The following is a 57,671-nucleotide window of genomic DNA, read 5'->3' on the forward strand; positions in this document are numbered from 1 at the left end:
TGCCACATGCGTGACTGGCAGTCCTGCCACTTCCAACAGTGTAACGATGACAGTGAATCCAACTGTAACCGCATCTGTGGCAATATCAGCATCAGCAAATCCAGTGTGTGCAGGCACTTCAGTCACTTTCACAGCCGTTCCCACCAATGGGGGCACAACTCCTTCATATCAGTGGAAGGTGAATGGCGTGAATGCCGGCACCAACAGTCCGAACTATTCTCATACTCCGGCAAATAATGATGTTGTAACTTGTGTAATGACATCCAATGCCAGTTGTGTGATCGGTAGTCCTGCAACTTCAAGTGGGATAACCATGACCGTGAATCCGCTTGTCACTGCTTCCGTCAGTATTTCAGCTTCGGCAAACCCAATCTGTGCAGGCCTTAGTTACTCGAGTCGGCCGGGTGCGCGCGCCTTTTCCAGCCCCTCGCTGCGTTGTGTTTGCGGCTGTGGTGTTGTCCTGTGGTCGCCTCAGTCCTGTTTCACCCCAGTGTCCTGTAGTGCAGGCACTTCAGTTACATTCACAGCAGTCCCCACAAATGAAGGCACAACTCCTGTCTATCAATGGAAGGTGAATGGCAACAATGCAGGAACCAATAGTGCAACATTCAATTATGTTCCAGCCAATAACGACCTGGTTACCTGCGAACTAACATCAAATGCAGTTTGTGTTTCCGGCAGCCCGGCAACCTCCAATAGCATTGTAATGAGTGTTGATCCTGTGGTAACAGCCTCAGTCCTGATTTCACCCTCAGTGAATCCTGTATGTGCAGGCACTTCAGTTACATTCACAGCAGTCCCCACAAATGAAGGCACAACTCCTGTCTATCAATGGAAGGTGAATGGTAATAATGCTGGAACCAATAGCGCAACATTTAATTATGTTCCAGCTAACAACGACCTGGTTACCTGCGAACTCACATCAAATGCAGTTTGTGTTTCCGGCAGCCCGGCAACCTCCAATAGCATTGTAATGAGTGTTGATCCTGTGGTAACAGCCTCAGTCCTGATTTCACCCTCAGTGAATCCGGTATGTGCAGGCACTTCAGTTACATTCACAGCAGTCCCCACAAATGAAGGTACAACTCCTGCTTATCAATGGAAGGTGAATGGCAACAATGCAGGAACCAATAGTGCAACATTCAATTATGTTCCAGCCAATAACGACCTGGTTACCTGCGAACTAACATCAAATGCAGTTTGTGTGAATGGCAGCCCGGCAACATCGAATAGCATTGTAATGAGTGTTGATCCTTTGGTAACAGCCTCAGTCCTGATTTCACCCTCAGTGAATCCTGTATGTGCAGGCACTTCAGTTACATTCACAGCAGTACCCACAAATGAAGGCACAACTCCTGTCTATCAATGGAAGGTGAATGGCAATAATGCAGGAACCAATAGTGCAACATTCAATTATGTTCCAGCCAATAACGACCTGGTTACCTGTGAACTAACATCAAATGCTGTTTGTGTTTCCGGCAGCCCGGCAACCTCCAATAGCATTGTGATGAGTGTTGATCCAGTGGTAACAGCCTCAGTCCTGATTTCACCCTCAGTGAATCCGGTATGTGCAGGCACTTCAGTTACATTCACAGCAGTACCCACAAATGAAGGTACAACTCCTGTCTATCAATGGAAGGTGAATGGCAATAATGCGGGAACCAATAGTGCAACATTTAATTATGTTCCAGCCAATAACGACCTGGTTACCTGCGAACTCACCTCAAATGCAGTTTGTGTTTCCGGCAGCCCGGCAACGTCGAATAGCATTGTAATGAGTGTTGATCCTGTGGTAACAGCCTCAGTCCTGATTTCACCCTCAGTAAATCCGGTATGTGCAGGCTTCAGTTACATTCACAGCAGTCCCCACAAATGCAGGCACAACTCCTGTCTATCTATGGAAGGTGAATGGCAACAATGCAGGAACCAATAGTTCGACATTCAATTATGTGCCTGCCAATAACGACCTGGTTACCTGTGAATTAACTTCAAATGCAGTTTGTGTGAATGGCAGCCCGGCGACCTCCAATAGCATTGCAATGAGTGTTGATCCAGTGGTAACAGCCTCAGTCCTGATTTCACCCTCAGTGAATCCTGTATGTGCAGGCACTTCAGTTACATTCACAGCAGTACCCACAAATGAAGGCACAACTCCTGTTTATCAATGGAAGGTAAATGACAATAATGAAGGAACCAATAGTTCAACATTCAATTATGTTCCAGCCAACAACGACCTGGTTACCTGTGAATTAACATCAAATGCAGTTTGTGTTTCCGGCAGCCCGGCAACATCGAATAGCATTGTAATGAATGTTGATCCGTTATTAACTGTTAGTGTCAGTATCAATGCTTCCTCTAACCCTGTATTAGCTGGTACAGAAGTAAGCTTTACAGCCATCGGAGTAAATCAGGGATCCAACCCGGTTTATCAGTGGAAGGTGAATGGTTTGGCTGTGGGAATAAATGCAACAATGTATTCCTATGTTCCGAATAATGGGGATATCATCTTATGTGAACTTACCTCAGATGCTTTATGTGCAACAGGCAATCCGGCAGTATCTGAACCGGTGGTTATGGGAGTAGATCCCCTTGCATTATCAGTCAATCCTCCAAGTCAGTCGGTGGGTCCATCAGCCGGAACAATTCAATACACTGTAACCTCAAATACATCCTGGACTGTTGAAAGTGATCAGCCATGGTGTTTAGTAAGTCCTGCAGGAAGTGGCAATGGATTGGTGACAGTGAATTATGATGCGAATACATCAGGTTTGAGCAGGAGTGCAGTGATTACTGTAACAGTAATTGGTTTACCTGCAGTCAGTGTTTCCTTAGTACAGGATGCTGAAACTACAAAGCAGCTCAACTTGAGTGTATTACTGGAAGGTTTGTATAATGGTGTTTCTCTTAATAAGGCACAAAATGCAAGCGGATCGCAATTCCCTGGTTCTGTGGCCGACCGGATCATTGTTGAATTACATGAATCTGTATCGCCTTATTCCATAGTAGGAGGGCCTTATGAAGTGGATATTCAAACCGATGGTACAGCTCAGGTTACAATACCTTCTATGTTAGGATCATCCTATTACCTGATTGTTAAGCACAGGAATAGTTTGGAGACCTGGTCAATGAATCCTGTTTCATTCAGTGGCGCAACAATCAGCTATGATTTTAGCAGTTCTGCAAGTCAGGCAATGGGAGGAAATATGAAATCGGTGGCCGGGAAATTTGTTGTGTATTCAGGTGATATTGATCAGGATGGGCAGATTGATTCAGATGATATGATCCTGATGAATACGGAGGCTGAAAATTTCATCTCAGGATATGTAGTATCTGATTTGAATGGAGATGGATTGATTGATGCCGGTGATATGATCCTTTTGGATAATAATGCAGCAATTCTGGTTGTAAAGGTTACTCCTTAACTACCTGTTTGCCCTTATAATATAGAGTTCCGGGGAATTTCACATTCCCCGGAATACTGCTTTTCTGATGATTCTTTGAACGCACACACTAGAATGCCAAGAATTCAAATGAAGTTTGCAGAGCAATTAAATGATCATTGTTTAATGCTTAAGCAACCAAAAAAACTCTGAACAACAAAAGAAATACTATGAATTTAATTTCTAAGTCCCTGACACTTGTTTTATGTTTTGTCTCAGTTTTGGTTTATTCTCAAACCAAAGATCAAACAGAAAACTTGAAAAGCATTGCTGAAAAGGCAAAAGACTCATATTTGCTCAATAGGGCTGCTGCTGAAAAAACAGCAATTCAAAAAGGATGGCCGATTAAGGCAGAAGTGGATGGGTCACTTATTGAAATTCAACATCTTAATGAAAGAGGAATTCCACAATATTATAAAACTGATAATTCGAATGCGGCAGCAACAATTTCGACCAATAAAGTATATTCAGGTGGTGGTGCCGGTTTAAGTTTGACCGGATCCGGAATAATAGTAAGAGAATGGGATGGTGGAAGTGTTTTGAATACACATCAGGAATTTGGCACACGGGTTACAGTGGTAGATGCAGTTGCTACTCATTATCATGCAACCCATGTAGCTGGAACTATTATGGCCTCAGGTGTGGTTGCTAATGCAAAAGGAATGGCCTATGAAGCCGGGCTTCGATCCTTTGACTGGAATACTGATGTTACAGAAATGGCAACAGAAGGTGCTGCTGGTGCATTAATCAGTAACCATTCCTATGGTTATATAAGAGGTTGGTATAGCGGTACCTGGTATGGTGACCCTGCAATTAGTACTACTGAAGATTATCTGTTTGGATTTTATGACTCATATACGCAACAGTGGGATCAGATAGCCTATAATGCTCCGAATTTCCTAATCTGTAAATCAGCAGGAAATGACAGGGGGGATTCAGGTAGTGGTTACCCTGCTGATGGACCCTATGATTGTATTGGTCAACAAGGCGTCGCAAAAAATATTCTTACTGTAGGTGCTGTTGACGATATTCCCGGAGGTTATACAACACCAGCTGGTGTATCTCAAACCAATACCTACTTTAGTTCATGGGGCCCGGCTGATGACGGTCGTATTAAGCCTGATATTGTTGCCAACGGGTACTCATTGTATTCTACTTATAATACCAATAATACCAGCTATTCGAGTTTAAGCGGGACATCCATGTCAACTCCCTCTGCTTCCGGATCTCTGGCTTTACTTCAACAACATAGGTTTGCCCTGACCGGATCTTATTTGAAAGCAGCTACTTTAAAAGCTGTGGTGATTCATACTGCTGACGAAGCTGGTGCCAATACAGGCCCTGACTATAATTATGGTTGGGGATTGATGAATACAAAGAATGCAGCCCTTAAGATTTCTTCTGATCAAACTGTTGATGTTATCAGTGAATTGACGCTCAATAATGGTGCTACATATACAAGAAATATTATTGCTTCTGGCACTGAACCGATAAAGGTGACTATTGTCTGGACTGATCCTGCCGGTACTCCTCCGGCTGCAGCTCTGGATCCAATTACTCCTATGCTGGTGAATGACCTGGATCTCCGACTCAGTTATTCATCAAATACCTACTATCCCTGGAAATTGAACCGCGATACTCCAACTGCCGCTGCTACCAATTCAACAGAAAATAATGTGGATAATGTAGAAGTGGTATATATAGCAAGTCCTGTTGCTGGTGCCACCTATACTATTACAGTGGATCATGATGGCTCCTTAACCGGAGGTTCACAGGCCTATTCCGTAGTTATTAGCGGAATTCTTGCCACAGTTGCACCTGTAGCTGATTTTTCTGCCAGTACAACAACACCAGCTGTGAATGCCCAGGTAAACTTTACTGATATTTCATCCAATGTCCCTACAAGTTGGGCATGGAGTTTCAATCCGGCTACAGTAACCTATCTGAATGGGACAACTTCAGCTTCTCAAAATCCACAAGTGAAGTTTACTGCTGCGGGCTCTTACTCTGTAACGCTTACTGCAACTAATGCATATGGGAGTGATGGTGAAACTAAAACTAATTATATTAATGTAACTAATTGTACTTTTAATAGCTTGCCTTTTATTCAAAATTTTGATGCAACCACACTACCTACTTGCTGGTCGCAAATTGACAATATAGGTAATGGACAGATATGGCAATTCGGAACCATTACCGGCTATACACCATTGCCTTCCCTAAATGGTAATTATGCTTATCTGAATTCAGATGCCTATGGAAGTGGGAGCAGTCAAAATGCTGACCTGATTACGCCTACTCTTGATTTAACTAATTATACAGGAGTAAATCTGACATTTAGCTATTATTTTAGATCTTATACTGGTTCTTCTGGAAACCTGTTTTATAGTATCAATAATGGAGTAACCTGGACATCGTTACTATCGGTTTCTGCAACATCTTCGAATCCAACAGTGTTCAACCAGACAATTGCAGCTCTGGCAGGTCAATCGCAGGTGAAATTTAAATGGAATTATACAGGTAGTTATGGCTATTATTGGGCAATAGACAATGTTTCTGTAACTGGAACAGTTGCAGCTATTCCAACAGTTACCACTACTGCTGCCTCAGCAATTACCACATCTTCAGCTACTGCAGGAGGAAATGTAACAGCAACTGGCGGCTCATCAGTTACAGCCAGGGGTGTTTGTTGGTCAACATCTATTGATCCTGTTGCTTCAGGTAATCACACTACTGATGGGAGCGGAACCGGTGCATTTACAAGTTCTATAACTGGTTTATCAGCTAACTCCCTCTATTATGTAAGAGCCTACGCGACCAATAGCAGTGGTACAGCTTATGGAATTAACCAGACATTTACAACCTGTGCTGCAATGTTACCTGCTTCTGTAAGTATCAGCGCATCTGTTAATCCTGTTTGTGCTGGTACTTCTGTCACTTTTACAGCCGTTCCCACCAATGGGGGTACAACTCCTTCATATCAGTGGAAAGTGAATGGGGTGAATGCTGGGACGAACAGTTCCACCTATGCATTCGTTCCATCAAATGGAAATGTGGTAACCTGTGTGATGACCAGCAATGCCACATGCGTGACTGGCAGTCCTGCCACTTCCAACAGTGTAACGATGACAGTGAATCCACCGCATCTGTTGCAGTTCGGTATCCAGTGTGTGCAGACCGCACTTTCACAGCCGTTCCCACCAATGGGGTGCAACTCCATTCATATCGGGAAGTGAATGGCGTAAATGCAGGGACGAACAGTTCCACTTATGCATTCGTGCCATCAAATGGGAATGTGGTATCCTGTGTGATGACCAGCAATGCCACTTGCGTGACTGGCAGTCCAGCCACTTCTAATAGTGTAACGATGACAGTGAATCCAACCGTAACCGCATCTGTTGCAGTATCAGCATCGGCAAATCCAGTGTGTGCAGGCACTTCAGTCACTTTCACAGCCGTTCCCACCAATGGGGGTACAACTCCTTCATATCAGTGGAAGGTGAATGGTGTGAATGCAGGGACTAATAGCTCCACTTATGCATTCGTACCATCAAATGGGAATGTGGTATCCTGTGTGATGACCAGCAATGCCACTTGCGTGACTGGCAGTCCAGCCACTTCCAATAGTGTAACATTGACAGTGAATCCAATGGTTACGGCATCTGTAGCAATTTCAGCATCTGCAAACCCAGTTTGTGCAGGTACATCAGTTACGTACACTGCTGTTCCTGCTAATGGAGGAACAACTCCAATTTATCAATGGAAGGTGAATGGTAACAATGCAGGAACCAATAGTGCAACATTCAATTATGTTCCAGCCAACAACGACCTGGTTACCTGTGAACTAACATCAAATGCAGTTTGTGTTTCCGGCAGCCCGGCAACCTCCAATAGCATTGTAATGAGTGTTGATCCTGTGGTAACAGCCTCAGTCCTGATTTCACCCTCAGTGAATCCGGTATGTGCAGGCACTTCAGTTACATTCACAGCAGTACCCACAAATGAAGGCACAACTCCTGTCTATCAATGGAAGGTGAATGGCAACAATGCAGGAACCAATAGTGCAACATTTAATTATGTTCCAGCCAATAACGACCTGGTTACCTGCGAACTAACATCAAATGCAGTTTGTGTGAATGGCAGCCCGGCAACCTCCAATAGCATTGTAATGAGTGTTGATCCTGTGGTAACAGCCTCAGTCCTGATTTCACCCTCAGTGAATCCTGTTTGTGCAGGCACTTCAGTTACATTCACAGCAGTACCCACAAATGAAGGTACTACTCCTGCTTATCAATGGAAGGTGAATGGCAACGATGCAGGAACCAATAGTGCAACATTTAATTATGTTCCAGCCAATAACGACCTGGTTACCTGCGAACTAACATCAAATGCAGTTTGTGTGAATGGCAGCCCGGCAACATCGAATAGCATTGTAATGAGTGTTGATCCTGTGGTAACAGCCTCAGTCCTGATTTCACCCTCAGTGAATCCGGTCTGTGCAGGCACTTCAGTTACATTCACAGCAGTACCTACAAATGAAGGTACAACTCCTGTTTATCAATGGAAGGTGAATGGCAACAATGCAGGAACCAATAGTGCAACATTTAATTATGTTCCAGCCAACAACGACCTGGTTACCTGCGAACTAACATCAAATGCAGTTTGTGTTTCCGGCAGCCCGGCGACCTCCAATAGCATTGTAATGAGTGTTGATCCTGTGGTAACAGCCTCAGTCCTGATTTCACCCTCAGTGAATCCGGTATGTGCAGGCACTTCAGTTACATTCACAGCAGTACCCTCAAATGAAGGCACAACTCCTGTCTATCAATGGAAGGTGAATGGCAACAATGCAGGAACCAATAGTGCGACATTCAATTATGTTCCAGCCAACAACGACCTGGTTACCTGCGAACTAACATCAAATGCTGTTTGTGTTTCCGGCAGCCCGGCAACCTCCAATAGCATTATTATGAGTGTTGATCCGTTATTAACTGTTAGTGTCAGCATCAACGCTTCCTCTAACCCTGTATTAGCTGGTACAGAAGTAAGCTTTACAGCCATCGGAGTAAATCAGGGTTCCAACCCGGTTTATCAGTGGAAGGTGAATGGTTTGGCAGTAGGAACAAATGCAACAATGTATTCCTATGTTCCGAATAATGGGGATATCATCCTATGTGAACTGACCTCAGATGCTTTATGTGCAACAGGCAATCCGGCGGTATCTGAACCGGTGGTTATGGGAGTAGATCCCCTTGCGTTATCAGTCGATCCTCCAAGTCAGTCGGTGGGTCCATCAGCCGGAACAATTCAATACACTGTAACCTCAAATACAGCCTGGACTGTTGAAAGTGATCAGCCATGGTGTTTAGTAAGTCCTGCAGGAAGTGGCAATGGATTGGTAACAGTGAATTATGATGCGAATACATCAGGTTTGAGCAGGAGTGCAGTGATTACTGTAACAGTAATTGGTTTACCTGCGGTCAGTGTTTCCTTGGTACAGGATGCAGAAACTACAAAGCAGCTCAATTTGAGTGTTTTATTAGAAGGTTTATATAATGGGACTTCACTTAATAAGGCACAAAGTACAAGCGGTGACCAATTTGCAGGAACAATTGCTGACCGTATCATTGTTGAGTTGCATGAATCTGTTTCACCCTATTCCATAGTTGGAGTGCCCTATGAAGTGGATATCCACACTGATGGTTCAGCACAAGTAGCAATTCCATTATCACTAGGTTCCTCATACTACCTTGTAATTAAACACAGAAATAGTTTGGAGACATGGTCAGCAAATCCGGTTTCATTCAGTGGCGCAACAATCAGCTATGATTTTAGCAGTTCTGCAAGTCAGGCACTTGGAGGAAACATGAAATCGGTGGCCGGCAAGTTTGTACTGTATTCAGGAGATATTGATCAGGACGGGCAGATTGATTCAGATGATATGATCCTGATGAATACGGATGCGGAAAGCTTTATCTCAGGATATGTGGTTTCCGACCTGAATGGTGACGGCTTGATCGATGCAGATGATATGATTCTGCTTGATAATAATGCAGCAAATACGATTAGTGTCGTGAGGCCTTAATAGATGCTCAGGCTGAAAATGTTAACATTGGCCGAAACTTTTAAATAATAACTTAAACGAATCAAGGGTTGATAACAAAACATTCATATTTACAGCAAAACCTTACAGGATTTCAAATCCTGTAAGGCTTAGACCCTAAATATTTGAATATTAGTTCAATTCTTGATTCGCATAATTTACTCTTTTACCATGAAGCTTAAAACTAGTTTACTTATCATTGCCGGACTGATGATCTTCCGGTTTTCTTTCAGCCAGACTGTAAAAGAGTTCTATTTCTCATTTCCACTGCCATCAAAAGAAAAGGTCCATACACTGACAAAACAAATTTCAATTGATAATGTCAGGAATGATACCGTCTGGGCATATGCTACCCCGGCACAATTTGTTAGGTTTCTTAAGGAAGGGTATGCTGTAACATTGCTTCCATCACCTGGCTATGCACCAGATGTATTCATGAATGACAATCCCGTTCTTGCCCCTGCCACAACATGGAATTTTTATCCGACGTATTCTGCCTATGAGAGTTACATGGCCCAGTTTGAGTCGAATTATCCTGCTATATGTAAACTATCTACAATAACTACTTTAGCCAGTGGGAGGAAGATTCTGGTGGTCAAAATTTCAGATAATGTGGCTATAGATGAAACTGAGCCGGAGTTTTTATATACTTCTTCGATTCATGGTGATGAAACCACCGGATATATCCTGATGATGCACCTGATTGATTATTTATTGTCCAATTACGGTACAAATGCCGAAGTGAATGACCTGGTAAATAATATGGAGATTTATATAAATCCATTATCCAATCCTGATGGAACCTATGCCGGAGGAAATGCTTCAGTCAGTGGAGCTACAAGAGGAAATGCTAATGGAGTAGATATGAACAGGAATTATCCTGATCCGGAAGATGGCCAGCATCCTGATGGCAATGTATGGCAGCCTGAGACAATTGCTTTTATGGATTTTGCCGGTCAACATCACTTTGTGGCTTCAGCTAATTTTCATGGTGGGGCAGAAGTGGTAAATTACCCGTGGGACACATGGGCAACATTACACACAGATGATAACTGGTGGCAATATGTGAGTCGTGAATATGCTGATACAGTTCATATTCATGCTCCGGTAGGATATATGAACTACCTTGATAATGGTATTACTAATGGTTTTGCCTGGTATGAAGTGGCAGGAGGACGCCAGGATTATATGAATTATATCCACCATTGCCGGGAAATTACCATCGAAATTTCTGACACCAAGCTTCTTCCTGCATCCCAACTGGAAGCACATTGGGGATATAACTGGCGTTCACTTATCCTTTTGATGAAAGAGGCAAAGTATGGCATTCATGGAGTGATCACCGACCAATCTACAGGATTGCCGCTTGCAGCCAAAGTATTCATCAATGGGCATGATATTGATAATTCTGAAGTGTATTCATCTGCTCTGGGGGATTATCACAGGCCAATAAAAGCAGGCACCTATACCCTTGAGATATCTGCACAATGTTATCAAACCCAGAATATTCCTGTTACTGTATCAGATCATGCCACTTTAAACCTTAACATTCAGTTAGTGCCTCTAACTAATGCTACCCTTAATACTGTTGCCGCCAGTTCAATTAGCTATAACTCTGCAATTAGCGGAGGTAACATTACTTGTAGTGGTGCAAGTGCAATTACTGCAAGAGGTGTTTGCTGGAGTACCTCTTTAAATCCAACCATTTCTGATTACCATAGCACAGATGGGACAGGCGGAGGAACCTTTACAAGTACAATTACGGGATTGTCACCCAGTACATTGTATCATTGTCGGGCATATGCAACCAATTCTATAAATACTTTTTACGGAAATGATATCACATTTACCACTTCCAATGGCATTCCGGTTGTTACTACAGTAGCCCCTTCTTCCATTGCAGGTAATACAGCTAATTCGGGAGGGAATGTTACTTCCCAGGGTATGTCGGCCGTAACTGAAAGAGGTGTGTGTTGGTCAACTTCGGCTAATCCTGTTGCTACAGGATTACATACTTCAGATGGTTCCGGAACTGGTAGTTTTTCCAGTTTTATTAGCGGACTGAGTGCAAATACTACTTATCACGTTCGTGCTTATGCAACCAACTCTTATGGTACGGCATATGGTGTTGATTATCAATTTACTACCCTTTGCGGGGTGGTTTTTCTTCCCTTATTTGAACAATTTGTAGCCACAACATTCCCTGCATGTTGGTCAACTCAATTTTCAGGTACAGGAGCAACAGATAAATGGACTGTATCTACTACCGTCACTGCCGGTGGGAATCCTAATGAGATGAAATGTACCTGGCAAAATATTAATCCAGGAGTTAACCGATTAGTTTCCATTCCTTTCAACACCCAGGGTATGTCAATGTTAAACCTCAGTTTCAAACATATGCTTGATGCTTATGGTACAGGTTGTACATTGAGGGTTCAATCCAGCACTGATGGTGTAACCTGGACAAATGAGTCATGGTCGGTTGCAACAACGGCTGCTAATATTTTAGCAACAACAGTTAATACAACCATTCAGAATAATCTCAATTCTCCAAATACCCGTATTGCATTTACCATTGAGGGTAATTTGTATCAGTATGATTATTGGTACATTGATAATGTAATGGTTGAAACAGTACTGAGCCTGGCGAATGTCACAACCGCGGTCCCTACTGCAGTTACGACAACAACAGCTACTTCCGGTGGAAATATTACAACCGCAGGGGGGTCAATTATTACTGCCAGAGGGGTTTGTTGGAGTACATCCCCGGATCCTCTTGTAAGTGGAAACCATACCACCGATGGCTCTGGAACAGGATCCTTTGTTAGTGCAATTACAGGATTAAGCCCCAATTCATTATATTATGTGAGAGCATATGCAACCAATTCTTCCGGAACGGCATATGGCTTCAATCACTCATTTACCACTTGTCCGGCTATGAACCCGGTGTCAGTTAGCATTGCCTCTCTCACTAATCCTATTTGTGCGGGAAGCATTGCATCTTTTTCAGCAAATCCCGTCAATGGCGGGACAACTCCTGCCTATCAATGGAAATTAAATGGTTTAAATACAGGAACCAACAGTCCGAATTATTCATATACTCCTGCGAATGGTGATGTGCTGAGTTGTGAAATGACTTCAAATATGAGTTGTATCACTGGTAATCCTGCCCTTTCCAACTCCTTATCAATATTAACAAATCCGATCCTTACAGTCGGAGTATCGGTTACAGCATCTGCAAATCCTGTTGTTGCAGGGACACCGGTTGTTTTTAATGCCAGTATAACCAATGGCGGAACCAATCCAATTTATCAATGGAAAGTTAATGGGGTAGTTGCCGGGGATAATCTGAGTGAATTCAGTTATATTCCTGAGAATAATGATGTTATTACTTGCGAGGTTCTTTCAAATGCAATATGTACATCTAATCCCAATGCAATTTCAAATGCTATAATTCTTTCAGTAATTCCACTTCAACTTTTGGTTTCACCTTCAAGTCAAAATGTATTAAGTGATGCTGGCATAGTTGATTTTTCAGTATCTTCGAACACAACTTGGAATATTAGTTGCGATCAATCCTGGTGTTCATACACACTTACAGGGACAGGAAATGGAATCATTCAGGTCAGTTACGAAGAGAATACTTCTCCAGTTTCCCGAATGGCAACTATAACTGCAATAGCTTCCGGTTTAAGTCCGGTATCAGTAACATTATGGCAGGAAGGCTCTTCCAGCAAAACACTAACACTAACCTGTTTTCTCGAAGGACTCTTTAATGGATCTTTTATGAATAAAGCACAAGGAATTTCCGGAGCTCAATTTCCCGGAACAACTGTTGATCAGGTAATTGTAGAATTGCATGACCCTGTCTCTCCATATATTTTAGTAGTTGACCCATTCACTGTTGCACTCAATGAAAATGGAACTGCAATTGTTCAGATTCCTTCAACCCTGTTATCAAATTATTACATTGTTATAAAACACAGGAACAGTATCGAAACCTGGTCAGCAAACCCTGTTTCTTTTGCAACTAACTCTACCCAATATGATTTCTCTAATAATGCAAGCAATGCATATGGGGGAAATGTGAAAGGGCTGGGAGGGAAGTATGTTATTTATGGAGGGGATATTAACCAGGATGGAGTTGTTAATCTTACCGATATTTCGATATGTGATTCCGATGCAAACTCATATGTCACCGGTTATCAGAATTCCGATGCGAATGGAGATGGAATCATTGATGCTGAAGACCTTATTCTTTTGGACAATAACGCATTCCAATCGGTCATTGCTGAGAAACCCTGATTTAAAATACTGCAATAAAAAATAATAAATTAAATACCAATCAATCGATCATTAACCAAAACCCAAACTCATGAAAAAGTTGTACTTACTATTAACTCTGCTTGGAATGCTGGTATTCGCATTTCGAGCTGATGCCCAGGAAAGCCAGGGAGTGATAAATGACGGACCTCAACATCCAACCCTGATCATGACCGGAACCTATTTGGGAGAGGTTCCATCCATTGCTTCACAGATTGCTAATGGAACCTTTATTCCTGCAGAAAATGTTATCAAGGAATTCAACCCTAAGAAATGGGGCGCAAACACAGCAGTCCCAGGCAAGGGATTACCTATCGGGAACGACCCTTTAATGGCTCAGCAATCACGGGCACCAATGCAGCAAGGCCGGGCACCAATCCTTACTTTTGAGGCAGCCAGTGCTACTGCAACGCCTACTGATCCAACTGGAGCTGTTGGACCTAATCATTTCGTCAATGCCTGGAATACCTCTTTCAGAATTTGGGATAAAGCAGGAAATCCTTTAACAGCTGTTGCTTCCCTTGGAACAGTGTTACCTGGAACCATGGGTGATCCCATTGTGATCTATGACCAATTCGCTGATCGTTGGCTAATAACTGAATTCTATTCTAATGGTTTTTATGTTGCCATTTCTCAAGGGCCAGATCCAGTAAATGATGGATGGTATAATTATTCCTTTGCCACAAACACTTTCCCTGACTATCCTAAATTTTCCCTCTGGTCAGATGGATATTATATCACTGCTAATAAAGACCAGACTTCTGCAAGTACAAGCCAGGTGGTTTTTGCTCTTGAAAGGAATAAAATGCTTACTGGTGATCCAACCGCACAAATGATTGGATTTCCACTCACAGGTATTGTTACCAGCGGTTTCTATAGCCCACTTGGATTCAATGTAACAGGAAACACCATGCCTCCTGCCGGAAATGCTCCAATTGTCTATATGCAGGACGATTCATGGTCAGGCGTTTCATCTGACCACCTCAAACTTTGGTCGGTAAATGTAAACTGGACTACTCCAGCCAGTTCTACTATATCCAGTCCCCAGGTGATCAATACTGCAGCTTTTGATGGATTATTCGATGGCGGCTCTTTCTCAAACCTGCCTCAACCTTCAGGAAGTGATATTGATGCACTTCAGGCAACAATTATGTACATGGCTCAATATCGCCGATTCCCCACATACAATTGTGCAGTATTCAATTTTGTAGTTGACCTGAATGGTGCAGATAACCTTGCAGGTATCCGCTGGTATGAACTAAGACAAACCACTGATGGCGCTCCCTGGTCCATTTACCAGGAGGGTACCTATACACAACCTAATGGCCATAGCGCTTTTAGCGGAAATATGTGTATGGATATGAATGGGAATATTGCCCTCGCCTATACCACTGTTAGCACAACTCAGTTCCCTTCATTACGATATACAGGCCGTTATGCTAGTGATCCGCTGGGAACTATGACACTGGCAGAAGAGGTTATTGTGAATGGAACTCAAAGTGACCCTGCAACCAGGTATGGGGATTATTCACAGATGACCATTGACCCTTCCGATGATGTGACTTTCTGGTCAATCGGTGAGTATTTTAATAGTGGCCGTAAAAATCATGTGGGTGTTTTCAATATTGCACCTCCTGCTCTTACAGCCAGGTTTTCCGGAACTCCTACTAATATTTGTTCAGGGGGTACTGTGAATTTTACTGACAACTCACTTGGTGGCCCTATATCCTGGAGCTGGAATTTCGGCGACCCGGCCAGCGGTGCAAATAATACTTCCTCTTTGCAGAATCCTTCTCATACTTATGCAACTGCAGGTAGTTATACCGTTACTCTTACCGTTACTGATGCTGAAACTGCAACCAGTACTGAGATAAAAACCAATTATATTGTTGTTAAGGATGTAATAGCAGCTTTTACGGGTACTCCAGCCACGGTTGTAGTTGGTAACTCAGTTACTTTTACTGATAATTCTTCTTGTAGTCCAACTGCCTGGGACTGGTCATTCCCCGGTGGAACACCATCAAGCTATTCAGGTCAAACTCCACCTGCAATTCAATACAGTACCATTGGCGTTTATGATGTTACTCTGACTGTTACAAAAGGCAGTAGTACGGATACTAAGACCATGACAGGCTATATTAATGTAATGGCTCCTGAGTTCAATATGGCAAATGGTTCAATTACTACCTGTACCGGGAATTTCTATGATTCAGGTGGGGTTGCTGGTAGTTATGCTAATAGCCTGAATCTGACAGAAACATTTTATCCTTCAACACCTGGTGCTATGGTTAGAATGACATTTAGCTCCTTTAGCACTGAGTCGGGTTATGATTACCTGAGGATTTATAACGGCACCTCAACTTCTGACGCCTTAATCGGTACCTATCATGGTACTACCGGGCCTGGAACAGTTACTGCCAGCAATGCTTCTGGCGCATTGACGTTTAACTTTACTTCAGATGGAAGCGTACCAGGAACTGGCTGGTCAGCTAGTATAAGCTGTTTTAGCAACCTGGATCCGCCAATTGCTGCATTTACTGCATCTAGCACCAGCCCTGCGATGAATACAACAGTTACTTTAACTGATCAATCCACCAGTACACCTACCTCCTGGGCCTGGAGTATCACCCCTGCATCTTTCACTTTTGCCGGCGGTACTACAGCCAATTCTCAGAACCCGCAGATCCAGTTCTCTGCTACAGGTTTATATAGCGTTACATTAACAGTCACCAACGCTAATGGAACCGACTCAGAAATAAAAACCAACTATATTAACGTTCTTCCATTTGCCTATTGTACTCCTATCTATACTACAGGTACAGGTTATGGTGATTATATTTCTTTAGTTCAGTTGGGATCAATAAATAATGCAACGGGAGCATCAGCTACTCCTTTTTATACCTATTACAATAGTTTATCAACCGATCTCAACTTGAATGAAGCTTATACGATTACTTTGAGTCCTGGTACCTATTCAAGTGGTAATTACATAGCTGTATGGATTGATTATAATAAGAACGGAACTTTTGAGACCACTGAAAAACTTGGAGTGATTTCAATTGCTCCAACTCCTGCCACCGGCACAATTGCTTTTACAGTTCCTGCAGATGCAACTCCCGGTACCACCCGAATGAGAGTAAGGGAAGTTTGGAATACAAATGCATTCGATGCTTGTACCAGCAATGGATATGGTGAGGTTGAAGACTATAATGTAAATATTGTATCACCCGACCGCAATTTAAACCTTACTGTATTTATTGAAGGCCTCTATAATGGAACCAGCATGAATCAGGCACAGAGTGGAACCGGTAATCAATTCCCGGGTACCATTGCCGACCAGATCATTGTAGAATTGCATAGTACAACAGCACCTTATGACCTGGTAGCCGGTCCATTCACTGTAAATATCAATACTGACGGAACTGCTTCTGCAACATTACCGACTTCTTTAAATAGCAGTTATTATGTTGTTATAAAGCATAGGAACAGCATTGAAACATGGAGCAGTGCAGGAGTATCTTTTGGAGGAGCAGGTGCTGTTTCATATAACTTCACTTCAGCTGCTTCGCAAGCCTTTAACAATAACATGAAACAAGTTGGAAGTGTGTGGGTTATTTATGGAGGTGATGCTTCACAGGATGGTTTGGTTGATGGTAGCGATATGGCTCTGATCGATAATGCTAGCACATTGGTACTTTCGGGATATAATCCAGAAGATGTTAATGGAGATGGTATTGTTGATGGATCTGATATGGCTAACATTGATAATAATTCCACTTTAGTAATTCAGGTACAAAAACCTTAACTTTATATGTTTTTCAGGAATTTCCCGGGACTCTCCCGGGAAATTCCTCATTTATTTTCTTTTAATTCCTGCTATTATGAAAAAAATATGCCTTGCGCTATTTGTAGTTTTCTGTTGCTGTGGCAGTGCCGTATTTGCTCAAACACCAGCAGCAATACCTGATTCATCAAATTATCCTTATTGGATAAAAATGATGCAGGATCCGGATGCCAACTTCTTCTCAACAGTAAGTGCTTTTGAGGCATATTGGAAAAACCGGCCTATTACAAAAGGTTGTGGCTGGAAACCTTTTAAACGATGGGAGTACATCATGCAAGGCAGGATTTCTCCTGATGGTAAAAAACCGGATGCAGCAAAATCCGTTCGTGCTTTCCAGTCGTATTCAGGGAATAACCGGTCTGTTTCCGGTACATGGGTTTCTATGGGACCCTCTACAATCCCCTCTCCCGGTCCTGCAGGTTATGAAGGATTAGGCCGGCTCAATGTAGTTGCTTTCCATCCGACAAATGCAAACAAGATCTATGTTGGTGCTCCCTCTGGAGGGTTCTGGATGTCAGATAATAATGGGTTAAACTGGACAACCACCACAGATCAACTCCCTTCAATTGGAGTTTCTTCTATTATTGTTGATTATAGTAATGTGAATAAAATCTTGATCGGAACCGGTGACCGTGATCACGGGGATGCTCCTGGAATTGGAGTTTATAAGAGTCTGGATGGTGGCCTTACATGGTCCTCATCAAATAATGGAATGGGCGATGTGAATGTCAACAAGATTATTCAACACCCTACCTCCTCAATGGTATTTCTTGCCGCTACTAATTACGGGATTTACAAATCAGTGGATGGCGGAAGCAATTGGGCCCAAACATACTCCGGAAATTATTCTGATTTATGTTTCAAACCGGGTGATGCTTCAATAGTGTATGCCGAATCCGGGGCCAATTTCTATAGATCAACGAATACCGGACAAGGTTTTACCCAAATTACCTCTGGTTTACCTTCCGGTCAAAGGGGATCCATTGCGGTATCTGCTGCTAATCCAGCGGTTGTCTATTTTCTGCAATCCAACAATGATAGCGGATTTCAAGGCCTTTTCAAATCCACAGATTCCGGATTGAATTTTAACACCCAATCAACCTACCCTAATATCCTCGATTGGTCATGTGATGGCTCCGGAACCGGTGGTCAGGGATGGTATGATTTATCTATTGCAGCAGATCCTACGAATGCAAATACGCTCTATGTTGGTGGAGTGGATGTATGGAAATCGACAGATGGTGGTGTGAACTGGGTGATCAATTCACACTGGTATGGCGGATGCAGCGTGCCGGCAGTTCATGCTGATTGCCATTACCTTGGATTTTCCCCTGTTACTGGTCGACTCTATGCCGGAAATGATGGGGGTATTTATTACTCAGATAATGGTGGAGTTAACTGGACAGATTGCACTGTTACTATGGCTATCGGTCAGATATATAAGATTGGCCAAAGCCAGACAAATGCATCAAAAACCATCAACGGGTTTCAGGATAACGGAACCTATACCCTACAATCTGCAGGATGGGTAGCAACAGGTGGAGGTGATGGAATGGAATGTGCAGTTGATTATAGCAATGAGGCTTATATGTATCATACCATTTACTTTGGAGATATCTTCAGAACCTATAATAATGGAAGTGAGCAACAAATCGCCGGAAATGGTGCTTATGGGATTGATGAAAGTGGTGGGTGGGTTACACCATTCATTTTAAGCGAAAATAACCCTAAAAAAATGTTTGTTGGTTATAAGAATGTCTGGAGATGTGATGATGCTACAATTGGAACACCTGTCTGGACAAAGATTTCCAGTGGAGAGGTGGAGGATTGCTCTGTCCTGGAACAGTCACCTGCAAATGTGGACATTCTCTACGTTGTGCATTGGGGAACTTTGAAAAGGTCAGACAATGCAAATGCTTCAACTCCATCCTGGGTAAGTTGTACACTGCCCGGTGGAAATACACCCACAGATATTGAGGCTCATCCCACGGATCCCAATATTGTGTATGCTACTGCCGGATACAATGTCTATAAGTCCATCAATAAAGGCGTAAGTTGGAGCCTGGTCCCGGGTACCTTACCTGGAATTCCTATCAATACGCTTGTGTATGATAAAAACTCTTCCGAAGGTTTATATATCGGAACTCAAACAGGAGTTCTTTTTAAAAATTCGAGCTTACCAGATTGGATATTGTTTACTTCCGGACTTCCTATGGTAGATGTCAGAGAGTTGGAAATCTTCTATGATGCTTCCAACCCAACCAATAACAGGCTTATGGCTGCCACTTTCGGTCGGGGACTTTGGAAAAGTGACCTGATTGAAACGGGCCCTGAGAATCCGGGGAACTTCCAGGCTAATACTCAGAGCAACGTCCAAATTAATCTCTCCTGGACAAAGAATTCGAATAATAATAATGTAATGCTGGTGTGGTCACCAACTTCCACTTTTGGTGTACCTGTTCCGGGAACTGTCTATTCTCAGGGAAATACAATTCCCGGAGGAGGAGTTGTATTGGCCAGGGGAAGTGCAACCACCTATAATCATACCTCATTAAGCCAGGGGACTACATACTATTATAAAGCATGGTCCTATGATGCTTCAAATATGTATTCTTATGGGATAACTTCAAGTGCAAGTACATTTGCTCCCCCAGATGCCGCATTTATTGCATCAAATCTATCCCCTGCACTCTCTGAAGTTATTACATTAACTGATCTTACTACTTTTGCTCCAACATCATGGACATGGTCAATTTCCCCTTCAAGCTATGTCTTCATGAATGGGACTTCCAGCACCTCTCAGAATCCTCAGGTGCAGTTTACCGAAGTCGGAGAATACACCATCTCCTTAACTGTTTCAAATAGTTGGGGTTCTGATTTAGAATCAAAAACAGATTATCTGCATGTGATACCATTCTCATATTGTATTCCAACCTATTCTTATGGATCAGGTTCCGGCGATTATATTTCATTGGTGCAGCTCGAAGATATCAATAATGCGACTTCCGCTTTGCCAAGCCCATATTATCAGTATTACAGTGAATTGTCAACAGATCTTGCTGCCGGCAGTGAATATACGATTACACTCAGCCCCGGTACTTATGGCAGCGGAAATAATATTGCGGTCTGGATCGATTACAATAGAAATGGATCATTTGAAGAAACAGAGAAACTGGGGACGGTGGGTATTCCGCCTATGCCTGCAACCGGAACTATCAGCTTTATAGTTCCTGAAACCACTTATTCGGGGTTAACCCGGATGAGAGTCAGGGAAGTATGGGTAGAAAACGAATTTGATGCATGTTCAAACTATGGTTATGGAGAAACTGAAGACTATAATATAAACATTGTTTCAACAGATCGTAGCCTCTCTGTTACACTTTTCCTGGAAGGATTGTATAATGGCATATCCATGAATAAATCCAGGAATGCATCCGGAGAACAATTTCCCGGCGATATAGCTGATCAGATAACTGTGGAACTACATTCCGGTGTTTTTCCTTATGAAATCGTTGGAAGTCCATCTGTTGTTAATCTGAATACGAATGGAGTGGCAAGCTTTTCTTTACCAACTTTCCTGAATGGTGATTATTACATTGTTGTTAAGCACCGCAACAGCCTGGAAACCTGGAGTTCTAATCCAATATCATTCGCCGGTGTATTACCTGTTATTTATAATTTCAGTTCACTGGCATCCCAGGCATATGGAAATAATATGAAGAATATAGGTGGCAACTGGGTCGTTTTCGGTGGAGATATAAACCAGGATGGAATATTAGATGGGAGCGATATGGCAGTTATAGATAATGGAAGCACTTTACTCCTCATGGGATATAATCCGGAGGATGCGAATGGAGATGGAATTGTGGATGGTTCTGATATGGCTATGGTAGATAATAACTCCACAGCTGTGGTAACTGTCAATAAGCCTTAGATTTCCTTTAAGCAAAGCTTTCCAATTAAAACGTTTTCCTTATCTTAGTCAGAAATTACAGATTAAAATCAATTATATAAATAACCAAAACCCAAACCAAAAACCAACATTTATGAGAAGAGTTACTCTTTTACTAGGAATGCTGATTTCATTGACCTTGGCTTTACCTTTGTATGCCCAGAATACCTCCAAAGTAGGAGGAAATGCTGATGTCATTGATTACAGGATCGATAATATGGGATATTGGATGAAACTGGCCGAAAAAGGTCTGGTTCCATACAATCCATTTATATCCATACCTGCAGCTAATTTCAAAGGTTCTGGTATCCAAACCAGGGACTTTATCACAGATTCTCCCGATGTTCCAGTTACAACTGTGACTAGTACCCAAAGTGAGAATTCAGTATTTATTGATCCGGATGATAATACTTTCCTGATCAATTCCAATAACTCCACTGATTGGAGTGGAGGTTCAGCCAGTTCCGTTCTTGGTGCCGACTACCTTAAAACCAATGATGCCGGAGCAACTTATACAGGCTCTATTAATGGAGCCGGAGGTTCTAATTCAGGTGACCCCACCACAGCCATCAATAGGGCTGGTCGTCAGTTTGTGAACTTTATTGATGATCCGGGTGGACAAGGTGTTGCTTACACTGACAATGGTTCAACCTGGTCTACCGCAACTATAGGCCCAAACCCAGGATCGTTGGCTGATAAAAACCATATGTGGATTGATAATTCACTGTCCAGTCCTTATATTGGTAATCTTTATTGTGTATGGACTGATTTCGGCGGAAGCTATAATTATGAAGTTGTTTTTTCACGTTCAACTGATAATGGTGCTACCTGGTCAACAAGAGTTCCAATTTCCGGTACAATCTCCACTTTCGATCATGGGGTGAATGTTCAAACAGGTCCTAATGGTGAAGTATATGCTTGCTGGGCTACCTATCCAAGCAGCGGCCTGACCGAAAATGGAATTGGATTCGCAAAATCATTAGATGGTGGCCTCACTTTTTCAACACCGGTAAAGGCACTTTCTACCGTAAGAGGTATCAGAGAAGACGGAGTCAGTAAAAACATGAGAGTAAACTCCTTTCCAGTGATGGCTGTTGATGTGAGCGGTGGGCCTAATAATGGCAATCTCTATATTGTTTGGTCAAATATTGGAGTTCCGGGAACTAATACCGGTACCAATATCAGTGTCTATATGATTCGCTCTGCTGATGGTGGTAATACCTGGTCAACTCCGGTAAGGGTAAACCAGGGTACTTATACAGAAGGTAAAGAATCTTATTGCCCATGGATCAGCTGCGATTCAGAAACAGGTAACTTATCCGTTGTTTTTTATGATGACCGGAATACAGCCAGTACTGATTGCGAAGCCTGGACAGCTATCTCATTAGATGCAGGTAATACATGGCAGGATTTCAGAGTAAGTGATGTGTCCTTTACCCCGGTTCCTATTCCTGGTCTGGCCAGCAGTTATATGGGGGATTATCTGGGGATCACTTCCAAAGGTGGAAGGGTATATCCTTGCTGGACTGATAACCGCGGAGGCATTTACCGCACTTATGTTTCACCTTTCGTAATTGGACTTAATGCTTCATTCAATGCCACAGCATCAAATGTGTGTACAGGATCTTCTGTAACATTTACAAGCAATTCATCAGGTCCTCCAACCGGATGGCAATGGACATTTGAAGGAGGTTCACCTTCAAGCTATACTGGAGAAACACCTCCTCCGATCGTTTACAATACAGCCGGAACCTATGATGTAACCCTTGTTGTATCTGATGGAAGTGAAACCGATACTGAGGTGCGTACTGATTTTATTACTGTTGCAGGCGTATTTGCCGGCTTTACTGCTTCAACAACATCTGTGGTTGTTACAAATAGTGTAACATTTACTGATAATTCACAATGTACACCAACTGCATGGAACTGGTCTTTCCCCGGTGGATCGCCCTCTTCATTCTCAGGTCAAAACCCTCCCGCTATCGTATACAACACATTGGGAACCTATGATGTAATCCTTACTGTTACCAAAGGAAGCAATACTGATGTTGAGACAAAAGTGGGTTATATCAATGTTATTCCACCTGAGTTTCCTATGGCGAATGGATCAGTTACAACTTGTACTGGAAATTTCTATGATGCCGGTGGTGCAAGCAGTGATTATAGCAATGGCCAGAACCTCACTGAAACCTTTTATCCCTCTACACCAGGAGGAATGGTCAGGATGACATTTAATTCTTTTTCTACTGAATCAGGATACGATTATTTAAGAATTTATAATGGTACAAATACATCTGCAACATTATTAGGAACATACAATGGCACAACTGGCCCCGGTACTGTGACTGCTTCAAATGCAGCAGGAGCTCTTACCTTCAATTTTACTTCTGATGTTAGTGTCGTCAGTTCAGGATGGTCAGCCGCTATCAGCTGTTTCATGAATACAGATCCTCCAGTGGCTGCTTTCACAGCTTCCACAGTATCTACCACTCCCGGAACAACTGTCACTTTAACTGATCAGTCAGTTAATGCTCCTACCACATGGAGCTGGAGTATAAGCCCTGCTAGTTTCACATATACTGGCGGAACTACTGCAAATTCTCAAAATCCACAAGTTCAGTTCACTGCTATAGGTACCTATAGCGTTACACTTACTGTAACTAATGCCAATGGTTCTGATTCAGAAATTAAAACCAATTACATAAGTGTTACTGCTGCTACCTACTGTATTCCAACGTTCACATCGGGAACCGGTTATGGTGATTATATCACACTGGTTCAATTAGGAACCATCAATAATGCTACCGGAGCTTCTGCATCGCCGTATTACACCTATTACAGCAGCTTGTCAACTGATTTGCTACCCAACACTGCCTATACGATAACACTGAGTCCCGGAACTTACGGTAGTGGCAATTATATAGCCGTTTGGATTGATTTTAATCAGAATGCTACTTTTGAAGAGACCGAAAAACTCGGTACAGTACTCATAGGTGCAACACCTGCAACCGGAACCATCAGTTTCACAGTACCAGGCGGAGCTACTCCAGGAGTTACAAGAATGCGCGTTAGAGAAGTCTATGCCAACAGTAATTTCGATGCATGTACCGCTTATACCTACGGCGAAACTGAGGATTATAATGTTAATATCCTTAGTCTTGATAAAAATCTGAACCTTGCTTTATTCCTCGAAGGACTTTTCAATGGTGCCAGTATGAACAAGGCCCAGAATGGTTCTGGAAACCAATTCCCGGGTAACGTCGCAGATCAGATTACCATAGAATTGCGTAATTCCATTGCCCCTTATACTCTTGCAGGCGGACCTTACACAATGAACGTTAATACTGATGGTACAGCTGCTATTACCATTCCTGCTGCTCTGGGATCAACCTATTTTATTGTAGTTAAACATAGGAACAGTCTGGAAACCTGGAATGCAACACCGATATCTTTTGGTGGGACTAGTATTAGTTATAATTTCAATAGCTCTGCAGGTCAGGCTTATGGTAATAATCTTAAACTTGTATCAGGACAGTATGTGATTTACTCTGGTGACGTCAATCAGGATGGTTTGATTGACTCTGATGACCTGATTCCAACAGATAACCATGCAAAGGATTTCCTTACCGGTTATTTATCTACCGATTTAAATGGCGATGGTTTTGTAAATGAAACAGATTTGCAGCTCATTGATTCAAATGGCGCTCTCTTCGTGGCAAAAATCACCCCATAATCCAACTAATTCCAAAATGATGAGGCTGTTTCAAAAGGAGACAGCCTCTTTTTTTTGTTTTTTAGTCTTTATGCAGAAACCAGACTAAAAACTTCGGTTCCAGGATCAACCTTCAGATTCAAGCTTTCAATCCCCACCTTGAAGGTTGATTTTTTAAGTCTAATCTCTTGTTGGGTCAGTTCCCCGCCCCATGGGGGGAATATAAATAATTTCCTTCATACCTCGCTGCTCTGTGGCGCGGTCATTCATTTTTTAAAAAACATCCTGTAACCCCAGCCTTTAGGCTGGGGTTTAACTAAGTCGTCCTTACGAGGCCTTTAGGCCTGACCTATGGGATTGCGATAAAATAAATATCTAATATTTCGACAAAATGCATACAACTGAATATGTAAGTTTCTTCCCTTTGTTAAATCATGAAGAGTGTAAATAATCCTTTGTGTTGCTTCGTGCCTTCGTGGCTTAGTGTCTGGAAAATCTGATACTTAGACTTAAACTCACTAGGGATCAAAAGGTAGGAACAGCACAGCTGTGATTTTTGATAAGCTAATATGCTGATAATTAAAGTCATTTTAAATTATGAAACCCATTTCTCGATTATTGTTAGTTATTTTTTTGAGTGCTTTGATTTTTGCCTGTGATCGTCCTGATTGCACAAATGTCAACCCTGTTTTTGATCAATACTTACCCGGTGAGAAGCTTTACAATGATGAGCTGGCTTCTCAACTCACCAGAATAGACCAGGATAAATTAAGCTATTGGTTCAAAGAGTATCGGGTTGTAAATCAACAGGAAGAGTTATGTTTTTATGTTCAGGGTGACGGTTTATGCGCCGAAATAGTTATGAAAGTAACAGATTGGACTCAGTTGGAAGATCTAAGGAAAGCAAAAGGCAAAACTTACAGTGGAGCTGAGTTTGTAAAACTCCGGTATGAAGTTTTAAGAGATACATTAACAACAGAGTTTATCTTTAAACGATTTGCTAGGATTATTGATTGATTCAGCGTAATACTGCTGCCCCCGGAAGGGGAGCCTTTGGCTGGGAGATGAGGAGATGGGGAGATTTGGGGATAAAGAGATGAGGAGATGAGGAGATGAGGAGAAGAGGAGATGAGGAGATGAGGAGATTAAGAGATGGGGAGGGAAGATGAGGAGATGGAGAGAGGAGAGAGGAGATGGGGAGATGGGAGATTGGGGATAGAGATGAGAAGATGAGGAGAAGAGGAGATGAGAAGATGAGAAGATGTGGGGATGAGGAGATGATAGATACGAATTTTTTGGCTTAGAGTGTCTAGATTGGCAAAAAAGGTGTCCCCCTTTTTCTAAAAGGGGGTGTCCGCCTTAGCGGACGGGGGATTTTGGCCCAGCCTCACAAAATAAAATTCTTAAGAAATGATTTGACTCAAACACACTTTATTGAACAAACACGAAGTCTTGGAATGAGTTAGTTCCAGATTGGCAATAAAGTATGTCCCCCTTTTTCTAAAAGGGGGTGTCCGCCTTAGCGGACGGGGGATTTTGGCCCCACAGCACAAAATAAAATTCTTAAGAAATGATTTGACTCAAACACACTTTATTGAACAAACACGAAGTCTTGGAATGAGTTAGTTCCAGGTTGGTAAAAAAGGTGTCCCCCTTTTTTCTAAGGGGGTGTCCGCCTTAGCGGACGGGGATTTGGCCACAGCACCAAATAAAATTCTTAAGAAATGATTTCACTCAAACACACTTTATTGAACATACACGAAGGCTTGGAATGAGTTAGTTCCAGATTGGCAATAAAGGTGTCCCCCTTTTTTCTAAAAGGGGGTGTCCGCCTTAGCGGGGGGGACGGGGATTTTGGCCCCACAGCACAAAATAAAATTCTTAAGAAATGATTTGACTCAAACACACTTTATTGAACATATCGAAGGCTTGGAATGAGTTAGTTCCAGATTGGCAATAAAGTATGTCCCCCTTTTTCTAAAAGGGGGTGTCCGCCTGGGACGGGGATTTTGGCCCACAGCACAAATAAAATTCTTAAGAAATGGGTTGACTCAAACACACTTTATTGAACAAACACGAAGTCTTGGAATGAGTTGGTTCCAGATTCGCAATAAAGTATGCCCCCCTTTCAAAAGAGGGACATTCTCAAACACTCCCACAAATTCTCAAATTAGTATCCGACATTCGAAGCCAAAGGCTCCCCTTCGGGGCATCTAACATCCGCAATCCGACATCCGACAGCTGCAATCTGCAATCCGCAATCCGACATTCAACATCTACACTAGAGTTCCGACATCCGACATCCGACATCCAACATTCGACATCCGACATCCGACATTAGACATTCGACATAAAAAAACGCTGTGCCGGACGAATCCAACACAGCGTTTTTTTTGATAGAAAGAATGTACTATTCTTCTTTCTTGGCAAAGTTGTAACGGCTGATAGCGTAAGCCAGACCGAAAGCAACCAGGATGCCTGCACCGCCACCGATTGGAGCAGAAGGGCCGCCGGTTGGAGGTCCACCACCTGGATCGCCACCTTCACCTGGATCGGGCTGAGCCATTAGGCTGGAAAGTCCGACAAATGCCATTAAAAGAACGGTTAGATATAATTTTTTCATCTTTTTCATAGACTTGGGTTTTTTAGGTTAATTATTAGCCCCGTGGCAAGAGCCACGGGACTGTAATTTTATTAGCGAATGAATACCTTTTGGTTTACTGAACCATTAGCGGTAACTACCTTCACCATGTAATTTGCGGTTGGAGCCTTAACCGGAATAATGGTCTTGGCATCGCTGCTCATTGAGGTGTGGATAAGTTCGCGACCGGTTACATCGTAAATCCAAACTTCGCCTGCAAGCTGTGTGTTGTTATTGATAACAACTGACTTGTCAAGACTGTATACAGAGATACCAGTGGTGTTGAGGTCACCCATACCATTGGCATTCTTGAAATGCAGTTTGAAGCGGTTTTCGCTATCACCATTAACATAGCTGAAGCTATAGTTGGCATTCTGACGGAGATCCTGAACCTTGTTCAGTTTAAGGTCTTCGAGAAGAACTGGAGTGAATCCGTCAAAGCTTTCGATACCTGAAGCGGTGAATGTGTATTCGCCATCAGCATTTGCTTTGAATCCAAGGTCTACTACTTCATTTCCTTCAAGTGGGAATGAGTTCAACCACAGACGGTCACCATTAACAACGCTGAATAATGAAGCATCGCTGTCAAGTTTCTTACCATCAAAGTTGTCGAAGTTTGCTGTAGCAGCGTTTTCGAAATGGATAACGGTTTCATCATTGAGTGAATTACCGGCAACGTTAACTCTCAGTACATTAGCAAGGCTTCCTTTGAAGAAAGGAGCTGTGCTGTGAACGCGGGTTGCTGCTGGCATATCAATAGATGCACTTGCACCTGTTGCAGTTACAAAGAAACCATTTTCAGCAGGAATAATACCTGTGAATCCGAATGTTCCGATACCTGTTGATGAGCTGTAATACCTGTAACCAGCTGTTGGAGCTCCAAGAATATTGAAACCATCCCATACGGCAACAGAAGCACTAACATTATTCAGAACAACACCGTCCCAATCAATAGCACTGGTATATGGGTTACCTAAGAGGTTCCATCCACCATTAGCTGTTGATAATGCACCGGCAAATACAGGAGGAGTATTGAGAGCTCCTACGAAGTTTGCAGTTACAGTTGGGGTTGTGGTACTAACGTTGTAACCCTTACCTACTACGAAAGGATCTGTGAGGTATCTGAATACCCATGTGCCTGAAAGAGCAACATATTCACGAGCCCATACTGTGAGTGAATTTGAGAATACACCACCGATAGTAGCACCTGAAACAGGAGTTGAAACGAAATGAGCCTTAGTGTTGGTAATATTACGTTTTACCAATACTGAACTGGCTGTGAGGAATTCTGAACCGATGAAAGAACCACCATCATTGATAGTGAAGCTAGCACAAGCTGCAGGAGCTGTCAGGGTAGGATAGGTTGTTAAACCACCTGGGATAAGAACTGTTGTTGTGGCTGCAGGAACTACTGCACCAACTTCAGTTGTCCAGTTTCCACCTTCGAACCAATCTTCGTTAACAGAACCATTCCATGTTGCAGCAACAGGAACAAGAACAACGATTTCTTCAACAAAGATATCTAAAGTAACTGAACCACTGATACCACAATCATTCTGTCCGAATACGCTGAGAGTTCCACTGGTAGCACCAACTGCGAAATCAATAGTTACAGATGCTGATCCATTACCATTGATAACATAACCAGTACCGGAATAAGACCAATAAGCAGCAGTAGCGTTAGGAATAACAACGGAGTAAGCTACGCCGCTGGTTCCTTCTGTAACTGTAGCAAGGCCGGAAATAGCACCTGCTGGTCCTGGAAGAGGATTCTCGGTGATAACTGCACTACCGATCATATTGGTAGTATAGGTACCATTTGAACCAGTTGCAGTATAAGTACCTGCAAGCTGACTTCCGAATGAAACAGCTGCACCGGTTCCGGCAACAGTTGCTCCACCAGGAGTAAGGGTATAAGTAACACCTACTTCTGAACCGCTAAGTCCAACAGGTAAGCCACCGGTACCTTCGCAGTATGCACCACCACCTGTTACGTTGAAAGCAGCAGGAGGAAGAATAACAGCTGTAACAGTAATTGTAACAGTGTTTGACATTGCAGTAGCTGCAGTAACACAACCCAAAGAGCTGGTCATTACAACATATACATCATCACCATCAACTGGAACAAAGGAGAATGAACCTGAATTGATTCCGGCTGTGCCTCCATTTACATACCACTGGTATGAAGGAGTTCCACCATTTACTGGAGTTGCAGTGAAGTTAACGGTTGTACCGGCAACTACAGTTGTGAAATCAGCAACAATAGAAACAGCAGGAGTTACACTTGGAGTAATGGTAAGGTGAAGGATATTGGTAACACAACCAACAACAACGGTATAATCACCACTTGTAGTGTAGGTTACATTATTGATTCCCCATGTGTATGAATCACAAGCGCTTTCAGTAACTTCAACTGTGGTGCTTGGAGTAATGGTGAGGTGAAGGATATTTGTAACAGAACAAACACCAACAGTATAATCACCACTTGTAGTGTAGGTTACATTATTGATTCCCCATGTGTATGAATCACAAGCGCTAGCAGTAACTTCAACTGTGGTGCTTGGAGTAATGGTGAGGTGAAGGATATTGGTAACACAACCAACAACAACGGTATAATCACCACTTGTAGTGTAGGTTACATTATTGATTCCCCATGTGTATGAATCACAAGCGCTTTCAGTAACTTCAACTGTGGTGCTTGGAGTAATGGTGAGGTGAAGGATATTGGTTACACAACCAACAACAACGGTATAATCACCACTTGTAGTGTAAGTTAAACCGCTGATTCCCCATGTGTATGAATCACAAGCACTTTCAGTAACTTCAACTGTGGTGCTTGGAGTAATGGTGAGGTGAAGGATATTGGTAACACACAACCAACAACAACGGTATAATCACCACTTGTAGTGTAAGTTAAACCGCTGATTCCCCATGTGTATGTATCACAAGCGCTTTCAGTAACTTCAACTGTGGTGCTTAAAGTTTCTGTAATTACAGCACTTCCGGTCATGGCAGTTGTGCCACCGGCATTGGTTCCGGAAACAGTATAGGTTCCAGCTAACTGATTACCAAAAGTAATAGCATCACCGGTACCGGCTACAGTTGCTCCACCAGGAGTAAGAGTATAAGTAACACCTAATTCAGAACCTACAAGGCCTACTGGTAAACCAGTACCACCGGAACAGTATGATCCGCCACCGGTTACAGCAAATGCAAGAGGAGCTGGAGTAACAACACCAACGGTCATAGTAACAACGTTTGATGTTGAAGTGGAAGTTTCAGGAGTAACGCATGTTTCTGAAGTGATCATCTCACAATAAACCTGGTCTCCATCAACTGGTGTATATACAAAGAATGGATCTAATCCATCAGCTGCATAAGCGCCATTTACATACCATAAGAAGTAAGGGTCAGTACCACCTGAAGTAGGAGTTGCAGTGAATGTAACTGATGTTCCTGGAGGAACTGTTGTGCCTGGAGTAGCAGCTAAAGCTACTGATGCAACAGCGGGAGCAATAGAAGTCAATGTAACTGTATTGGCCATATTTACAAGGCCGGCACAAGAAGGACTCTTTACTTCAACTAAAGCACCTGTAACCAATGCTCCAAAACTTTCCGGATTACCTGAACCAAAAACAACGCCTGCTGCACCAGCAACCGGAGTTCCATCAACATACAGATAATAGGTATAACCAGCCTGGGTAGCATCCAATGAAATGGTTGCACCTGCGCCTGGGAGTAAACAGATTTCGGTATTGTCAGCTGAAACAGCCTGAGCGGAAGGAGCTGGGAATGAACCAGTAAATACAGGATTCACTGTTCCAACTAAAGTGTGTGAAGCCTGAACTGTGATATCAGTATTTACACCTGGGGAAGCTCCTACATAAGCAAACATCTTGGTAGGATAACCTGTAGCAAGTGTAAAATTCCAGGTATGGGCTGGATTAGTACCTACCTCGAAAGGTAAGGAACAAGCAACACGGATCCTGGCAAGCCTGTTTCCAGTAGTATTGGAAATCACGGTAGCACCTGCCCATCCCGGAGGAGCCACTGGAGTAACCTGGATACAGTTTTTAGTTGCATCATAACCAAATTTATCTGGTCCTGGACGCTGAGCTGCATTCAGTGTTGAACTGCTTCCTGGAACAGGAGATACATTAATTACACCACCAGCTGGAATGATTGCAGGATTTACAAGAATACCTAACTGGAATTGTGCTAACCTTAGTACAGTTGTAGCTGTTCGAGTAAGAACAACATCAAACTCATAGACATTACACGATACCTGTGTAGCATTGGTAATTTTACAAGTGTAGGTCGGGTTTGAGCAAAGGATCCCATGCTCAATAGTAGCAGAATAGCCCCGAAAATCCACACAAAGAAGTGTTGTTGTTTTTTCATGATTGTTTGGGTTTTTGTTTATAAAATGTTGATTGGTCTTACTTTTTTTTCTTTTCCAATAGTTTTTTCTTTTGTCATGAATGGGTTTTAAGGTTAGTATTTGGGTTTATTGATTGCTATTTATAAAGGTTTTTTTGCAGTTACCACGGCTGTTGAATTATTGTCAATTACGGCCATATCAGAACCATCTACGAGTCCGTCCCCGTTGATGTCTTCTGTATTATAACCTGAAAGAACTGAGGTACTTGCATTGTCAATTGCTGCCATATCGGAACCGTCTACAATCCCATCCTGAGATTGATCGCCACCGAAGAAAACAAAAACCGTGCCCATCTGCTGCATATTGTTGCCGTATGCTTGTCCTGCAGCCGTACTGAAATCATAGTTTACAGTTCCTGATCCAAATGAAACAGGTGCTGCACTCCAGGTTTCAATACTGTTGCGATGCTTTACTACAACATAGTAAGTGCCAGAAAGTTCGCCCGGAATGGAGAAAGCACATTTTCCGTTGGAATAAAGCAGTACATTATCAGCAGTATATATTGCAGTATGAGGGGCTGTTACATCAGCCAATTCTACACTCACTAAATCAGCTACAGGGCCTGCAAAATGATCCCCGGATTCATCCTGGGCTTTGTGGTTACCTGTACCTGAAACATATAAACCTTCCAGAAATAGGACAAGGTTTCCCGTTTTGGAATGAGAAATGGCATTTGTTATGGCAGTATTAACAAAAGGAGTACCTTCTGTGGTAAATGCAGAAACAACAGTATGGTAAGGCATCAGGTTCATACTCCAGTTGTAGTTCAGTGGATCGGCCCCAAATGCGACCGAATTGGTCAATCGGACCGAACAAACCTTAGTACCTGCAGTATTACTGATGACTGTACCGGCTGTAACACCTGTACCATAATCCCTGGGCGGTTTTCTGGGTGCAATTTTTACACAAAGAAAAGCAGGGTCAAAGGCGATGTTGATAGGGACCTGGCTTGCATTTAATTCTGATCCGCTAAGCAGGGTAGGAGTGATCGTACCCCCGTTCACAAATCCGGAATTGAGCAGGATGCCCGTGTTAAAACAAGCTAGCTCTAAAGGAGTAACACCTGTTTGAGTGAGGTAGATGTCAAATTCAAATACCTGGGCGCTCACAAAACTTCCATTCCTGATTTCACAGCTGTAAGTAGGAGTGTCTGCATAGAGGTTCTGAGTACCCAAGAACACTGATAGTAATATAACTATCAGGGCCATTAAATGCGCTGGTCTTTTCATGATGTTTGGGTTTTTGTTTTGCAAACCTAAGAATTTCCCGAAATTGGATTCGGGAAATTCTTAAGTTAACAATTATTTATTACGGTCTACTAACTTGAATTACAGCAGTTGAGTTGTTGTCAACCATTGCCATATCGGAACCGTCAACAATACCGTCACCATTGCAATCTTCAGGGTTATATCCTTGAAGAACAGCGGTACTGGCATTGTCAATCAGAGCCATATCACTACCATCGACGATAGCATCCTGGTTTGCATTGCCACCATAAATAATAGCGACACCACCCAGAACTTTCATATTGCTGCCGTAAGCCTGACTAGAGGCTGAGGAGAAATCGTAAGCTATCGGACCGGTACCAGCAAATGAAACTGCTGCAGCACTCCAGGTTTCTATACTGTTACGATGTTTAACTACGATGTAGTAGTTACCTGAAACAGCACCAGGAACGTCAGGAATAGCAACAGTACCATCAACCATAAGATTCAGATCAGTAAATGTGTAAGCTGCTGCACTTAAATCAGTATCAGCCCACAATTCAATGGTAACCTTATCAGCAATTCCGGCACCGTATTCAGCACCTGAGAGTCCCTGAGCCTGGTTCATAGTAGAAGCACCTGCATATAATCCTTCAAGGAAGAGATTAACATTGAGGGTCTTGGTGTTTGCATAAGGAATAGCAAAACCGGTAACTTCAACTCCACCCTGGAATTGTCCGATTACCAGTGTAGCACCTGTGGTTTTATTCACCCACCTTAATTCTCCGGTTGAGCCATAAGCAGCCATATAAAGTTCGCCGGTTTCACGGTCGAATTCCATATCCTGAGCATAGTTGGCATCAAATCCTGTAGCACCTATTTCTGTAAATGCACCGGTTGTAAGGTTAATAGTACCAAGAACATCTATTCCAAGATCTAATGCATAAGCATCACCATTATTATCAATTGCTAAATTGATAATGAGCCTGCTTGCAATCGTTCCAACATAAGTTGTAGCTGCTGTGGTGGTATTAATAGTGTATAACAGTGAGTTCACACCATCATAACCAATACCATACATAGTATTATTAACTGTGTTGTAGGCGAGTCCGTTGATATTAACACCCATATTGCCAATCACTGTCCTGGCACCTGTAACTATATCAAAAGTTACGAGATTAAAAGGAGCAACTGTTGCATAGATAGTGGCATACCATATGTCATTAGCCCAGGTTCCTGAAGAAGCAAAGGCTGTAACAGGATATTCATTCACAATCTCTGTCAATGTTCCTGGATCATTCAAATTGAATTTAACAGGTCCATTATCAGTTGAGGTAAAGGTTGTCCATCCATAAACCTGTTTGTCAAGCGCCAGAACCTTAATAACCTTAGAAACTGAGTTATTGGCAGGATTTAGGTCAGTAGCCAGGGTGGTGGTTGCTGTAGCAGTAAAATCACCTAAAGCATTGGTCCATGGATCGAAAGTAACCTGAATTGAGGAACCTGGTGCAAGCGCTGTAACAGTCTTGGTTGAAGTATAGGCATCAACAGCTAGAGTTACATCGAATGATTCAGTGCTTGTTCCTTCATTCTTTACAGTGGCCATAGGGGTAACAGTACCCAGTGGCACTATATCATTGAAGTCAACACTAACAGCTGCAACATCATGAGCCAATGGAGAGAATACCTGTACATTATCGAGGAACAGGTTGTTACCATAAGCGCTGATAGCTGTGAATTTAACCATATTGGTTCCAGCAGGCAGTGTTAGAGTTTGTGAACCCCATTGAGCAGCAGTAGGAGCGAAGGATGCAGTGGTTGTGCCGGCTGTATTAAGGATACCGGTTGAACCGCCTGGCATAGCCAATAGCAAGTTCCAGCTTGCACCATTATCAATGGAATAATAAACATCCATCTCATCTGGTTCACCTGAATAGGTTGCATATGCATAGTCAAACTTCAGGGTAGGAGTGGCGAGTGCGCTGATATCGAAAGGCAGAGTAATCAGATCATAGGTACCTGAGGTCTGGCTATAGAAATTGGCATAAGCTGATGCTGTTCCTGAACCAAATCCACTGGCAGCAGTACTGCGTGTCCAAGTATATGAACCTGATACTGCTACGTTTGACCAACAAGTTGGTGCAAAAGTAGTTCCTTCGAATCCTTCGATGAAAGGAGCAAGAGTAGCTGAACACAAAGTAGTAAAGCTAACAGGGCCTACCCAGCTGCTGAATAAACCACCACCACAATCCTGACGTACATAAACATCAAAGGAAGTAGCACCGGCAAGTCCACCAAGGGTATAAGGATTAGCAGTAACACCTGGAACAACGGTTCCTGATCCTGCTGCATGTCCAACTGCGCCATAATCAATCTGAACAGTGGTTGCACCTGCCCATCCAATACTTGCTGAACTGGCTGTAACACCGGTAACGGCAAGAGAAGTTGGATTTGAACACAAAGGAGGCTCCTGAACGATCACATTGTCAATCATCAGGTCATTGTCACCATTGCTAACAGTTGATTCACCATAGAATCCGAATTTCACGATTCCTGAATATCCGGCCAATGATAGAATAACATGTTCTCCATTAGGATTGATGTCATTGTAAACATAAGATGAACCTGCATTGTCCCATAACCTGAGTGTATTCGCTGAGGTCCAGGTAATACCGCCATCAGTTGAAATAACTACGGCAAACTTATCATCGGAACCAAGAAGGTCATTTATGGTTGATGTAGCATACTCATTCAGTGTCAGGTCAAATTCAAGCCTGAGGGTAGAAGAGCCAGCACCTAAATCAATCTCAGGTGTCATTAACCATGATAATGTAGTGGTTGACCAGATATTTAACCTGGCGGCTTTGTTTACTGGTGAGGTAACATTACGCCAGTCATCCTGGATCCAGTTACCACCAACTGCGAGAGTACTTGGTGCAGCTAATGCTCCAGTGTATTTGCTCCAGCAATTTGGGGCAAATGTTCCGGTAAAAGTCTGGGTAATAGTAGGAACAGTTGAAACTCCGCATACAGTTACGAATGAAACCGGGCCAGCCCATGTGCTGGTTGAACCACCGCAATCGGATTGTACATAGAAGCTATAACCGGTACCGGCTGTGAGTCCTTCTAAAGTATAAGGTTTAGCAGTAACACCTGAAATGGTAGTACCTGTACCGATAGCAAATCCGGTTGGGCCCCATTCAATATTCCAGGTAGTGGCTGTTCCAACTTCTGTCCAGTTAAGATCAGCACTGGTTTTCTGAAGGTTTGTAGCAGTCAGGGTTGTAGGAACAGGGCATGCAACAGTTGTTGTGAAGGTCTTAGGACCTACCCAGTCACTCTGGCTTGCTCCGCAATCAGCCTGCACATAATATGCATATGAAGTAGTAGCTGAAAGGCCGGTGAGTGTATAAGGATTAGTGACACCGTTAATAGTTGTGCCAGTTCCCTGAACGAAACCTAAAGTTCCCCATTCAATATTCCATGTAGTAGCAGTACCTGTTTCTGTCCAACCAAGATTGGCGAAGAAGTTGCCGGCAACCGCTGTAAGGGTCGAAGGAGCAGGACATAAAGGTGTATTTTCAATGGTAATATCATCAATAGCGATATCATCATAGAAAGGTAAACTTGATCCTTTATCTACAACAAAACGCAATTGGATAGGACCTGTAATGGTATAGGAGCTCAGGTTGATAACCTTTTCCTGCCAACCGGCTGCATTCTGGCCGTAAGCCCAGACGAATGCACCTAATTGCCATGCTGCACCATCCCAAAGATCAACAGTTAACTGCTGCTCGTCTGCTAGATTGACGCTACTGGTATTGTTGTTAAACAGGTAGAATCTTACGCGTGGGGTGGTTAGAGCAGAGATATCATACAGTGGAGAAAGCAGGGTTATGCCAGTTAAACTAACTGATCCTGAACCGTCAACACCTGCGAAGCTTCCGCCACCGCCTGGAGTATTGTCAGCCAGACCGGTTGCGCCATAACCAGGCCATGTAGTGGTAAACAACCAATTCTGCGGTCCGGAAATGGTCCAGCAGGAAGGTTGCAGGGTAGTTGTAAAATGTTCGGCGGCAGGAGCGGTAATAGCACCACAGAGAGTAGTAACTGTGACAGGACCTGTCCAGGTGCTGTATAAACCACCACCGCAATCCTGACGTACAAATACATCGTAGGAAGTGCTTGCGCTAAGTCCGCCTATGGTAGTAGGATTAGCTGTTACACTTGAAACCAATGTTCCGGTTCCGGCAGTATGTCCAACTGTGCCATAATCAATCTGAACGGTAGGAGCAACTCCAGTCCATCCCACACTGATGCTTGAGCTTGAAAGGGCAGAAGCTGTAGCAGTGAGAGGAGCGGGACATGAAGGCGTAACAATAACGGTAATCTCGTCAACAAATATATTTAATTGGTCACCAATACTGATGCAATGCCATCCTAAATAATAAGTTCCAGAAGTTGCAGGAGTAAATGATCCCCCACCAACAGTATAAGCAGCTTTATAGAAGCTAATGTCACTGAAGATAGCAGGGCTGGTCATACCGGCAGCAGTAGGTGCAGCTCCATATTTAACTTCAAGGCTTTCCAGGTAGGAAGCAGAACCACCTTTGTAATAGAACTTAACATCATAACTGGTTCCACCTGTAAGGGTCAGACCCTGAGTAATATACCAGTCGTCCTGGGTAACACCTGCAGCGCTGTAACTAATTTTCAAAGCGTTGAGTCCATTGTAAGGAGTCCCGGTTTGATTAGCCCATTTAACATTATCAGCATTCTGGTCAACAATTGTTCCACAACCAACTGCAGGAACAGTATAGCTGTCGAAGTTTTCGGTAAATGGAACAGTAGTAGTACTACAAAGAGTAGTGAAAGTCTTGGGTCCGGCCCATGGGCTTACCAAAGATCCAGGGCAATTACCCCTGACATAATAATCATAAGCTGTATTGGAAGTAAGGCCTCCTAAAGCATAAGGATTTGCAACACCCAAAACCTGAGTACCGGTTCCTAATGAAAATCCTACGGGACCGTACTCAATATCATAGTTGGTAGCGGATGCTGTCCATCCGAGGTCAGCACTTGAAACTGTGATATTTGTAGCCGTAAGAGCGGTAGGAGCAGGGCAGCTTGGGATATCTTCAATCACAAACTCATCAATTCCCTGGTTTGTAAATCCTGAACCATAGTTTGAATAGGAAACAAACCTGAATTTAGCGGTAGTGCCGGTATAGGCAGCAAGGCTAACCGTGTTTTGAGTCCAGGGTGAAGTAGATGCTGTTCCGAAAACTGAGTTAAGGGATGTATGAGCATACAGATCTGTCCAGGTGCTTCCACCGTTTGTGGAAACCTGCAGAGTTAAAGGAACGGGGGTGAGTGTGTACCCGGTAGCACCTAACCAATAATAATACTTTACTTGTTTTGCTGTAGCATCCAGGGTGAATGAAGGCGAAGTAAAGTAATATGGATTATAGGCTGTACCAGCGTTGTATATATCTATTCTTGCAAAATAGGTGCCAGCGCCGCTTTGAGCGGTAGCAGCTCCATGGGTTGCATCTGCTGTAGCAGTTCCCCAATGGATAGTTGCACCAGCAACAGCTTCTGAAAACGACCAGCATCCCAGGGTAGCAGCAAAGCTCTCAGTGAATGGGAATGCGCTGATATCAGCACAAGGAGTAGTTGCATTGGCAGTTGCGCCGGTAGCTGAATAATAGGCGAATGCATCTACTGACCATACTTTATAGAAGTAGGCTGTAGAAGCAGTCAGACCGGTATGGTTGAAAGCAGCCAAAGGTCCAACATATATAACTGTACCACCACCAGAGATCGGGTCATTCACATTAAGGGCTGTGCCATTAACAGGAGTTCCGAAAGTTGAGGTAGCAGCAGTAGCAATAACAACATCATTAGCCTGAGCATTCAGGGTATAAGCCAGGTTGATCTGAACAGCGCTAACGGCAGTTGCTGTTAAAGCTGTAGGAGCAGCTACTGAAGGAGTTGCAGTGGCTGTTGAACCTGCTGAATAAGTGCTTCCGTCATAGGAGAATGCCTTATAATAATAAGGAGTAGCTGGGGTAAGACCAGTATGGCTAACTGGTGATACAGCTCCGTATGACAATAAAGTGCCACCGGCAAAAGGATCCCCAACAGTAGGAGGAGCTCCCACCGGTGCAGTAAAAGTACCAGTAGCATTCCAAACAATCGCAACATTATTGCTCGAAGGATTCAGGGTGAATCCAAGATTGATCTGCTGTGAACTGATAACAGTGGCAGCAAATCCGCCTGGGTTAACAACGCCTGCAGCGATACCGGCAAATTCGTCAGCTCCAACGTCAGGAGTGGCTGTACGGGTGTTACCATCAAAGTCGTCAGTTATTGCAAAAGGTGTGGTGATGGCCAATGCGCCACTTTCACAATAGGTCGCAGTAGAAGTAGAAACATGCAGATCGTAGGGAGCAGCAGCGCCATTAATAAATGGTACATTTTCGCGGAACGAAATAGCATCCCTCGAAGGTCCAACCAAAGTTTTGTAAGCTGCTATATCATAAGGTGTAGTTCCGTCAAAATAAACAGCATGGGTAGCATCTTCTGTAGCGCCTGCATAGAATGCATTTGCATTGGAGTTAGCTGAATAGGAAGTCAAAACAGTTCCGCTTCTGCGGAAAGCGGCAGTTACACCGGTTCCCATTGGAGTAGATACATTAACAAGTATATTGTTCCGCATATCCAGTGCAGGAGTAGTGGAAGCATATAATGCAGCGCTTCCGAAGTTAGCCCCGGTACTGCTGGCATTCAGATATACTGTGTTGTAGTAAATGTTGGCATTTGTACCACCAGAAATATAAATACCAGCTAAACTGATAAGTCCGGTAGTTGCAGGAGTCCTTAGATCGCTGATATAGTTGTTGTAAAGATTATTGGTTGTACCGGCAACTATATAAACACCATAAACAACAGGATTAGTGCTTCCTGATGAAAGGTTGTAAACATTGTTTTTATAAACATTACTTGTTGCTCCACCGGCGAGATCTATACCATAAATTGCGCCAGCAGTTCCTGCTGCACAACTAAGTGCATAAATTGAATTGTTATAAATGGCAGGGCTTCCGGCTGAATTATACAAACCGTAAATTGTACCTGAGGCAGTTCCGGTAATATTCAGGTCATGGATGATGTTATCGCTGACAACGTCAGTTGATCCATAAGCTTTCCTGATACCATAAATAGTCCCACCACCAGCAACCGTGAGGTTGAAAATCTGGTTGCTTTGAACAGTTTTGTTCCCGGTAGCTGTATTGATATACAGACCACAAACGGTTGCAGTTCCTGTAGTGGAAAGGTTTTTTACAATGTTGTTGCTATAATTTTCCACAGCAGCCGAACCACCATCATATATTCCATAAATGGCAGCAGTGCTCGAAGCGGCAGTACATGACAGTCCATCAATAGTGTTGTTCTGGCATGTAATTGTAGCAGTGGATGCTTGAATACCATAAATAAGACCAATACCAGTCTTGGTTAAACTACCAATGCTGTTATTTGTAATATTCAAAGTAGTAGGAGAACCTAAAACCATCCCATAAAGCCCCCCTGTTCCGGGAGTAGAGATGCCAGAAACAGTATTGTAGGTAACATTCACAACAGCTGCTGAAGCTGTATTCTGTATAGAATAAAAAGCGCCTGAAGTGGCAGTAGAATAGCTACCTGTAACAGAGTTATTAGTGATTTCAACTGTATTAGAAGCAGCGGTTGAACCAATACCATTATCAATTCCGTAAAGAGAAGAGGTAGTTCCTCCACCGTTAAGGGTGATATAATTGTTTTTAATGGTTGCACTGGCACTGGTTCCGGCCTGAGCAAAAATACCACGAAGGGTTGAAGGGTGATTTACACCTGATCCATTATTATTATTAATGGTATTAAATGTGATATTTACACCCCATTGATTATTGGCCCGGATACCTGCAGCTGGATTTGTTGCAGCAGTAGCACCGCCAAAATTCAAAATAGAATTTCCTTTGGTAGATAATGTGCCACCAATATCATTCCCTGTATCACCTAAAGTGAAAGGAGTGGCAGCGGCATATCCACTAAGTACAATACCATAATTGCAGTTTTGCAATGTATTGGTGTAGAATTTGTTGTAGGAGTTAGTCCCGGCAGCTGTAGTTGGGGTAACTGCTGTTGTTTGAGTTGCAACTAATGCATTAGTTACATTAATGGCACGGGAGCCTTCAACTGAAGGACCTGAACCCGAAGCATTGTTCTGTATGCTTAATGTTACAACACAATTTTGTATTGTGTTATATTGACAACCATCAGTAACACTGGCCTTGAACATAGCGAAGCCATATTCCATCGTAGCAGGGTTAGTTGAGTTCGGATCATAAAGATCAATCCCATCAATTGTAACATAGTCAGAACCAATTAAGTTCCACATTCCGTCCTGAATGGCGGAAGAGGGAGTTGCGGTTCCAACATAAGCTGTAATTAGAGGGTTTGCACCCGAACCACTTTTCTGGAAAATAATCTGGTCAGCCAGAGTTCCAGTAGCAGTGATTGATAATGGTGCAGTTAATGTTTCTGTGTGTCCGGCTGCCACATTAAATGTGACACCACCTGAACCAACACCAGCAGCATTAAGTGCAGTAATAGCAGCTTCAATGGTTGCATAGTCTCCCGGTATCGATTTTGGACCGGAAAGCTGGGCAAAACTCAAGCTACTAATTACCAATGCAATTGTAAGCAGTAGTAATTTTTTCATAGTGAATGGGTTTTGGTTAATAAATATATGGTTTGGGTCAAAAAATGCAGTAGCAAAATAACAACTCCCTTCCACATCATACCCTGTAGGAGATGATAAGGCAAAGGAACTGTTCTTAATAATAATACAAGGTGTACTTAGTAGTAGTTAAAACCATCCGTTCAATGTGTACGAGTGTTGCAAGTGTGGGTTTTTTCTGACAGACAAGAGAGTAATAAAAGCAGGTCAGGAATTTCTCTAACCTTTAAAAGTTGAATCTACACAAAGATTCATTACACAAACTTAATGAAAATAGTTATCCAAACAATGGGGAAAGTTGTCCGAGTTCAGGAAGTCGGACAAGATTACTGTCCGACTTTTCGATTGTTAAATATACAATTTATTTTCAATCCAAATAAATTGTTAATAAGTTTTAAGAAGAAAATATTATATTGAAGTTATGAAAATCAGTCTATTTAAGGATTTGATGAGTTTTAAAACTTTATAAACAGATATTTCTTTCTTAATGGAATTACATTTTAGGGACAGTCTTATTAACATATATATTAGGTAGAACATTTTCAGCAAAAAGAGTGTCTGAAATTATGGCTGAATTAACGTATTTTGAGTTAGTCGCGATTATGCTTGTTTTCCAGGCTGTGCTCTTTGCGTCCCTATTTGCAGGTATCTATCATAAGACCAGGCATTATCCAAAAAAATTCATAGCATGGTATATGTTAGCCAATGCAGCATATTTTGTGTTAGCATGGCTGAATTATTTCGGATATTATAAAGTACTCCGCTTTATATATCCACTTGCTATGCCTTTGCTTATTAGCTTCCTGCCACTGTTTTATTATTATTTCAGGGCTTTAACTACGATTAAGTACCGTGTTGTAAAGAAGCAGTGGTTTCACCTTGCACTTCCTGTTGCTGTATTACTGTTTCAATTACCCTTTTACTTTTTTCCTGAACAGCAGGCTTGGGATTTTGTACTGCATAAACCGGTTTCCGGTGATTATTCTAATCTGGCTAAATACCTGACCTTAGTGAACCGTATTGGATTTTATGGTTTGTTTACTTTGCAATTCGTATTCTACCTGCTGAAATTCAGAACCAATCTTAAGCTGCATCGACTCAGGTTAGAACTCATGTTCTCCTATAAAGAGAATCTGGATCTGACATGGATGAGAAACCTTTTTATAGGAATATTACTTTTTTTTGTCAGTAATGATGTCACCTACTTCTTCCATTTTGCCAATCCTTGGTTTTCGATCATGATCTATTTTATAGGTATGCTTGTGATTAATTTTTATATAGGATACCATAGCCTGATCCAGAATGAGCTTGTAGAAAACGAAATTATTGCAAGAATGACGCATTATTGTGCCTTACACAGGGAAATGACACAGCCCCGGACAGATACCCAGGAGGCATTCATAGTCCAGGAACTACAGAAATACCAACGATCTGCATTAAAAGATGATACACGGGAAATGATCCTGCTCCAATTGGAGAAAATTATGCATGAAGAAGAATTATATACTGATTCCCAAATAAGTTTGGAAGAGCTCGCAATGAAGCTTAGCACAAACTCAAAGCACTTATCACAGGCAATTAATGAAAGCCATCAAAAGAATTTTTTCAACTATATTAATGACCTCAGAATCAGCAAAGCGAAAATGATGCTTCAGGGGGAGACACATACGAATCTTTCTATTGAAGGCATTGCCAAAGAAGTGGGTTTCCAGTCAAAATCATCCTTCTATACTGCTTTCAAAAAATCCACAGGAATTACGCCTACTGAGTTCAAGGCGCAATTGGCTATTGGTGCCGAGTGAGGCAAGATGTGGAGATGCTGGGGCATGAGGGGGAGTCTTGGATGAAGGATGGGGAGATGAGGGGATGGGGGGATGAGGAGATGAGGAGATGTGGGGATGTGAGGATGAGGGGATGTGGAGATGAGGAGATGAGGGGATGCCCCGAAGGGGAGCTTTTGGTTCTGAGTGCTGGGTGATTAATTTTGGATGTCGGATTGTCCCGAAGGGACGCCTTTGGCGCGGAATGCGGATTTGGGATGTCTATTGTCGGATGTCTAATGTGGGATGTCTAAAGTCGGATGTCTAATTTTGGATATCGGATTGTCCCGAAGGGACGCCTTTGTCGTGGAATGCGGATTTGGGATGTCCTAATGTTAAATATTAAACACTAAACTCTAAATCAATAAGTTAGAATTTACTTTTTCATTTAATATTTAGTGTTGATTATTTGATATTTTTTTGTCTGGAAGTTAGAATCCAATTAAATGATCTATGTTCTATTTGAGGAGCCAGGTGTTGGGTGTTGAGTCAAAGTGCCAAGGTGCCAAGGTGCCGATGTGCCGATGTGCCGGGTGTCCTGAAGGGGAACTTTTGGCTTATTATGTATTTTACAATTTGCAATTTTCATTTTGCATTAAACTTGCTCTCCTTTTCAAAATGGGTGTCGTCCACCTATATATGTGCCATATAGTGATATTAAAAAAAGCAGCCAGTTCTAAAATTAAATCCATTACAGGAATTAATCTTGTTTAAAGTTTACCCTCCCCCAGCCCCTCCCTATAAATAGGGCGGGGAGAAACTTGCATATATTAATGGAGTTGTTTTCATGAATTCATGGAATGCGAGTTCATGAATTGGGAAAAGCGTTCTGAAAGTAGGCAGTTCAAAAAAAACAATCCATCAGATCAATGAAATAGATCCAACGGATTGTTTTATTAAAAGTTGAGTGTGGAATAGAACCTGTGATTCAATTCCAATTAACTGAGACTATCTGCTGATGATAAACTGTCGGCTCCAACCGGTATGTTGGTTTTCGAGACGGAGTAGATACATTCCATTAGATAGTTTTTTGAGGTCGAGCGACTTTTTAAATCCTTCGGTTACATTAACATTATTCTCCTGGTAAACAGTAATGTTAGAGGAATTAATGATTTTCAATTTGTAAGTACCGGCAGGCAGGTTGTTGCTTTGGATGGAGAACCGGCCATTGTTTGGATTCGGGAACAATTCGATGGATTGAATTCCATTTGGTTCCTGCAGACCTGTGCAATCGAAGAATGTCACTTTTACATCTTTTGAAGAAACACAGTTGTTGGCATCTGTAACAGTGATAGTATAGTTGAACTGACCAAGACCTCTGCCAACTGTATCCACTTCAATTGTTGGAGAAGTGGCACCTCCGGGTGTCCAGAGGTATGATCCTGCATTAGGGATGGTAGCATCAAAAACTACAGGCCTGTTTCCACAACTCGATGTATCATGGGTAGCGATAAATGGCAGCGCATTTACCTTTACAAGCTGGCTGGTAGAAACCAGGCATTTTGTAATGGAATCAGTAAATGAATAAGAGATGCTAAATTCACCTGCACCAGCGATAGCGGGGTCAAACACATTTCCACTAACCCCTTGTCCCTGGAAAGTTCCACCGGCAGGGGTTCCATTAAGGGTAACTGCAGGGGCAGAAACGCAGACGGGAGCAATAGGATCAAGGCTGACAGCTGGTAAAGCTGCAATTGTAATGATATGGGAGGCAGAATTTACACAACTGTTGGCATCAGAATACGTATAGGTGAGGGTATGAACTCCGGCACCTGCAACAATGGGATCAAATGCAATTCCATTGGCAGCAACACCAGGACCTGCATAAAGTCCCCCGGCCGGTAAGCCTCCGGTAAGGTCAAATGCAGGGTCATTCCCACACACTGAATCAGACATTGAAAAGGTGACATCCGGAAGCGCATTGATGGTGAGGCTGACAGGAGTCGGAGCACTTTCACAACCGGTGATGCTTTGAGTAACATTATAGTTGTAAACACCGGGCAATGTTTTACCTGTAGCGTAAGAACTGCCACTTCCCACATAAAGCGTACCGTTGTACCATCTGAGATTTTCACCGGTAGCTGTGAGGTTGGGTACAGTTTCCCCTATACATATTACTTCGTTATTGGCAGTTGGATTAGCAGGAACAGTACTCACTGTTATATAAGCTGTCTTTGTAATGCTATTTGAACCGGCCTGATTGGTAACGGTAAGTGTTACATCATACTCCCCAGCAGTATTATAAACAATATTGGAAGGATTTTGGGCGGTTGAAGTGGATGGGTTTCCTCCAGGGAATGACCAGGCCCAACTTGTAGGAGGCCCTGCTGAGAAATCCTGGAAATTAATTCCTTGTCCTTCGCAAGCAGCGGTATCGTTTACTGAAAAACCAGCTGTCGGGGCAACCGGAGTCAAAGCCCTGACTGTAGCAGTGCGTTTGTGTATCGGAGTTCCATTGCTGCCGGTAGTAACAATATTAAGAGTATAATCTCCGATTGGTACGGATCCATTTCCGGTGATCTGCACAGGAACGAAACCAGGGTATGACCAGAGCTTATTTCCTTCAGGATAAGAAATTGTGAATAATCCCGGAGATCCTGACATGGTTGCAGAAACAAAAACAGTATCAGAATAGAGCTTAACAGATGGAACTTTCACATTGATGATCGCAACAGGAGAAAGCGTATCTATGGCAGGTTCTGCTTTTACAGCATAATCAGGGAAATAGGCAACATAACTGCCAAAATTGTTGTCCCTGAAGTCAGTCCATGAGGCCATAGCAGTTACAGGGTTAGAGGCAATGCCATTATAATCCCCGAGGTACATGGGAGTTCCACCTCCACCGCAGCTGTTGCAATTGATTTTGAATTTTTTATTTGAAATCTTTTGATTTGGAGCAAAGGTATTTCCGTCATCGGAATAGGTACCATAGATCATACAACTATCACTGGTAGGTACGTCCCGGGTATCCATCCAGGAAATATAAAGTCGTCCGTTGGTTTTCTCGCACCAGATGGTAGGAAACCAGTTATGGTTGGCTTGGGAATTAGCATCATCGTTTACCACTTTAGCTGCAGAGAAAGTTGCACCGCCATCATCAGAGAACCTGCAGAAGATATCAGGTTTATTACCATTTCCGGTAGGATTATTGGATGCATATACAAGGTAGAGACGACCGCGATGAGGGCCATAGCTATTGTCACAAGCCACAAAAGGGTAGGGGCGGGTACGCATATTTTGAACGGCATTTCTACCGCCTACCTGTGTGCCAACAGTATTGGCGTATTGTTGTGAAGATTTTAGAGTAAAGGTTTGCCCCCCGTCTGTTGATCTGTAAAATTTATAAACCGAAGCGAATGAACTTCCGGTATTAGCTACTGAGTAAACTGCTCCTCCCTGAATATCTCCGTTAGGTCCAACACAAACCATAGAGCCGGGAAGTGCGGAACCACTAAAGCTGGCAGGTGATTGCCAGGTGGCACCCAGGTCGGCACTTTTTGAAAAACTCTGGCCTGAAGAGCTGGAGTTTGTCATAATACCATAGATGAAATTTGAGTAAGGTCCACCGGTCTGGTCAGATGCAATCCAGTTCTTATCTGATCCTGCCATCGCTGTTACCGGGGTATTCCAGTTTTGACCATTATTGGCTGACATTGCAACTTTAACACCTTGAATGGTGGATGCTCCATACATATTCTGGTAGGCCAGGTTGCCAAGGCTATCATAGGATACAACCACATCACCCCACATACCAGTCCAGCTTGGATTTGAAGCTGTCCATGTGAAACCATCATTTGTATAGTAACCTTTTCCACCTGCTGAACCTGTGGAATTCCACACTGCATAATATTGCAATGGATTCATTGGATTATTGGCGATACTGCATTCAGCAAAGTCCACACCAAGTTTGAAGTTGTCATAATCATCAATGGTGATCACAGTAGCCTGGATCTGATCATTATGGTAAGGGGAATAACCAGGTGCCATGATCATAGGATCACGAAACTTGTTTTCATCTTTTATAGCAGGTTGTGCAAGGAGGTTTGACAGTGCACAGAAAAGGAGAAACAGCACCATCGGAAGGATGCGCAGAGTAGAGTTTTTCATTGAAAGTGTTTTTGTTTTTTTTCGGATATAAAGGTACGATTTTTTTTAGACTTTTCACTTTTATACTGATGCTAATCCATTTTGGTATCAACCAATCGGTGGATTACCTGAAATGCACGGTTAAATTGAATCTTTGTCCGCTCATTTCTGGCAGGTGTTTCGATGTAATATTTCATTATCTTTGTTTCAGATAGCTTTTTTCTAACCATTTTAACCAAAGACCTATGAAATTTTCCCATCTGCAGAAAGTACTAGTTTCTTTTGTATTATTTGGCCTGGTTGTGCTCTTTGCCGGTTGCCCATATTCCAGTTCTGTTCCTATCGATGAAGGGAGTCTGAAAGTTCCTGAGTACCTGGATGGTAAATGGGTGCGTACTTCGGATAAGGATTCTGAGAGCCCTACCTATTTTGAGATCAAAAAGGACGACAAGAACCATGCAACATTGATGAAATATGAGTTTTCATCCAGTGATTCCATCTATGAAAGTACTACCTACCATCTTACATTTTCTGATGTTGATGGTGACGTATTTATGAATGCCATTGAAGAAGGTGGATCCAGCTATTCTCTTTTCAAATACATGTATGATGAAAAGACGAATGAGATCACTACTTATGAAGTAACTGATTACATAAAGGAAACCTTCAACTCTTCCAGCGAATTGAAGAGTTTTATCAGTAAGAACAAGGATGTAAGTTATTTCTATACTACTACTATTGATAATTACACCAGAATGTAGTTTTATTTGATAATCCATTGATAATTAAAGCAATGGAATCAAATCCCTAAATAGCCGGATCAGCTTTTCTTCTGCTAGTCCGGCTGTTTTTATGATATCATCAATATCGGCAGGCAGGAGGTTATCAGGATCACATTCATCAGTGAGTACAGAAATGGCTGCACAAGGCATATTCATATGATTAGCTGTTATCACCTCAGGTACAGTTGACATACCAACGGCATCAGCTCCTATGGTTCTTAGAAACCTGTATTCAGCTCTTGTTTCAAGATTAGGACCGGAAACTGCAACATATACTCCCTGATGTAAAGGAATGTTTAGTTTTACAGCAAGATCACGTAATAGTTGATTAATTTTTTGGGAATAGGGCCGGCTCATATCGGGAAACCTGGGGCCAAGTTCATCAATATTGCTGCCAATCAGTGGATTACCAGGCAGAAGGTTAATATGGTCATCAAGGAGCATCAGATCACCCTTGCGATAGGCTGGATTCATGGCACCGGCGGCGTTGGAAAGTAATAGCCATTTAATTCCCATAAGTTTCATCACCCTGATTGGGAATGTCACCTCCTGAAATGAATAACCTTCATAGAAATGGAATCTACCCTGCATGGCCAGCACCTTTTTATTGCCGAGATTTCCATAAATGAGTTTCCCTTTATGAAATTCAACAGTTGCTAACGGAAAATGAGGGATATCACTATAGTCAAGCTGCTGGAGGATGTCGATTTCATTGATGAGTTTACCCAGTCCGGTACCCAGTACAATTCCTATCTCCGGGGCTATCATCCCTTTATGTTGAAGAAAATCAGCGGTCTCTTTTATCCTGTTAAACATAAGTTGAGTCAATGGGTTATTAATTATAGAGCTACTTTCGGAAATTTGCAGATGTAGCTAAGATACGGAATTAGATATTCTTAAAGATGGTTTAGATTTCTCGAGTAGAAGATTGTTTAGAATTCAGGAGTCAGAATTCAAGAATCCAAGAATCCAAGAATTCAGAATGTCTTCTCTGCAGAAAAGTCGGAAAGTTAATAATGTGCACAATATTTGGAAACTATTCCGGCCCGCCTGACTGATGCTTATCCACATGAAAATTCTCACTTTATTCAGTCGGGCAGGCTTCAGAATTCTTCGGGAAATAGTATTTTTAGACATTCTCATAATTTACTCAAATTCTTCCAATTGAATACTACTGATGCTCAAAGATTTAAGGAACAATTAGACAAGAGTGTCTCCTGGCCTTCTGTTTATATGTTTAAGATTATTTTCCTGGCCGATCACCGGAGATATGCTTTGGTTCGAAGTAAATTTCCTGATGAGGCCCGGTTTTTTGAAAAGCAATCCTCCAAGGGTAAATATATTAGTATTACAGTTAAGGAGGTGATGCTTAATGCGGATGAGGTTGTAAAACGATACCAGGAAATTTCGGAAATAGAAGGTGTACTTCTTTTGTAGTTGAAACAGAGTCCTAAGCAGGACTTCCAGACTTCGGACGATTAGTTCGGGTGTAATTTCTTCCTAATTGGAAACAGATTACTATGTATCCAAAAACCAACCTTATTCTTTAACCAACCTTAGTAGCAATGGTTATTTAAGGATTTAAACCTTATTCCCTTATTAGTGTCTTACTTCTCAATTCCAAATTCGTTGATCTTCAATCGTTAATCAAAATGCTCTTGAATATGGATTGTCGACTAACAGACCATCAGAAATCAGGACAATAGGGATTTCCTTGTATTGCCTATTGTGCCTTTCTATTGTGAACTATTGTGTCTATTGTGTTTAAGCTCATGTGCATTTTACAATTTTTTTGAACCACAATAGGCACATAGAACACAATAGGGATTTCCTTGTATTGCCTATTGTGCCTTTCTATTGTGAACTATTGTGTCTATTGTGTTTAAAACTCATGTGCATACTGCAATTTTTTTCCTGACTTCGGACGATTAGTGCGGGTGCAATTTCTTCCATATTGGAAACAGATTGCTATGTATCCAAAAACCAACCTTATTCTTTAACCAACCTTAGTAGCAATGGTTATTTAAGGAATTAAACCTTATTCCTTATTATTTTTTTCAGGGTTTTCTGATACTTATGAAGAAACTTATAATATTCTACTTCAAAAGTTTTTATTCGAAGATATTCATGTTGATATAGAATAAGGTAATAAGGTTAGGTAAATTAAGGGATTTCTTCTTGTTACTAAGGTTAAGAAAACAAGATAAGGTTTTATCGACTTTTCAAATAAAAAACATGTTGTAAAAATAGCCATTTGTGCGGCAAAACTTAAAAACATTAGTTTTATCTTATTAATAATCAGCAACTTTAAAAGTCGTTCAAGCTAAAATTCACAGACTGTCAGATTTGCCCACAAGATCGAAAATGGTTGACTGATTTGGGTTCCAATTGCCGGGCCAAGTGCCCCGAAGGGGAGCCTTTGGCTCTGGGTTAATCATTTTGGATTTCGGATTTTGGTCCGCCAGCTGGCGGATGGGTCTTGGATTTTAGATTTTGAATTTTGCAATTTGCAATTTACAATTTGCTTTTTTCATTTTTTCATTAGTCAGGAGAGCCCTAAGCAGGACTTGATTGATCATCAGAAAGCTTTCGAAATCCATATAAAACAAACATCCCGACTTTTGGCCGGGACGTTCGAAAGCATAAAAGTGAGGATTAATTTTTATGGTAAAATAGCATGAGCAGCAGCTGTGGAGTTATTGTCAACAATTGCCATATCAGATCCATCAACGATTCCGTCACCGGTTGCATCTTCCGGCACGTAACCGGTCACTGCAGCTGTACTCGAGTTATCAACAACTGCCATATCGGAGCCATCCACAATTCTGTCCTGTGTAATGTCGGCTCCATATATCGCCCAATAGCCACCTGCCATGAGTTTCATGTTGTTCCCGTAAGCTTTGGCAGCAGCATCAGTAAAATTGTAAGTGATTGCCCCCCCTGAAACTGTTAACGGAACGGCAGATGTAGTTTCAAGACTGTTCCGATGTTTCACAGTAACATAGTAAGATCCACTGAGGAAACCCGGAAAGGTTGCCGATAGGGCACCTGAAGTACTCAGGTTAACATTTGGGATGGAATAGGCAATAGTAGCATAGGATGCTGCATTGTGAAGTTCAATTGTGACCCTGTCAGCTGTAGTGCCTGGAAATTGGTCGCCACTGGCATTCTGAGCTTTCCGCATTACTCCTCCACTATTATATAAACCTTCAAGCAGGACAGTAAGAGTAGCATTATTATTGGGGAGTACCTGGTAGCCTGTAAATGTTCCAAAAGTTGAAACGGCATTTGCGGTTAAGAGGTCGGATGCAGTATTAGTGATACTAAAATAATCAACCAAACCAGGGTTTACTCTTACGCAATAAATGGAACTTTCGGTGCCAACCACATCAGCAGGAACATATTTGAAACTTGCATTGCAGTTAAAACCGGTTATTCCACTTTGAGTTACATCCCAGTAGCGGTTTAAGTAACTACCTCCGGGTGTTCCGGGATAAACAGCATTGGTTAGTTTTACCCCGGCGTAGCAATTGGCAGGGAAAGTGCCTGCGATAAAATTGAGAGTAACAGGCGAGTATTCAGCTGTTCCGGTATTATCGCCAACAGGAAAGACAAAGCTGCCTGGACCGGTATAAAGTTTTCGTAATTCTCCGGTACCGGTCGCAACTACCATTGCAGCTGATGAAGGAGCTCCACCAATTGCAGCTGTAGTCCCCAGGGTTAGATTATTGGCACCCAGGATAACCTGTCCAGAGGTTAAGGTAAGAGTTCCATTAATCCTGTTTTCTCCACCATTGGTCAGACCCGTTGGATTATTGAGTGTAAGGTTCTGGATTACATTGCTGCCATTAAGCGCCTGGTTTACAGTTCCTGAAAAATGCAAAGTTCCGGAGCCTACAGCATTGGCAGATGCATTTTCATTAACAAGATTTTTCTTCAAAACAACTGTACCGGCATTATCAAGGACGCCACCACTTTTAATTGTAAGGCTTTCCATCGATACGATTGTTGTTCCTGCAACTACTTTTAATGTAGTTCCGGATGTGATTACATTTTCAGCATGCAACTGGGTTATCATAATGGAAAAGAAGCACATTATTGCAGAAAAAGCAGGGAATGCTGAAAAACCAGATATTGTTTTCTTTTTGTAGAACTTTTTCATAAGGAGGGATATTAAGGTATGCTTCGTTTTATTCAGTGATTGAGTTGATGAAGCAATTCACATTACTAAATTAAGTTTTTTTGTCGCTTTTTGTTCAATGTTAACTTCAAAAAGATTGATTTATTTATTGGCAGGGGTTACAGAGCTTACATATTTCCCCATCACAGGAGGAGGCGAAAGGGCTTCACATGATCCAAGTGTTGCTTTAAACAGGTTACCAGCCCTTGCATGAAAGCCCGTTGATAATACAACATTGTTTCCTGCTTTATAAGTGACATCTGTACCTAAACCCCCAGTGATGACCCTGGATGATGTTACACTACTACTTGCTTCATAAAGCTGAAACCCGGTGTAATTTGGGTTACTGGGGTCATTTGCGGGAGTAAGAAGATAGGCAATCGGACAACTGGTATACAATCCAGATGACCAAAGCCCCCGGCCATAGGTTGCAGCTCTAATAACTCCTGATGCTTCATTGATTTCAAGGTCAGAAACCGGAACATTAGGCAGCCCATTCTGGAATGGAATCCAATCGCCTGTATTTACATCCCTGTAATAGACTCCAAGATCAGTTCCAATATAAAGAGCATCGTCAGGTGATCCATTATTATCCTGATAGGCAATACAGTTCATGACAATATTTGGCAATGTACCGGAAATATTAGTCCAGCTGGCTCCTCCATCAATAGATTTATACACTTTTTGTCCTGCATTATAATTTCCTACGGTTACAAATACATCCAGACTGTTATCAGGATTTACAGCAATAGATGTAATTGAATTGCTTGATAAACCCGTTGAGATAAGTGTCCAACTGGCAGCTGCATCATCAGACCGCCATATGGATGTTCCTGATGCAGAATATACTCTATTTGTATTACTTGTGCCAATAGCCATTGCACTTGTTCCTGAAACTCCCATATTCGTCCATGAACTGCCACCATTTATACTTTTGTAAACATCGTCATAACCACCATAAATGATACTGGCATTTGATGGGTTCATAATATAAGGCGTAACCCATGGTCCGGAAGCCGGTTTGATACCCGTCCAAGTAGCTCCCCCATCAGTTGACTTAACTAAAGTTCCATATTGCCGGGAATAATACATGATATTGGAATTGGAATGATCGATCATAGCATCCATGCCATCGGCTCCCTGAATGTGAGTCATAATAGTACTACCGGTCCATTTGTTTGAGCCATTATCCTGTGTGCCACCAATGAGTAAATTAGAATTGGTTTCAATGCCTGCAATCCGGTACCATTGTGTATTGGCAATGCCAGCGGTAAGATCAGTCCAGTTCAAACCAAAATCAGTGGATCTGAAAACGCCTCCATCACTGCAGCAATAGAGGTAATTATTCAGTGGATTGATAGCAAGGTCATGGATATCAGCATGGGTATATCCAATTGTATTTCCCCGGGTGTCCCACCAGGATGTTATAGTCCAGGAAGTCCCCCAATTGCCTGAAGACCATGTATTGATACCACCGACAATTACATCTGCATTGTTGGTCCTTGAAACGGCTACAGCAAGGTCGTAGGTGGTTTGTTCATCGGTATCATTTCCATTCGTGGCATATCCCAGGAGGTTTGGAGTTGTTGACCGAACGGAAAAACTGGTACCGCTATTGGTAGACAGGAAAAATCCTTTGAATGCACCGACAGCTGTAGATGGCCCACTGAAAAGGTAAACATAGTTTGGTGCATTGGGTGAAACAGCAATAGCAATTCGCCATGCTCCAACTGGCATACCTGTAGTAACCTGAGTCCAGGTATCACCTGTATTAACAGAACGATAAAAAGTAGAAGTGCCTGATACATAAACAACTGTAGGGTCACCTGGTTTAAACTCAATATCCCGGTAATCACCATCCAGGACCTCAGTCCAGGAAGTTCCACCGTTAGTAGTTTTGTAAATACCAAGGGTAGTAACTGCCATCAGGATACTACTATTTGTAGGATGCATAATGAGTTTATATCCCCTGACATCATTAGCTACTGTCCAGGAAAGGCTGGTACTTGACCAGGTAACGCCCCCGTCAATGGTTTTTAATACGCCAATGGATTTTGTGTCTCCGCCATCTCCATCTCCTGTAAGAATGTACCTGATATTGGTGTTATTGTAGTCAACAGCAATGCCAGATACTCCTATTCTCGGCATCCCATCTGTGAGGGGTGTCCAGGAGGTGCCACCATTAGTGGTTTCCCATAAGCCACCGGAAGGCATGCCGAGCCAAAAAGTATTGGCTAAAGAGGGGTGAAAGCATATTACGTTAACGCGGCCTACACCCGGATTCCATCCTGCCAGGTTGGTATAGCTGGTTGGGCCTAAGTTTGCCCAATAGCCGGCTGAGACAAGAGGACTATCATTGTTAGGATTGGCATATCGTTCCTGTTCCTGGAGATAAGCTTCAAGATTACGGGCTTCTGTATTTGTGATTTTACCATCAGGTGTTAAACGGGTTTGGTTGTAGTACTCCCAACGTTTCCATTGTTTGTAACCTGTCCCTTGCCCTTTGTCCCGGGCAGAGTAGTATTGCTCAACGGTATTCTGAATGGCTGAGAAATCATTTGTTACTGGTTTCAGCCACATTTCAGAAGGGGAAGATAATTGTCCGAAGACTATTCCCCCCATTATTACCGCAATTATTGTTAATAATAGGGTTATATATTTTTTCATAACTTGAAATATCTTGATTTTGTTTTTACACAATCATATCGATACCTTTTAGTGTTTGCTATTTCCCGGGTTGAGAGCTTTTAGGCTGATCATCTGGCCCTTTATAATCCCGATAACTAGTAACCTTTACTGTATAGGCAGGTTTTGGCTGATCGTCAGGAGCCTGGATCTTTCTGAAATCGAGATTCCCTTTTACCGTTTTACCTGCGGGTTGTTTGTCGCTATCAGCAGATTGTGAAGAAGGAGCAATCACTGCAGGCTTTTCATGAACTATCAGTAAAGATTTTGATTCCTTATCAGCATTTTCTTTCAGAATCTTTTCTTCGTTTTTTGTAGCCTTAGGTTTGGCATTGGTTTCACCATAGTCCTTTTCTAAAGGAAATTCTTTCGTGGTGAGTTTTGGGTCTACTGCCATTGTCGGGGGCTTTGAAGGATTGTCCATGCCGGAAGATTGCACTCTTGTTTTTTGTTCTGCACTAAGCTTAGGGTCTTCCGGTGCGCCACCAATGTATTGTTCCTGTTGCTGCTTTATTCCGGCAGCAGTTGGAGGATTTTGTTTATCCTGCGCATGAACGATTGAAAGTCCTAGAAGAAGCAGCAAGGATAAAGTGATTAATATTTTTGAATTCATCTGTAGGATCTTTAGTTGAGTGAATCTAACTTACTTTTTAAGCGAAGTCTGGATTTTTTCGTTTTCAACCTTGAGAACATTAATCTCTTTTTGAAGATCTGTTATGAGCTTATTTTGCTCAATCAGATGTAGCGTAAGTTCCTCAACTTTTTCCAGTAATTTACCCTGCATATCACCGATCACGATTCCGTTTTTTTCTACTTCTGCAGCAGGAGGGAGGCCAGGAAGGTGTTTATTCAGTTTTATGCTTTTTTCAAGTTCAGGTAATGACATTAATTTATAGTCATTTGAGAATACATAATCAGGCCAGCTGGCTAATGCCTGGACCAATACTTCTGTACAGGCTATTTTCCCGTTTACGGAAAGAGAGTAACCGGTTGCCTGGGTGGTAGTGCCGATTCTCAGGTCGTTGCTAACGTATACACTCCCGCTACTAAAATAACCGGCCCAATTGGTAGTTCCGCCTGAGGCTGTTCCATAAATTCCTATTCTTGTTCCGACTCCACTGCCATAGGCTTCACCAAAAACACCATATGCAAAGCTTGTATAAGTGGTCGAATTTGCCTGCCCTCTTACTCCCATCCAGCCACCTTCTCCGTAAACTCCAATACCATAACCCGGTGCCGGTTTCGAAATCCCTTCCAGGGCCCTGGTATCAATTGTTCTGGTGTGAAGGACCTGGGAGGATAATAGTGTCGACAATGAGTCTGCAGCACCTTCACCGCCCATAAATCCCTCAATCAATACCCTGCCTTTGTAACGGCCGGCATAATTGGTCCCAGCGCCTTTTGCCTGTCCGTAAAGGCCATAATTTGTGGATGAAAGATTGATCCCATCTGATATAAAAATACCGGCATAATTCTCGGAATTATCATCATTATTCCAGCCATACACTGCTGTTCCATTACCTCCTGCATTGGGTTTTATACCCAGTACACCGGCATTTACCACATCTAAAGGTGTACCTAGTAATGAGGGTTCCAGAACCCCAAGCATCCCGGTAGCATAAACGAATGAACTTTCGTCATTTCCCCTGATGGCTGCTTTCCCAGAAAAATAGTTTGT

At 42.4% G+C, this 57,671-nt stretch carries 22 protein-coding genes (2 of these 22 cut by a window edge); 11 read left to right on the forward strand and 11 right to left on the reverse strand.

The window, feature by feature from the left end:
- From IPH84_09525 to IPH84_09560, 8 genes are all read left to right on the forward strand, one after another.
- Positions 1-1,933, forward strand: the 3' portion of a protein-coding gene (locus IPH84_09525) for a hypothetical protein (protein ID MBK7173457.1). The gene continues 239 nt to the left of window position 1, outside the view; 1,933 of the gene's 2,172 nt are visible here — the last part of the coding sequence; its start codon lies beyond the left edge, outside the window; it ends in the stop codon at positions 1,931-1,933.
- Positions 1,836-3,422 carry a hypothetical protein gene (locus tag IPH84_09530; protein ID MBK7173458.1) on the forward strand — a complete coding sequence of 529 codons (1,587 nt, stop codon included), beginning with the start codon at positions 1,836-1,838 and terminating at the stop codon, positions 3,420-3,422. The genes IPH84_09525 and IPH84_09530 overlap by 98 nt, the downstream gene beginning before the upstream one ends.
- 275 nt (positions 3,423-3,697) lie before the next feature.
- Positions 3,698-6,676 carry a S8 family serine peptidase gene (locus IPH84_09535; protein MBK7173459.1) on the forward strand — a complete coding sequence of 993 codons (2,979 nt, stop codon included), beginning with the start codon at positions 3,698-3,700 and terminating at the stop codon, positions 6,674-6,676.
- 3,038 nt (positions 6,677-9,714) lie between these two features.
- Positions 9,715-13,848, forward strand: a complete 4,134-nt coding sequence (locus IPH84_09540; GenBank protein MBK7173460.1) for a carboxypeptidase-like regulatory domain-containing protein — start codon at positions 9,715-9,717, stop codon at positions 13,846-13,848.
- A 70-nt stretch (positions 13,849-13,918) separates the two neighbouring features.
- Positions 13,919-17,671 (forward strand): PKD domain-containing protein, encoded by a 3,753-nt coding sequence (locus tag IPH84_09545; GenBank protein ID MBK7173461.1) that lies wholly within the window; start codon positions 13,919-13,921, stop codon positions 17,669-17,671.
- A 76-nt stretch (positions 17,672-17,747) separates the two neighbouring features.
- Complete coding sequence (locus IPH84_09550) at positions 17,748-21,644, forward strand: hypothetical protein (protein MBK7173462.1); 3,897 nt, start codon at positions 17,748-17,750, stop codon at positions 21,642-21,644.
- A gap of 112 nt (positions 21,645-21,756) precedes the next feature.
- On the forward strand, positions 21,757-25,395 hold the full coding sequence (locus IPH84_09555) for a PKD domain-containing protein (protein ID MBK7173463.1): 3,639 nt from the start codon (positions 21,757-21,759) through the stop codon (positions 25,393-25,395).
- A gap of 576 nt (positions 25,396-25,971) precedes the next feature.
- The gene (locus IPH84_09560) at positions 25,972-26,391 is read left to right on the forward strand and encodes a hypothetical protein (protein ID MBK7173464.1); all 420 of its coding nucleotides are present in this window, start codon (positions 25,972-25,974) and stop codon (positions 26,389-26,391) included.
- Between the two features lie 1,393 nt (positions 26,392-27,784).
- On the opposite strand, the gene IPH84_09565 is transcribed toward IPH84_09560, so the two are convergent.
- From IPH84_09565 to IPH84_09585, 5 genes are all read right to left on the reverse strand, one after another.
- Complete coding sequence (locus IPH84_09565; GenBank protein MBK7173465.1) at positions 27,785-28,006, reverse strand: hypothetical protein; 222 nt, start codon at positions 28,004-28,006, stop codon at positions 27,785-27,787.
- Between the two features lie 62 nt (positions 28,007-28,068).
- The gene (locus IPH84_09570) at positions 28,069-30,891 is read right to left on the reverse strand and encodes a T9SS type A sorting domain-containing protein (GenBank protein MBK7173466.1); all 2,823 of its coding nucleotides are present in this window, start codon (positions 30,889-30,891) and stop codon (positions 28,069-28,071) included.
- A complete protein-coding gene (locus tag IPH84_09575) occupies positions 30,789-32,390 on the reverse strand; it encodes a hypothetical protein (GenBank protein MBK7173467.1) in 1,602 nt (533 codons plus the stop codon). Before IPH84_09575 ends, IPH84_09570 begins: the two co-directional genes overlap by 103 nt.
- A 146-nt stretch (positions 32,391-32,536) precedes the next feature.
- Positions 32,537-33,685 (reverse strand): hypothetical protein, encoded by a 1,149-nt coding sequence (locus tag IPH84_09580; GenBank protein MBK7173468.1) that lies wholly within the window; start codon positions 33,683-33,685, stop codon positions 32,537-32,539.
- A 79-nt stretch (positions 33,686-33,764) separates the two neighbouring features.
- On the reverse strand, positions 33,765-42,422 hold the full coding sequence (locus tag IPH84_09585; GenBank protein MBK7173469.1) for a choice-of-anchor J domain-containing protein: 8,658 nt from the start codon (positions 42,420-42,422) through the stop codon (positions 33,765-33,767).
- A gap of 584 nt (positions 42,423-43,006) precedes the next feature.
- Between IPH84_09585 and IPH84_09590 the strand changes: the two genes are divergently transcribed.
- Positions 43,007-44,242 (forward strand): helix-turn-helix transcriptional regulator, encoded by a 1,236-nt coding sequence (locus tag IPH84_09590; GenBank protein MBK7173470.1) that lies wholly within the window; start codon positions 43,007-43,009, stop codon positions 44,240-44,242.
- A gap of 966 nt (positions 44,243-45,208) precedes the next feature.
- Here IPH84_09590 and IPH84_09595 read toward each other — a convergent pair.
- Complete coding sequence (locus tag IPH84_09595; GenBank protein MBK7173471.1) at positions 45,209-48,367, reverse strand: PKD domain-containing protein; 3,159 nt, start codon at positions 48,365-48,367, stop codon at positions 45,209-45,211.
- A 224-nt stretch (positions 48,368-48,591) separates the two neighbouring features.
- On the opposite strand from IPH84_09595, the gene IPH84_09600 reads away from it, so the two are divergent.
- On the forward strand, positions 48,592-49,107 hold the full coding sequence (locus IPH84_09600) for a hypothetical protein (GenBank protein ID MBK7173472.1): 516 nt from the start codon (positions 48,592-48,594) through the stop codon (positions 49,105-49,107).
- 24 nt (positions 49,108-49,131) lie between these two features.
- Here IPH84_09600 and IPH84_09605 read toward each other — a convergent pair whose 3' ends face one another.
- The gene (locus tag IPH84_09605) at positions 49,132-49,944 is read right to left on the reverse strand and encodes a purine-nucleoside phosphorylase (protein ID MBK7173473.1); all 813 of its coding nucleotides are present in this window, start codon (positions 49,942-49,944) and stop codon (positions 49,132-49,134) included.
- 213 nt (positions 49,945-50,157) lie between these two features.
- On the opposite strand from IPH84_09605, the gene IPH84_09610 reads away from it, so the two are divergent.
- Positions 50,158-50,565 carry a DUF493 domain-containing protein gene (locus tag IPH84_09610; protein ID MBK7173474.1) on the forward strand — a complete coding sequence of 136 codons (408 nt, stop codon included), beginning with the start codon at positions 50,158-50,160 and terminating at the stop codon, positions 50,563-50,565.
- Positions 50,566-51,790: 1,225 nt separating this feature from the next.
- Here IPH84_09610 and IPH84_09615 read toward each other — a convergent pair.
- The 4 genes from IPH84_09615 to IPH84_09630 all read right to left on the reverse strand — a co-directional run.
- Positions 51,791-53,290, reverse strand: coding sequence for a hypothetical protein (locus tag IPH84_09615; protein ID MBK7173475.1), 1,500 nt, complete (start codon positions 53,288-53,290; stop codon positions 51,791-51,793).
- Positions 53,291-53,410: 120 nt separating this feature from the next.
- A complete protein-coding gene (locus IPH84_09620) occupies positions 53,411-55,975 on the reverse strand; it encodes a hypothetical protein (protein ID MBK7173476.1) in 2,565 nt (854 codons plus the stop codon).
- A 58-nt stretch (positions 55,976-56,033) separates the two neighbouring features.
- On the reverse strand, positions 56,034-56,606 hold the full coding sequence (locus IPH84_09625; GenBank protein MBK7173477.1) for a hypothetical protein: 573 nt from the start codon (positions 56,604-56,606) through the stop codon (positions 56,034-56,036).
- Positions 56,607-56,636: 30 nt separating this feature from the next.
- A protein-coding gene (locus IPH84_09630; GenBank protein MBK7173478.1) for a hypothetical protein crosses the window boundary here: on the reverse strand, positions 56,637-57,671 show its 3' portion. Its footprint extends 408 nt past the window's final position; only the last 1,035 of its 1,443 coding nucleotides appear in the window; its start codon lies beyond the right edge, outside the window; the stop codon is at positions 56,637-56,639.

Source organism: Bacteroidales bacterium, assembly GCA_016707785.1.
Classification (GTDB): Bacteria; Bacteroidota; Bacteroidia; order Bacteroidales; family UBA4417; genus UBA4417.

Coding starts and splice junctions, on each gene's coding strand:
- IPH84_09625 (MBK7173477.1), bottom strand. CDS start 56,606: ATGAATTCAAAAATATTAATCACTTTATCCTTGCTGCTTCTTCTAGGA.
- IPH84_09580 (MBK7173468.1), bottom strand. CDS start 33,685: ATGAAAAGACCAGCGCATTTAATGGCCCTGATAGTTATATTACTATCA.
- IPH84_09555 (MBK7173463.1), top strand. CDS start 21,757: ATGAGAAGAGTTACTCTTTTACTAGGAATGCTGATTTCATTGACCTTG.
- IPH84_09545 (MBK7173461.1), top strand. CDS start 13,919: ATGAAAAAGTTGTACTTACTATTAACTCTGCTTGGAATGCTGGTATTC.
- IPH84_09595 (MBK7173471.1), bottom strand. CDS start 48,367: ATGAAAAACTCTACTCTGCGCATCCTTCCGATGGTGCTGTTTCTCCTT.
- IPH84_09560 (MBK7173464.1), top strand. CDS start 25,972: ATGAAACCCATTTCTCGATTATTGTTAGTTATTTTTTTGAGTGCTTTG.
- IPH84_09540 (MBK7173460.1), top strand. CDS start 9,715: ATGAAGCTTAAAACTAGTTTACTTATCATTGCCGGACTGATGATCTTC.
- IPH84_09605 (MBK7173473.1), bottom strand. CDS start 49,944: ATGTTTAACAGGATAAAAGAGACCGCTGATTTTCTTCAACATAAAGGG.
- IPH84_09550 (MBK7173462.1), top strand. CDS start 17,748: ATGAAAAAAATATGCCTTGCGCTATTTGTAGTTTTCTGTTGCTGTGGC.
- IPH84_09590 (MBK7173470.1), top strand. CDS start 43,007: ATGGCTGAATTAACGTATTTTGAGTTAGTCGCGATTATGCTTGTTTTC.
- IPH84_09620 (MBK7173476.1), bottom strand. CDS start 55,975: ATGAAAAAATATATAACCCTATTATTAACAATAATTGCGGTAATAATG.
- IPH84_09615 (MBK7173475.1), bottom strand. CDS start 53,290: ATGAAAAAGTTCTACAAAAAGAAAACAATATCTGGTTTTTCAGCATTC.
- IPH84_09585 (MBK7173469.1), bottom strand. CDS start 42,422: ATGAAAAAATTACTACTGCTTACAATTGCATTGGTAATTAGTAGCTTG.
- IPH84_09565 (MBK7173465.1), bottom strand. CDS start 28,006: ATGAAAAAGATGAAAAAATTATATCTAACCGTTCTTTTAATGGCATTT.
- IPH84_09600 (MBK7173472.1), top strand. CDS start 48,592: ATGAAATTTTCCCATCTGCAGAAAGTACTAGTTTCTTTTGTATTATTT.